We start from the raw sequence: 57671 nt of genomic DNA, 5'->3' as shown, positions 1-57671 counted from the left end.
AAATTAATCTTCCCCAATTAACCATCAAAAAACCTCCCTTATCATTGACTATATTACATAATATGTGAATCTGTTAAACATGTTCTCAAGTCAATCTTTAACCCTTTAAATGACAGGTGAATATCATATAACTAACCAATATTTATAGACAGTAAAATTATATAGGAGGGGATTTTTTGAGAACCTATAATGTAGCTATCGTTGGTCCATTAGGGGTTGTGGGAGAAAAAGTAAGAAGTATTCTTATTGAACGCAATTTCCCCATCAATAAAATCAAGTTTTTAGGTACATTTAAAAATAGAGATAAACCAATCTACTTTAATGATGAAGTAATCCTTACAGAAGTAGCTGAAGAAGGTGCTTTTACCCAAATAGATATAGCATTTTTTTGTGTCAATAGCCAAGTAAGCAAATATCTAGCACCTATTGCAGTTAAAGAAGGAGCTATTGTAATAGACAATAGTAGCGCCTGGAGAATGGAAGAAGATGTCCCTTTGATTATTCCTGAAGTAAATCCACAAGATTTACAATATCATAAAGGAATTATATCGAATCCAAATTGCTCTACTACCCAGATGCTAGTACCTCTAAAGCCATTACATGATATCTATAAAATCAAAAGAATTGTGGTATCCACTTATCAATCAGTATCGGGTACTGGAAAAAATGCTATTGAAGAGTTATATAATCAAGCGTTGGATTATTGTTTAGACAAACCTATTTCTAATTCAGTCTATCCATATCAAATCTTATTCAATACACTACCTCATATAGATGACTTTCTAGACAATGGCTATACCAAAGAAGAAATGAAAATGGTTAATGAAACTAGAAAAATATTAGATAAAAATATACAAGTGACGGCTACAACAGTTAGAATACCAGTTTTTAATGGTCATTCTGAATCCGTAAATATTCAGACTGAAAAGCCTATTTATTTAGATGAAGTTAAAAAAATATTGAAAAAAGCAAAGGGAGTTAAACTTATTGATGAAACAAAATCCAATCTATACCCTATGCCTATTTTTTCTGAAGGAAAGGATGATGTATTTGTAGGTCGTATTAGAAAAGATTTTTCAATAGAAAATGGATTAAATTTATGGATAGTATCAGATAATCTACGCAAAGGGGCCGCTCTTAATTCAGTTCAAATAGCTGAAATCTTAATGGATAGGAATCTATTATAGGTGGTTACTATGAAAATTGTAATACAAAAATATGGAGGAACTTCCCTCAAAAATCTAAATGCTAAAAGCAAAATTTTAACCCATATAAAGAAATGTATTAATGAAGGAAATAGCCTTGTAATCGTAGTTTCTGCAATAGGCCGAAAAGGAGATCCTTACGCTACAGATACGCTTATCGAACAACTAGAACAAATCAATAGTAATATAAATCCTAAGAAAAAAGATTTAATAATGTCTTGCGGTGAAACTATATCCACTGCTATATTCGCCCATTTACTAGACAAGGAAAATATTCCTTCTGAACCATTGATAGGTTTCCAAGCTGGTATACTAACAAATAATAGCTTTAATTGTGCTGAAATAATAAATATAGATACCTCAGCCATAATGAAAAATATAAAAAAAGGAAAAGTTGTGGTTGTAGCTGGATTCCAGGGAATAACTAAGGATAATGAAATTACAACATTAGGACGAGGTGGAAGTGATACTACTGCTGTAGCCCTAGGCGGATATTTAGGTGCAGAAAGAGTAGATATTTTTACTGATGTGGCTGGAGTAGGGATCATAGATCCCACTATGGTGCCATATACAAAATACATTAAAAATATTACCTATAATCATATGTATAATTTAGCTTCTAATGGGGCTAAGGTGATCCATCCCAAAGCAGTATTAATAGGCCAGAAATTTAATATTCCCGTTAGAATTACCTCAGTTGAGTCTGACACAACTGGTACTCTTGTATCCAATACAACTCAGATTGAAAAAGTAATTGGAATAGCTGTAAAACAAGAAAGTGAAAATAAAATCTTTTCTATATTCACCAATGAAAAGCATACTAAAAATGTGTTAAAGGATTTAGATGGGTTTCTATCTGATAATAAGAAAAATATTTTAGACATACAATTATCTAATGGAAAAATATCCATAGTTGTTGGGACTGATAAAACCTCACATTTGGCTCAATGCTTATACAATCATTTATTTGACTAATAATTAGAGACCCTTTCAGGGTCTCTGATTATTCTAACACTGGTTGTATTTGTTTATTTGATAAAGCTTCTATAAGGGTAGGTTCTATTTTTTCAAATTTTGCAACAAGTGAATTTGGTTTTTCCTTTGGATTATCCTGCCTAAAGGGTACAAAATAGATATTCTTCATATTTAAAAGAAGCCCTATGTTTTTCCCGTTTGCTCCTAGGCCATCATTAGTTGCAATAGCTAATACCAAAGGTTTTTGATTTCTTAAGTGAGCCTTACATGCCATAGTTACTGGTGTATCAGTTATACCATTAGCTAATTTAGATAATGTATTTCCCGTACATGGTGCTACTATTAATATATCTAATCCTAGTTTAGGTCCTACAGGCTCTGCATCTACTATAGTTGCAATTAATTCCTTACCAGTTATATTCCTCAGTTTATTTTTCCATTCTTCTGCAGTGCCAAACCTTGTATCAAAAGAATTTACAGAGTAAGATATTATTGGATATAGATCTGCTCCTTTGTTTGCAAGCTTCTCTATCTCCGGAAAAACATATCCAAAATTGCAGGAAGAACCTGTTAATGCCCAACCTATCTTCATTCCCTTTAATATCATTTTTATATACCCCTTTCTTCAATGATATTATAAATAGTCTCTTTGATAATCTTAGCAGCAGATATTGGAGCATATTTACCAGGTAGCCCTAAGGCGTGTATAGTATCAATTCCTAAACCCTTTGCAGCATTAAAATCAATCCCGCCTATCTTTGAAGCTAGATCAATTATTAAAGACTGTTTATTTAAATACACCAACATCTCTTCACCAAGAACGATGGAAGGGATGGTGTTAAATATTACATCCACCTTAGGAAGGTATTTACTCAATTCTTTAAATAATACTGGACTATATTTGTAATTTTCGATCCATGCTATATCACCATAATTCCTTGCTAATACGTAAACATTAGCACCTATTCCATTAAGCATATTAGCTAAAACTTTTCCTATTCTTCCAAAACCTAAAACTAAAGCATTGGAACCGTGGATAGTAATGGGTAAATATTCCATGGCCAATTGAATAGCCCCTTCAGCTGTAGGTATAGCATTTAAAACTTGCATCTCTTCCCTATTAAAGTAATCTATTATATTGATTTTATAATCTTTTGCTTTTAAAATATGTTCTTCCTCTATTTTCCCTGCAATGAAAAGCTGTCCATCTTTCATGCCTTTAAAGATTTCTTCTATAAATAGTTCTTGAGAGTGGAAAGGTGCATTTATTGTTTCATTATCATGGGAAAAAGGTAATGGACCAATTATTATTTCATAATCTTCTAAATCTATGGTTTGTATGTCAGTTTCTACTAAATTCCTTACATTATGTCCATCACCCCAAAGTAAATTTACCAACTCTAAATTTCTTTTGTCTCCTCCTAACACTATAAAATTCCTTTTTTTCATATGACCCCCCCAATATTTGAATGGATTACAATTAATATATATTATGTTTAGAAAATTATAGTGTTAATAATATATCATCTACCTAGCTATTGTTATATTATATGTACAAATTTTAATAATTTTTACCTTGTTAATAAAAAACATTTAAAATTTACAACATACCTGAGATATCTTATTTATACCTATATATAATAAACTTCTCTCTAATATCATCTGCTCCTGGTACTCTTATTTTATTTAACATCCTAAAGGACCCTATGCTTTTAAGATATTGTTTATACTTAGGCATTGGATAATAAAGTATAATATCCCCAATCCTATTTTCTTTCTCTAAGGATTCTATTATATTGTTGACTACCCCTTTAAATATTTCAACGGAAAAAGGATTGAAAAAGTAAAACCGATTATCCTTTGAATTTATTTCATAATGTTCAGCCAGGCCATATTCAAACCGAATTGGAGCCTTTATATGTTTTGCTCTTTGTCTATATCTCATCTTATTATTAACTGCTTCATTATATGTTCTATCATCCATTTCAATTCCAGTAACTGGTATATGAAAACGATTATGTATATAAAAGGCTACTCGTCCTCTGCCACATCCGAAATCTACAACCCTATCCTTTTTATTGAATTTATACATCTGAAAAAGCCTATCTAAAGCTTTATATGGGGTAGCTTCGCAACGGTTATAACTAAGATTCCTGCCTTGCCATTCTCTAATACCAACAGTCTTAATACCTAACAATTTATCATAATTTCTATCAGCCATCTACTTTCCTCCATTTCTTACTATTTCAACATAGACTCTATCCTTTATGATCATTTTGACTTTTCCCATTTCTAAATGTTTTTGTTAAAATCCTTTTAAAATACTCTTCATTTGTATTATAAATATTTAAAGCATTTTTAAGTAAATCTTCAGTAACTGCCTTCAAGGTAAATTTGTTTTCAGAATATTTAAACTTCCTTGCCTCAAAAAGTAATTTTTTTCATTAGAAAATACAACATGGCCAATAATTATTTCTGCTTTTTACCCAAACTCGTTTTGATGTTTTAAAATCTTAATTTCATGTATTTGATGATTTTTAATGTGGGCTTGGACTATAACTTTAACTGATGATAGGGCATACTCTCTTGTATAAATTCCTTAAAATAATTTTTACTTAATTTACTTCTTAATCTTACTTCTATGGGTAGTTCACCAAATTTACTACTGATACTACTTCCTCTGAAAAAAATCTCTTCCTCATTTTCTTCTATTGCACTTATGCTATTCATATTAATCGGATAATAATACACTATAATTCCATTTTGATATTTCCCCATCCAGGTATTTAAAAAATCAAAACCTTTCAATCTACCCCCAACTGTATCTACAGTAATTTGAATTTTATATTTGTTTTCATTGATAGTTGGTGTTGCGCCAAACATTAAATATACTATCCAAAGAAATATGAATATCAAAACAATGCTATAAGGCATATCTTTCTCAAAAATATACACCATTAAAAAAGATATAATAAGTACTAAAATTAACATAGAATAAAAAACTGTTCCAAAATTAAATGCTTTAAAAGGATAATTTACTTCAGGTAATGTTTTTATCAGAGCAAGTTTCTTTTTTCTCCACCTTAAGAAAATTAATAACAATATTACAACTAGTCCGAATAATATTAAATCAATATAAGCTTGCATAACCTAATGCCATCCTCCCATAATATTATTTATTAGTACAATCTTTAATGTAATTCGTCTACCCTTGATAGAAAAATTTAATATTGCTTAGATACATCATTTTAACTTATTTTCATTATATCATTTAGTTATAGTTTACAGTAACCCCTTAAACATTACTCCATAACCTTATAGCTTGTCCTATTTATGATACGATTCACCGTATCAGTTCTACTAGCAAAACTCATTTAATAGTAAACATATTTAATGCAAAATAAAATCTAAACATGCTTAATATATATTTATGGCACTTCTTAAAATTTATAAAACCACTTGGATTAATAAAGTGGTTTATCATTATTACTATATCTACATTTCCCAAATGAAATTGGCCCAGAATATCCCGATCATTCAAGTTTGCATAACGGATTAATCTACTCAAGGCAATTCCCTCTCAATCTAATTCGCCTTAACCTACTTATTCATATTATGCCATTTACTTCTACTTTACGGTATGGTGCACCGTATCAATTTGACCCGCAAAATTTATTTCCTAGTCAGAATATAATCAGAATTAAAATATTAAATATATAAATAAAATGGTAGATTATGGGGTAACCTGCCATTTCAAAGGTTATATTTAAGTCAACTTAAATCTCTAAGCTCTTTAAAAATCCTTTTACAATTTTATTAAATTCTTCATAGTTGTCAACATTTGAATTGTGGGCAGCATTACTAATAATTTTTAAAGGATGACCATCATGTTCTGCCCATTTTTAATTATACTTTTTTACATATCCTGTTTTATCATCCTCACCAACTATTAAAAGAACTGGAAAGTTAAACTTAACTGTTTCTATCCTTTTAAGGAATTCTTTATATGTCATATTCATAATATGAATTATCTCCTTCTTACTCAATTTAGAAACTGACTCATATAAGTTTTCATATGCATACTTAGTTTTTGTCGCATTTCTAGCAATGCTCTTAATCAGTAAATTATATGGGAACTTGTTATAGTTTTTAATAATTCCTAAGATATTAAAAATTTTAGTACTTGTTGATTGAAATCTTTAGCCTCTTCATATGCTCCATGTCCAAAACCTCTATATAAAATCAACTTACTATTATCTATTCTTTCAGCCATTTCCTTACTTGCGTTTTTCCCTACAACTTTATCGCTATCCCCACCTATTACTAAAGTAGCACATTGTATTTTATCTAGTTCATTATAAGCATTATGATTAAGACATGCATTGGCTTGAACTATGAATCTTTTAAAGTCTTTTGGTTTCCCAACTCTCGCCATAATAGGGTAAAAAATACTATATTTTTTAAGTTTATCTTCTGTAAAGGTTTTTTCCATGGTATCAATAATTAGATTTCTGTAATCATTACTTTCGGCCAAGTTTATCCAATTTTTTATAACTTTCTGTATAGTACCATTCTGTTTGGAAACAGATACCCCTATAACAAGTTTATCTACCATTTCAGGGTAATCAATAGCAAGATATTGTGATACCATTCCTCCTTGTGAAACACCCATTACGTGAGCATTTTTTATACCCAGATTCTCCATGGCAATCTTTTGATCTTCCGCCATATCCCTAGTCGAATATCCTTCTTCAATATTATTCTTTCTACTAAAAACATATACTTTATATTCTTTAGCAAATAGTCTATACATTCTTGCAAGTAATATTTTTGTTCCCTTAACAGTTTTCAATCCATCTCCTAATCCTGGTATAATGATAAAAGATTTTTGACCCCTGCCAAAAGTAACATAGTCCATATCTGCCCCACCAATCTTTATCTTCTCTTCCTTTGCCTCATAAAACATTATAATACCCCCTCACTCATATAACCCTCTCTAGAATCCATAAAACCAGTAGGTTTTCATCATAATATCCACTAGTTTCCCCAAATTTCCTAAACAATTCCCTAAAACATACTGCATCAGACCCTCTATATTCTTTAATCTTCTTATATTCAATATATTGTTCTAATATTTCTTGATTCTCATTATAATAAGTATCGAAATCATTTACAGCATTTATCAATCCGCTGGATATCTTATATACATCTGCATCATCAATAGTAGATGTCACAGCATCAATGATATTTTATCTTTTTTATAGCAATTACATTCATTTCTCGGTAGGACATTCGCCCATTCTTGCCGCAATTATTACTGATAAATAATCCTCAATAATTTTTCTAGTTACATTCATTTCCCTAAGATATAAATCTGCTAATGTTTTTCTAAATTTTAAAAGCTTCTCTTTTTCTTTAATTTCTACTGGTAAAGGAGTATATTCAACCAAGAATATAGTTCTTGCTATATCATAAAGGAAGTGTCCATGGCATATATTCATAAAATCTATGACAGTTGTTTGTCCATTGTGAATGAATATATTACCAGGATGAAAATCGCCATGACAAAGGGTGCTTCCATTTGGTAATTTATCAAGCATACATAACATTTCTTCTCTTTCTTTTAAACTTTGGGCATTTTGTATATTATCCCTTAAAAAATCCTTGTAATTTGGTACATCATTAATCTTATTTTCGATAATTTGTTTATGTAGCTTTGACATATATACTGCACATTCCTCTGCATTGCCTGTCCTCATAAGCCAGTCTAGTAAAGATTCACCCTTTAATCTGTCATATATTATACCTATTTGTTTATCATATGAAATAATTTCATACGCCTTAGGCTTAGGAAACCTCATATTCCATATTAATCTCGCATTTTTGAATTCTCTTTCTACCGATTCTATTGGATAACCCTGATGAAAAAGCTTAAGTACTTTATTTTTTTCCCACTCATATACAGTTGCTGTATTACCTACACCAACTATTCCCCCATATTTCATGTGCTAACCTCCAAAATATAGTATAACTTGCATAGTATTACTTTCTGATTTTAATTGCTTTTTCCATAACCATAATCTCCCAGTTCCTTTCAGGATGAATTGTACTAATCATTTCTTTTACTACTTTAAATCCCATTCTTGCCCAAAACTCAAATCCATTTTTGTTTTGTTTTAGCACACCTAATCTTATTCTACGATACCCCTTTTCTCTCATATTTGCTATAAACCCTTCAATAAATGCTCTTCCATATCCTTGTCTATGAAAATCTCCATTAATCATAAATAATCCTATGTATACTGCATCTTCATCTGGATAATTCATTATATAATCTATAATTCCAATATCTTGACCATTCATAGATATTAATTTATAGTTCTTATTCAGCAAATTTGAGCCTGGTGGCATATCATTTTTATCTTCAATAACAGATTCTATTGAAGGCTTTCCATTCATTGAAATTTTAAAATACTCTCCATTTGTATCATAAATATTTAAAACGTTTTTAAGCAAATCTTCAGTAATTGTTTTCAAAATAAACTTGTTTTCAATATATTTCAACTTTCCCACCCCATAATCATTTACTATTTCTAAAACTGAAATATATCTCTCCAACTCTTCTTCTACATACTCTTTAATCATTTCAGTTAACATCTAAGAGTTAGAATTATTTAATTGAAAATCTACAAAGGGATGCATAGCTTCAAATTGTAAATGAAATAATACAACTTTTTCAATAATATGTTTATCTTTCATCTCTTCATTATATTCATTAATTAATTGCTCCATTAATACTAGCACCAAATATGGCCCTGGTGATTCATATACTGTCCCTAAAACAGTAACTGGTATACGCCTATATTTTTCCCTATCTTGAGGCTTATCCATTAAAGCTATGCTATTAATATCCTTTATAGGATTCTCTAATAGGGGTATTTTTTCTTTTACTAATTCTTCTATATAAAAAACGCTTCCTTATATCCAATTACTTTCAAATGCTCTTTCAATGGTTTTTTATCTATAGTAATTCCTTCCTGTAAAACAAGCCGTAAGAGGCCGATATTCATCAAGTCCTTTTAATAAATTATCGAGTTTTTCAAACATTTTATCTCCTCATTTTTTATAATTATTAAATATATATATTATACCATAATTTTCTATATATAATTCTATATTAATACCTATATTATTATATTTATTATTTATCTAATCTCACAATATATTGACAAGTTTTCTTTTGCCCATTTTTTATAAAGTTCATGCCACTCATGACTACTTATTTTACATTTATATTAATTGTCCTTTCTGCAGATAATTTAGCTTATACAACATTACTAGGAATAACATAGAGGTCTTAGCTAAATTTTATCATAATCAAAAACAGCTTGTCCTACTTATCATACGGTTCACCGTATCAACTCCACTCGCAAAATGAATAGGATATGTTTAGTAGTTAATATAGGCTGATAAAAATAAGCATTAGGTTTTATCACATAAACCTAATGCTCCTGTTCTAATATTATTAAAAACTTTAAAAATTAACTTATTATCCTTTTATGCCCCTATCCCCAATATGATAATTTTAAAAACATATTTACAATCTTTTGTAATTCAGAAAATTCTTCTTCACCTAGTACACCATAATCCCTACCATAAATACCCCTTGATTCTAAACTCCATAAAAGCGATTTAAAATTAGGATATTCATAAATATTCTTCTTCAATAAATATATAAAATGCTCCAATTTCTGATAATTAATAGTATTATTGTTTTTTTCCTCTTCATATAAAGATAAGTCTAATATTAATTCTAGGGGTTCAGTAATTTTATATCTATAATCATCAGTATTATTGGGTAAAAAATCACTTTTATAGTTTTCATAACTTTCACATACTATTCTATACATAGTACCTCTCCTTAAACTGTGGTAATCTTTTTATAAATTGATTCTTTTTAGATTCATATAAATCATCTCTCAACAATACTTCATCTATAATTTGATTTATTAATTCTTTATCAGCTATCTCTATAAGTTCATCTATATCCTCTATGTCTTTTTGTTCCAGTCTGATTATTTTGCTTACAATTATATCTTCAGGGGACAATAAATATACATTTAAATATCTAAATTTGTTTAGCTTTATAGCTCTTTCCTTATATTTAGGTGATATTATAGTGCTTTCATATTCTAACATATCGAAATCCCTTAATTGTACAAAAACTCTCCCTAATTTAGAAGGATAATTTAACCTTACTATTCTTCTCTAACACCTGATTTATTGCCCAATAAATCTCCATTTCTTTATAGGCAAATTTATTTGCATCCATTTCCATAGGATTTCTCAAGTATAATTCAATACAAAAGTCTTCATCTTGTTTTATTTTATATTGAAATTCCTCATCATTGTTAAAAAGATATATCGTATTATCTGTTACATATGAAATAAAGAATATGTCTCTTTTCTTACTTAAATAATTAGAAATATAAATTCATCTATTCTAAAAACTCCTTGCTATAAACCACAGTTCCTCTAATACCCTCTAGTCCTCTAACTTCAAGTTCCAATGCCATAAATGCTTCATTTGGAACCTCAAATGGTGCTTTAATTCCCCATATACTTGCAGGTTTAAATCCAAATCGTGGATAGTATTTATCGTGTCCCAGAACAATTACTGATTTAAAACCAATTTCTTTTGCAACCTTTAAACTTTCGCTTATTAATTTACTACCTACACCTTTATTCTGATGTTCTGGTAAAACTGAAACAGGTGCTAATGCTAATGTATTATATCTATTTTCTTCATTTTCTATGATTAATTTTGTAAGCATTATATGCCCTACAGTTTCTCCATCCAGTTCTGCAACAAGTGAGAGTTCTGGTACAAAAACATCACTTTTTCTTAATTTTGCAACTAAAAGATGTTCTTTCTGGTCACTGTACTCTGCATTTTTAAATGCTTTTTCTACCAAGTTTTCTGAAACCTTATAATCCGTTCCTTTTTCCTGTCTTATTTTTATATTCATCTTTAATTTACTCCTTTAAAAAATTAGGTTTTATGTCATATAAATCTACTTACACGTATTATACCACTTATTTCTAGTTTATGATAACCCCTTAAACATTATCCTACAACGCATAGCTTGTCCACTATTTATGATATGGTTCACCGTATCGGCTTGACTCGCAAAACCTATTTGGTGGTAGATATACCTAACAAAAAATAACAGGAGAGTCTCCTGTTATTTTATTAGTTCATTAATTTTATTCTTTACCCTATTCATAACGTCATCATTAACTTCGCCAAATTTCTTAATAACAATATTTTGAGCTAAAGTATAAATCTTATCTACTCTTATACATGAATCAATTTTTAAATTCCCTTCCAACAAGTCACTATTCGTAATAAACACACTATAGTCCTTTGATGTAAAATTTGAGGTAATAGCAACCACTATTATATCATCTGTTTTAGAATTATAATCATCATTCGATAGTACAAGAACAGGTCTCTTTTTACTAGATGTCAAATCTGTAAAAGGTATTGGTATTAATAATATATCTCTTTGCTTATACATTGTTCCATACCTCATCATCTATGTCATTATCCCAAAAACCCATACTACTTTTACTTGCATCTTCTAACTCCTTAAACATATATCTCTCATTTTTCATTTTTAAATATCCTATAAAATCTATTACTTCATGTATTTGATTTTCTGGAATTTCGTCTATAAGTCTTAATAATATTTGTTTAGCAGTGTCCATTTAATCACTACCCTTCAAATAATGTAGTATATACTTATTATACCATATTATCTATTATATATAATATAAATGATGTTCAACAACGATTATATTCTTTGTAAATTATTAATACCCTTGATCATCTATCATCCATTCACTATCTTTATTATCTCTTATTAATAACCACTGATAATTCTCATAAGAACCAGGACTAAAAACAGGATTATCTTCAGAGTCATCAACATTAAAATTAGATAATAATACAATAATATCTTCAGGTTTAACCCCAGTTCCTTCACCTTTACCATTTTCTAAATAGAATTTAATATTTCTATCTGACTCTTCTTCATCGTACCATATTTTTGTTAGAGTAGAAGCTGGAAAGGCAAAATTATCTTTTACAATTTTTATCGCATTATTAATCTCTTCCCTATTAAACTTATCAGAATCCCCAATATCTATTGTTAACTCTTCATTAGTTGATTTTTGATTACAAGCTACCAGTGAAAATACTAGCAAGATTGCAAACAATGAGACAATAATTTTTTTCATAAAATCCCCCTTTCTAATTAGACTTTCATTATATTTATTTATTAATTTAATGAACATAATCCTACTTATACGTATTATACCATTAAATAACAACTTACAATAGTCATACGCAGGAGACCAAAGGTCTCCCCTACAACGCATAGCTTGTCCACTATTCGTGATAGAGTTCACCTTATCAGTTCTACTAGCAAAACTTATTTATCAATCAAAATATAATGAGAATTAAGATTAAAGTAATAAATATATAAATAAAGCAGTAGATTTAACTACAATAAACCTACTGCTTTCATAATGCATATATATTAATCCTTAAATAAAATTATCATTAACAAAAATAACAAATTTCTTTATATCAATTAAGTTATTTTTTAAAATGCTATATATTATTTTTTTATCTATGTTTATATATTCGTGAGACAATATATTTCTAAGGCCTACCATATTCCTATAAACTTTCGTTTCCTCATCGTTTAAATGTTTCTCCTTATTTAAGATGTTAAATGCTTCACCTAATGTTTCTGGACTGCCCATATTATTATCTACCACAATATGAGTTGCTATATCAATCATCATGTTTATTGCTATAAACAAATTATATTCTACCACATCTTGTATAATATCATCCTTTAAAAATTCTTCCAGAGATATTTCCTTAAACCTTTCTATTTTATTTATAGAAGTTGATAATTGGTTTAACCTTTGTTTAATCACTTCAATATTAACCATTGGACTCCACCTCTTTTTTCAATCTTTCTATAGTTTTATCATAAGATAAGTTTAGGTACCTTTTTATATCACTATATTCAAACAAGGTTTTTACTTTATATTGACTTTCCAAAGTTTTATCACGACTAAAAAGCAATATATTATTTTTATAGATTTCATATTTTAATAGAGGAGGTGCATTGTTTAATATTACTAAATCAACTTCCCTTTTAAGAACTTCTGATAAATTCATTTTAATTTCAAGATATGTATCTATATCTATATTTTTCTTCAAATATATAGCAATATCTATGTCACTATTTTCTGTTATACTATTTTGAGCATACGAACCAAAGATATAGGAGAAGACAATATCTTCATATTTCATTAAAATATCTTTACACTTTTTAATAATATCCATCTTATCACTATCCCTTAAATGGTATGTTATATATTTATTATACCCCATTAATAAAAGTTTGCTATATGTTGAACATAATATAAATAATGTACAACATTAAAAACTTGTGTCAATTAATAATGAATTTTCCTTTAGTATAATTTATATATTTGCTCTTTTCTTTTTGACAGTAATTTGCATGATAGCTCCAATTACAATAAACAATAGAATTATACCAATCCAGATTTCAAATCCAGGATGATGTCTAAGTCTATATATTTCTTCTGCCTTCATACCATCAAGAATCTTGCTTTCATTATAAGTCTTTATCAGTGCTCCAAGATAGTTTCCAACAAAAATGCCAGTGGTGATTCCTATAGTCATAAATGCAGAAACAAGTCTTTTATTCAAGAAAAGAAACAGTAGAGCGGTTGAACTTAAAACTAAATAAAACTTCCAGTTATGCGCGGCCCATCCAAATAGATATTCTGAATTTAAAACAGTACATGCTACTAAAAGAACCACTACTAATATAAGAACCTCAATAATTGCGTAAATGTAATTATTTTGTTTCATAGTTTTACCCCTCCCTATTATAAGAGTATACTTATCCTTGTGTCGTATAATATCACTTATATACATTATACCACTTAATTCCAGTTTATGATAACCCCTTAAACATTATCCTACAACGCATAGCTTGTCCACTATTTATGATATGGTTCACCGTATCACATCCTAAACCATAAACATAGAAAAACATAATCTTTCTACTACACCATAGATGAATAAAACCTAGTGAAACTCACTAGGTTTATTCTATGGACTTCAAAGATTCCACCATGTCTATTCTCTTCAATTTAAAATACATCACAAAATCCACCATAGCTGCAAAAACTAAGGTTAAAATGGCTGAATATACAAAGGACATGTTTCCAATTTCTCTACCAAACATTATAAATTCTATTTCTGTAGTGAGTATTATAAATTTGTGGAGAAATATTCCCGCTACTATCCCCAATACTGTTCCCATTATAGTTAGTATTCTATTTTCCCTATATACATATTTGGAAACTTCCCCATCATAAAAGCCCAATACTTTAATTGTAGCAATTTCCCTAATTCTTTCAGAGATATTTATATTAGTTAGATTATATAATACTACAAAAGCCAAGGCTCCAGCTGAAACTATTAGAACCATAATTACTTTATCTAAACTATCTAAAGTATTATTAAAAGCCTTACTAATTCCAGTTATAAATTCTATAGAACTTACATCGTCATTTTTCAATAGCTCTTTAGATAATTTGTCCTCAAAGACCTTTTCTGTATTAGTAGTTTTAGCTAGTATTCTCTTATATTCCAAATCTTCTTCGAATACCTTTTCATATAAACTAGGTGATATATAAACATAGTGATTTATATAATTTTCTGTAATACCAATGATCTTCACCATTCTTTTTATATCATTTTCATCTTTAATATATATTTCATCTCCTATATTTACATTTAACAATTGAGATGCCTTTTCTGATAAAATTGCCCCATCTTCTGTTATAGATAAATTTTCACCTGTTTCCCTATTTCGAAGTATTATAAAATCTTTGAGCCCATTTATATCTTCTGGAACTATAATATTGGCGGATTCTTCTAACCCACCTTTACCTATATCCATAGTTTGTTCTTTTATTAATATATAATCTTCTATTCTAGAATCTTCCTCTAGAGTATCTATAGATTTGGTGCTTTTGCCTATACCTATGCCATCCTTTAGGTCCATTACCATTTCATATTTATTTATTTCATCAAATTGTTTGCTAGTAATGGCCATAATAGAGTCCTTTAGACCAAAACCTGCCACTAATAGGGCAGTGCAACCCGCTATGCCTATTATGGTCATAAATAGTCTTCGCTTATATCTAAATAAATTCCTAGCTGTTACTTTTTGAGAAAATCTAAGTTTAGACCATATAAAATCTATTCTTTCTAATAATATTCTCTTACCTGGCTTTGGGGCTCTAGGTCTTAAAAGATTAGCAGGTACTTCCCTTAATTCACCGTAAACAGCTATTAGTGCTGCTGAATTTGTGGCTATAACTGCTATGAATGTAGATAATAGAGCATAATAGGAATTATACTCTATTATAATATCTGGCATAATATACATAATCCTATAGGCATTAAATATAACAGTGGGTAATGCCCAAAAGCCAATAAACAGTCCTACTATACTGCCACTAATACTAGCTGTAGCCGCATATACTATATATTTAGAAGCTATAGCTATATTTTTATAACCCATGGCCTTAAGACTTCCAATATAAACCCTCTCCTCATCTACCATCCGAGTCATAGTGGTCAAAGACACCAATATGGCTATAAGAAAGAAAAACACTGGAAAGACTTTAGCTACTGCATCTATTCTATCAGCGGCCATTTCATATTCCATAAAATCTTTAGTTTGACTTCGTTTTACAATATACCATTTAGGTTTCTTTAATTTTTTTAATTCTTCTTCTACATCTGCTATTTTCTTTTTAGCACCTGCTATTTCTTCATCAGATTCCTTTTTACCCTTTAAATATTCTTCATAGCCTTCATCATATTCACGTTTTCCATCCTCTATTTCCTTACGAGCCTTTTCAAATTCTTTTAAGGCTGTTTTTTTAGAATCTTCTAGTTTAATTTTTTCCTTTTGTAATCGCATCTTGCCTTCAGCTATTTCAATTTTAGCATTCCTTAATTTTTCTTCGCCTATTTCCAAATCACTTTTATTCTTTTCTAATTCTGCCTCGGCAAAAGAAATTTCCTGTTTCCCCTTTGCCAATTCCTTTTCTCCTGCTTCAATTATAGCTAAGGTTTTAGCCTTTTCATTTTCATCTATAATGTAGTTAAATCCAAGTTTTGCCTGTTCCAATTCCTTTTCTTTGGCATCTAATTTTCTTTCCCCATTAGCTATTTGGATTTCTGCTTGTTTAAATTTTTCTTGAGCCGATTTCTTTTCTTCATTAAAATTTTTGAGATTCTTGTTGTACTCATCTTCTCCAGTTTTAAGTTTATTTTCTTCTTCACTTAATTTATTTTCTGCTGATTTAATAGTTTTATTGAATTCCTTTTCTTTATCTTTTAATTCACTTTCACCCTTGGCTATTTTTTCTTTGGCTTCATTTAATTCCTTTTCTGCCTTAGCCAATTCCTCAACTTGTTTCTCTTCTCCCTCTTGAAGTTCTTTTTTTGCATCTTCTAGTTTTTCATTGGCTTCTTCCATTATTTCATCATATCTGGCTTCTTTTCTTAAATTCGCTATTCTTTCTAAATCCTTTTTAATGGGATTTAGCAAATCACCATATTCTTTACTAAAAGTTAGAACTTCCCTAGCACCTTTTATAGTTAAATAAAGATCAGTATAAACTGATAATTTAAATTCTTCCTCTGGTAATATAACAAAACTACTTACCTTACCATTTCCAATGGTGCTGGTACCTCTTTCATAGGCTATATAGAGAGGACTCTCTACTAGACCTACTACTGTATATTCATCATTTTCTAGATTTTCTAATATATCTTCATCTGTGCCAGAATTTAATTTAATTTTTTCTCCTAGTTGAATAGGGCTTATGCCCAATTTACTTTTCTCTGCCAAACATTCCCCAGGTTTTTCTGGAAATCTTCCCTCTACTAAATTTACTCTATTTATATAGTCTTCGCTTTCAGCCTTTATTTTGTCCATAGGTAGCGAAATCAATCTAATTACCTTTTCGTTTTCTCCATCTTCAAATATAGCATCCATGGCATAACTAGGAGCTATGCCTTCAATATTTTCTAGTTTTGAAATTTCCTCTATATCCCTTTCATTAAATCCTAATGTGGAGATTAGCCAAAAATCCATTAATCTATAATCATCAAAATACTTATCTCCAGTAATTTTCATATCTGGTGCTGTAGCCTTTATCCCTGCAAAAAATCCAGTACCTAACGCAACTATGGCAAATATAGCTAAGAAACGACCTAGGGAGTTTTTTATTTCCCTAAAGGTATCTTTTATTAAGGATTGTTTCAATTACCATTCAATCCTTTCCACTGGTAGTGGATTAGAATTTATTAATTCTTTCTCAACTTTTCCATTTTTAATTTTTATTACTTTATCTGCCATAGGTGCAATAGCTTGATTATGAGTAACTACCACTACAGTCATATTATTGTTTCTACTGGTATTCTGTAACAATTTTAATACAGATTTACCTGTATTATAATCCAACGCCCCTGTAGGCTCATCGCATAATAATAGTTTAGGGTTTTTGGCTAAGGCTCTGGCTATGGCCACTCTTTGCTGTTCTCCACCAGATAACTGGCTAGGAAAATTATCCCTTCTATCTTTAAGGCCTACCTGTTCTAAAATCATTTCTGGTTCGAAGGGATCTTTACAAATTTCTGTAGCCAATTCTATATTTTCAACTGCAGTTAAATTTTGAACTAAATTATAAAATTGAAATACAAAACCTATATCATTTCTTCTATAAGTGGTTAATTCCCTAGGGGAATACCCGCTTATATTATTTTCATCTACTATTAGTTCACCATAAGTTGGAGTGTCCATTCCCCCTAAAATATTTAGAATGGTGCTTTTACCTGCACCACTAGGCCCCACCACTACAACAAATTCACCTTTATCTATGGAAAAAGATATATTGTCTAAGGCTTTTATTTCAATTTCCCCCATTTCATATATTTTTTCCACATTGTTTACTTCTATAAATTCTGACATAATTTCCCACCCTTGCTATTTAAACTTGTGTTTAAAACTATATAATACATTATACCCTATTTTTTTACACATAGGTGGAAGATTTGATGGAAATGTGGTTTTGGTTTCATTATAATAAAAGATCTATATTTTAAACCTTAAAAATACGTTTTGATACAATTCTTGATTTTTCATAAAAATAACGCAATTTATTAAGTTTCAATGCCCTATTATATAATGCAAGGATTCCATTTTTATGAGGGCTTACATCTGTTTCGAATTTTTCTATTTTGTAACGAATAGATTTATATTGCATTTGAATCCGCAAATAATTTAATTAGCACGTTTTTACTTTTCTATAATTTTGTTAGGCCTCATTCATCTCTTAATGGCTTAACTCCAGCTCAAGTTGCTGGATTAAATCTAACTGAAAGATAGAAGAAAAAATATCTTCTTGTAGCATAAATTTTGCTCGAATTTCGCCTAAACATTTTTCAAATGTACGTCCTTGAGACTGTCAAGGGCACGCGTTATCACATTCATTTTACCCTTGATAACCTCAAGGCAAAAGAGATTTGATAGATAAAATCCAGATAAAGAAATAGAAGAAGAAATTCTATCAATCAGAGAAGAGCATAAAGACTATGGGTACAGAAGAATACATGGGGAACTCTTAAACAAAGGCTGTAAAATCAATAAAAAGACAATTATCTTATAGTGTAAGTCGCCAGTCAAGAGACGCTTCGCTTCTGCTCTTGACAGTCAATTTACACTATAGGGTGAAGCACTTAGCTACAGCTCAAAATAAAAACAAAGTAGAAATCATTCCAATCTCTACTCTGGGAAAAAAGTCTAACTTTTTGAGGTCACCTTAAATTTCTCCTGTTATTTTATTTGTTCATTTATTCTATTCTTTACCTCATTCATAACATCATCATTAACTTCGCCAAATTTCTTAATCACAATATTTTGGGCTAAAGAATAAATTTTATCTACTCTTATACATGAATTTATTTTTAAATTTCCTTCCGGCAAACCACTATTAGTAATAAATATGCTACAGTCCTTTGATGTAAGATTTGAAATAATAGCAGCCACTATTATATCAAAGGTATTGGAATTAATAATATATCTCTTTGTTTATATATTGCTCCATACCTCACTATCTATGTCATTATCCCAAAAATCCATGCTGCTTTTACTTGCTTCTTCTAACTCCTTAAACATATTTCTTCCATTTTTAAACAGCCTATAAAATCTATTACTTCATGTATTTTATTTTTTGGAATTCCACCTATAAGTTTTAATAATATTTGTTTAGCAGTGTCCATTTTATCACTATCTTTTAAATAATCTATTATATGTTTATTGTACCATATTATCTATTACATATAATAGAAATAATGCGGCTTAATGTAATCGTAAAATAATGCTCATAATCTTCGCTAAAGATTGCGAATATTATCCAATGATTTTTGAATATCCTTGAATACAAGTAATTGCATACTATCTTTATACCTTAATGGGTTGGCGCGATGCAGTGCATTTTCAATATGATTTTTTAAATCTGGTTTATATTTTACAATGGAAGGCAAAGCCTTGATACATTGTCTCGCAGTTATTGGCTTATCATCTATAATATGCTTTAAGTACTCATCAATTATTTCGTCAATCTTATAATCAACATCCCACCTTGCGTTAGCCGCAATAAGAACAATACCCCTTGTTCTTATATAAGAGTTTGTGTTGTTCAACATTTCTACAAAAGTGTCAAAAAACGGATAGACCTCAGCAGAACGACTGCTTTTATCTTCCAGCTGTTTTAAACAGTGATACGCCTGCTTATCATCGCAATTCATCAAACCGTCGACTAAGTCTTGAATATTTGACACTGCCCTCACCTCCACAAAATATAAATAATCCTTAATACATATTTTCCCATTTACATGTAAGTGTAGCATTTAATTCCAGTTTATGATAATCCCTTAAACATTATCCTATAACTCATACTTACCCTACTTGTGATACGGCTCACCGTATCGGTTCTACTAGCAAAATTTATTTGATGATAAATATAATACCATAGAATTAAAGCAGTAGATTTATTATAAAAATAATCTACTGCTTTAAAATTATATTTAAATTAACTTAAATTCTTTCAATGCCACATAAATCAAAATAAACATTCCTTGCCTTAAAGGGAGCAGGATTAATATATTGTAATTTTACTTTCTCAAAATCAGTTATTTTTTTAGAATGAAAATAGGGTTTTTCAAACCTTAACCTTTCATCTCTTAACCAACCTGGAACCTCTATGTCATGTAATTGCAAATAGTAATCTATTAAGGCTGATACTTTGATTAAATACTTTGTTTCTTTTTCACTACATTTATCTATGTCTATTGGATTATATAGACTATTTATAAAATCCATATCTTTGGATTTTAATAATTCTAATAATTGATTTATACTTGTATCTTCGTCTGGATATTCAAATAAATCCTTTAAGTATTTATTCCCAATCATAACCTAAATCCTCCCCTAAATATTTAATGAAATTTATTTGTCTTTCTCCCAAAAGTGTTAGGGGTATATAGTCCGAAACTGTATCTAACAATTCTGTCCTAGTAGTAATATTCAAATCTTTGCATAATATATAAGCATCTATAAAATCCTTAGCTGGCTCTGGCCTAGCAGCTAGTACTTTCATAGCAAGTAATTGTTCAGCTTTAGGTTTTAATATTTTTAAATTAGAATATACTTTATATGTTTCTTTATCTTCTTTTAAGAGGGATTTTAATGGCTCCTTAATTTCTTCATTTATCCAATCATCAGAAAGATTAAAGGTAAATTTAGTAAGGTCTAATATGTTGTCCAATAACTTTATATTGGTTTCGCTAAATACACAATCTATATCTCTAGTGGCAGGCCTATTATCGTAAACCATAGTCATAATAGAGCCACCATAAACTGTTATCTCCAATTGTAATTGGTTTTCTTTCAACCGTTCATTAAGATATTCAAAAATCTTAAGCAATTTATCCCTATCCATCAATCCTATATTATTGGATTTAGCCATATTATTCCTCCTAAACGTACTAGACGTAGAATTTGTTTATATTATAATTATATCATACTAACAAATGGTTTTCTCTTATTACATATAATATAGACCTTGCGTCATTATAAAAGAAATTATTCTTTACTTGGTAATGATAGTCCTATATAATTTTCATTTACATATAATGCAAATATTATATCACTAAATAGTAATCAATAATAGTCTTATATGCCCCCAAGTATTACCATATAAAAAATAGCTTGTCTACTACTTATGGTATGGTTCACCGTATCGGTTCTACTAGTAAAATTTATTTGGTGATGAGTATAATACCATAGAATTAAAGCAGTAGATTTATTATAGAAATAATCTACTGCTTGTATTGCAATATAATTAAAAGTTTATGAAATTAATCTATTATCTGTTATAGACTTCTCCTCGAGATGCAATTTCAATAATATTTATAACTAAGCCCTTCTCATCTTTACTAAATATAATTCTATATTTACCAACTCTTAACCTATAATCTTCAGTATTCCCTTGTAGCTTTTTAACATCCCCAGACGGGAGTCGGTTTATAGCCTTAATTATTCTCAATTGAGTATTTTTATCTAGCCTTTTTAGATACTTAAGACAACCTTTTTCATATTTAATATTATATTTCATTTTTATTAATCCCCAGTTCTTTCAAAAGGTCATCTTGGTCAATAAATTCACCTTTTAATTTAATTTCTTCCAACTGAAGACGTTCTTCTTCTGTTATATATCCATGTTCTAGTTCGTTTATTTCATTCCATTTATCTTGGGTCTCTTTAAATTTTAAAAACTCAGCCAAATCAATAACTGTTTTAATATTCTCTGGCCTTAGCTCATCTCTTAATATTTTTTCAATTTTTTTTGCAAGGGTCATGATTCTCCCCTCCCTATTTGTAATACTTTTTTAAAAAATACTAATAAAAAAATTATTCATATATATTATATCATAATTTTCTGTATATAATGATTTGTAAATATCTATTTCAATATTTATTTCTTATATATATTTCCTATAATTAAATAAATCAAAGCTCTGAAATGGTAAATTTAAAGCAGAATCTAACAATCCTTCATCTTTAACATCATCACTTCCACCTGTTTTTTCTGTTTTTTGAATAAGAAGGCTATGCATTTTTAATATTCGGGTTTTAATTAATCTTTTCATTTAGCTAATTGCTCAAATGCCTTCATATGTTTAAATAGTATTCTTTTAGCTACTTCATCTACTTCTTCATCACCTAGTATTTCTTCTTTTTGTAATTGGGTATAATCTATTAATTCATAACGAGGTACATTACTTTTCAAAATTACTGTAGCTCCATTTTCATCTACCAACCTAGCTACTTTTGAAAATTTTTGATTAACTTCTGAAATAGAAACCAAATTATTAATATTAATTTTCATAAAATCTTCACCTTCCTCTTATGCGTATTATATCCATTTTAGGACATATTCAACCTAAATAATAATAAATAGGTAATAACTTTTCATATTATGGTATTTCCAAGAATAAATACAATAAAGATATATTTCTAATTACAATATGCCTTCAATATTAATACTTATTCCATATAATTTATAAATTATATACATTAATTTTATAGCTTTAATTCATGTTATTTTCCCCATCAATAATAATCTTTTTACATTCTTCACAATAAAAGGCTTCTATACTATACCCTAATTTGATACCTTCCGCAAACCATTGTAAGAATATTCCCTTATCTTTCTCTTCAGGAATCCATTTAAGACAGTATCTATCTCCATGTATAAAACCTAATTTCATTTTTGCTCCACAGTATGGGCATATATTTATATTTTCCATTTATAGACCTCCCATTATATGAACAATATGTGTTGCACATTAATATACTGATGTTCATCTACTTAATACATTTAATCACCTAATAATCCATAGTACTCTACAAAACCATGTACTAAATCTACTACTACAACATATCTACAATCTTTATCCCCATACGTCTCATGCTTACCCTCTTCATATAGACTTGGATATAAATCTGGTGTCCTATTTAATTCAATATATTTGTCAACATACCTATTAACAAATTCATTTGCTAATTTTAGGGCATTATCTTGTGTTAGTTCACTCTCTTCTAATTCATGATGGTAACTCTTTAAATGATATCTTATTAGATTAGCCTCCTCACCAAACTCTGACTCGATTTTTATTGATACTTCATCTTCGTTTTCCATATTCCTCATATATAAAAGGCTACTATTTGGTATTGGTTTCCAGTAAGTAAAGATTTCGTCTCTTTTAAAGATATTCTCTGGTACATAATTTTCTAAGATATCATATAGTACTTCTATTTCTCTTTCGTAGTTGTCCTTATCATCCTCTACAAATTCATAATCAGCATTAATCTTTCTAAAAGAACCCAAAACCTTTAGCCCTTCATCATATATCTTCTTATATGAATCTACCGTTTCAGGATAGAATTGAAAATCGCTTCCAAATAATGCTTCAATATATTTTCCATCACTATAGTCAAGCACATAATCATCTGAGCAAGTTAGCCCAGCAGTTAATGAATAGTCACTAAGTCTTACTTCAAATACTGGTCCATAGCTTTCGTATCCATCTTCGATAAATCTCCCTGTTGACTTCTTATCGTAGACATATAGAGTCCCATCTTTTGTCTCGATAATAGCTTCATCCTTCCATGAATTTGGAAAGCTTAGAGTATATCCATATTCTTCATTGAAATAAATAAATGTATCTTCAATATTCGCTTCTTGATTGAATTCTCCAATCAATACATTATAATTACTTCCATCCCAAGTAACATCCTTTCCCATACTTTCTGCTACAAATCTAAGTGGAACAAAGATATTATTATCTATTAGCAATGGCTTAACATCCAATTCTAACTCTTCATCATTCACCATAGCCATATTAGAGTTTATAGTTAATAATATATTAGCATTATTTTTTATTATATAAATCTGATTGTCAACATACTCTACTTTAAAATCTAACTTCTCGCCCAGAGCCTCAACGGGTACGAAGATTCTATCACTTTCTAAGATAGTTTCCATATCTACACCAGCTCCATCTAATATAACATTGACCTTGTGACCTTGTGCATTTACTGGAATGCTTAACAAAACAACTAATATCAATACAAGACTCAAGTACTTTCCTATACTTTTCGCGCTCATCATCTCCTTAACATTATTTTATCATCATTATAAAAAATTATAAGTCATTTCCTATAATTGTAATAATATTGTAAATAATAAAAATAAAAACCAGTAGGTTTTCTAACATAATAAACCTGCTGGTTAATCCTCTATATCTTCTATAATTATTGCTTCTATATTCTCTTTACTACATACATTTTTTAATTTAATATCATTTGTAATAAAATAATCAACATTCATGGATATACCTGTAGCTAAAATTATCGCATCTGGAGTTTTAAAATTATAATTAGCCCTAAGCCTTGATGCTATATCTGCAATTTTATAATCCACATCAATAATTGATAGATTATTGTTTATTCCCATGATTCTCTCTCCTCTTTTATATATTCATTAGTGTTAATATTGTTCCATAATTCCTTTCCCAATCCTCTCGTAACTTTTGCAAAACTATCTGGCTTTTCCATTAATAAGATTTGCCTAGCTTCTTCGTCATATAACCATATAATTTCAGCACCTGGTCTCAATCCTGCCTTTTTAATATTTCTTCTGGTATCTTTAGACTTCGGTCCTCATTCAGCTTAGAAATAAGACTCATTATTAACACTTCCTTCCTTTTATAGATATCTCAGGGATATTAACTTATATATATTATATTATTATTTTTTACACATTGTCTGAATTTGTACTAGTTTTTCTTGCCTTTACTATAATTATAGATGCAATTTGTATTATGAAAGAAACAATTGTTATTAGTACTAAAAGACCAACAGGAGTAAAGGGCTTGAAATACCAGCTCCATTCTTCTGATGGCAGCTTTCTTAAAATAAGAAAATATGAAGAAACAAAACTTAATATGTTCCCAATAATAAGTATAATAATATTATGTGTTATAATGGCAGTTCTACAAAGGATTCCAAAACCTATTATCATAAACCCATAGAATATCATCGTTCAAGAAGTAGCATCACCATTTATAGCTAGATATCCATATGGAATACAATAAGCCATGAGCATTAAAAATTTTATTAGTTTTTTATTCATACACCTTGTTCCCCCAAATTATATTTTGTTGTACCTAAATCTATCACTGTACGTTAAATAGAAATAATACATCATATAGGCCTATGAACTCATGACTAAATGCTTCGCATTTTCTTTTTTATTAAGAACTTGATAATAATAGCAATAAATACAATCAATGCAACAGCTAATCCATATATTTGGATGCTTGTATACCAAGGTGCTGACTGAATTTCATATAAATCAGGATGATTTATATAGTCAAAATATCTATATATAGAATGAGCTATAAATACGCCAATAAATGAGCCAATTACAGAATTTAAAATAATATTTAACCTTTGGAGCATATTGTCCACCTCTTTCTACCCTTATCTTATTACTACATATAATCCTACTTATACTTACTATACCATTAAATAACAATTTACAATAGTCATATACAGGAGGCCAAAGGTCTCCCCTATAACTCATAGCTTGTCCTACTTATGATACGGTTCACCCCTGATTATCCTAAACCCCCTGTATATTTGTTCTAACAATATAATCCTCATCAATTGATGAGGAAAGGTCATTTTTGAAAATGATAGTTTATAATTAGCCTTATTTCGAACCTCCTGAGATAATCCTAGGGATCCTCCTATAATAAATGTAATATCATTTATACCACCTACCATTAGATCTTCTATTTTTTTCGACAATTCTTCTGAGGAAATTTCCTTGCCTTCTATTTCCAGGGAAATAATAAAAGAATTTTGGGGGATTTTAGATAATAGTTTCCTGCCTTCTTTATTTTTTATAATCTCTATGTCTTTTTTCGAAAGATTCTCTGGAGCTTTTTCATCTCCTATTTCTATTATCTCCAGATTACAATACCTTGAAAGTCGTTTTGAATATTCCTTAATACCCTCTCGCATATATTTTTCTTTGATTTTTCCAACTGCAATAATTTTTATATTCATTGCTGCCTCCTAACTCTATATTTTTTCATAGATTATTTTCTATAACCAGTCTTTAACTTCATCTAATAAATTAAAATTAGTAAGGTCATAATGTAGAGGAGTTATAGTTACATACCCTTGGGAAAGGTAAAATCTATCTGTATCTTCTTCAAATTCAGCATCTTTTCTTCCCTGAAGTTTTAGTAGTTTTTCTCCATTTTCTCCATTCCCTTCATCAATGTAATAATCGTATATTACACCACCAATTTTACACACTTTAACTCCTTTAACCTTTTTGTTTTCAAGATAAGGAGTATTTATACTTAATATAATATTATTTTTAATAAAATCATCCTTTGATTTTTCTAAAATATATTTGCTATATTTTGCTGCTAAATGATAATCTATTTTCCCATCTATCCATTCAGCCGATAAAGCCATAGCGGGAAGTTTATACATATTTGCTTCAATAGCTGCTGATACAGTACCTGAATAGAGTATATCCATTCCAGCATTTAACCCCATATTTATTCCTGATATAACCAAATCTATAGGTTTCTCTATTAATTTATCCAAACCTATCCTCACACAATCTGCTGGAGTACCCGAGACACTATAGGCTTTTGATTTAATACCTTCTAACTCAACTTCTTTTACGATTAAAGATTTAGATATTGTTATAGCCTGGCTTTGAGCACTTCTCTGATCTTCCGGTGCCACTATAATTATTTCATAATTTTTTTCTAATCTCTCTGCTAATATACGTATTCCCTCTGCATGTATCCCATCGTCATTAACTAATAATATTCTCATTTTTTGCCTCCCCTAAATAAATGATTATAGATAGTATTATACCAAAACCTAAAAAAAATAGCATATAAAAAATACCTCCAAGTAAATAATCTAATTTAAATTGATTAGATCGTCTACTTTGGAAGTATCATATAAATCGGTGAAAAGGATTTTTTTATATAATATTTAATATTTAATATTTATTATATTATCTTCATTAATTATAATTTGGCCTTGTAATACCCGTTCTATAAAACTTATAGGTACGTAGGTTCTTCCCTTTATTAATTTAGCCTCCTCTTCTAAATATATTAAAGCTTTTGAGAAATAATATTTATCTTTACCTATATATGCCCCTGCTGATATTGGTCCTTTATTTATATTCGCAACTCTATTTTTCCCATCCCATGTTACTTCGAAACCTAAAGCTTTAGCCACTTCTGCTAAAGGCATCATTATTGTTCCTTTTTCAGATTTAAACATAGGATTTTGTAATTTTATCTTTTTACCATTTATAATTACAGGTTTCAGATTCTTTAAAATATGAACTATCCTCTCTCCTGAAATTTTGAATTCTGGATATCCAGAGCTTCTCGGAGCGATTTCATACAATTGGAATGCAACTACTAAATTACCATTTTCGTTAATATAAAATGATTGATCGTCCTTTATAGATTTAAATCCATCATCACCTTCAAAATACGTTTTTTTACCAGTATCCATTTCCTCCTTAATTTGTCTATTTATTTCATCATTTATTATGGCTTTAAAATCACTATTTTCTTTAAATAAATCCTCTAATCTAATAGTCTTATTTTCTTTTACATCGATATTGTAATAATCTCTTCTTGACATTCCATTGGCTCCACCAGTATATGAATAGGTGGTAATTGCAAAGGATAGAATATCCTCTTCTGACTTAATTTGGTGGCCAATTTTCATTTCGGGCTTCCATTCAATGCCCAATTTTTTTAATTCTTCTACCTCTTTTTCGAATTGATTTAAATCCTTTTCTGCAGTTCTTTTAATTATATAGTTCAATTGTTCTTGATATACTCCATCTTTTAATCCTTTAATTACTGGTATTTCAATGTCAACATTATCAATATCTGATTTAATAGTTTCCGTGGATATTTTTGCTTTATTTGCACCTATTTCTGCATTTATGGACAAAGGGTTGTTTAACTCCTTTCTAATATAAGCATCTATATCCTCACCACTTTTTGCAAGTGAAACATTCCCTAACATTAAACCTCCAGCTAATCCAAGTAATATCACTTCTTTTTTCATTTTATATACCCCCTCAAATCTTTGTTGTCATATATGGAGTATACCACCCTTATGAAAACACTTGGTTACATAAAAGTTACAACAAAGTTACAAGCTAGTTACTATCTAGCCTTTAACTACTCCTAAAGGGGTAAATTTAACTACTGGTTTTACTAAATCTTTTTGATTTGCTATTACTTCCTCTATATCTTTATATGCCATAGGTGCTTCAGACAGGTCACCTCTCCATCCTTTGTGAACAATACCCTCCATTGCCTTGTCAGCCATTTCCCTAGTTATAAGTTTATTAGCCATTTTTCTAGACATTACTCTGCCAGCTCCATGGGAACAGGTCCTAAAACTCTCCTCATTTCCCAATCCTTCTACTATATATGAAGGTGTACCCATTGAACCAGGTATAATCCCTAATTCTCCTGATTCAGCCCTAATAGCACCTTTTCTATGAACAATAACTTCTTCTCTAAAGTGAGTTTCTATTGCTGCGTAATTATGGTGTATACCTATTTTTTGTAAAATCTTATGAGAATCGGTTTCTTCCCTAAATATAGTATAAAATTGTTCTAATAATTGTTCCCTATTTTCCTTAGCAAATTCGAGAGCATAATTCATGGCAACAAAATATTCTTGTCCTTCTTTTGAGTCAATATATAATCCAGCTAAATCCTGTTTTGATGGAGACAATTTGGTCGCCTTATTTATTTCGTTAGCTATTTTATTGTAATAATTGGCTATCTTATATCCAAAATTTCTGCTTCCCGAATGGACCATCAACCAAATATGTCCATCACTACCCTGTTCCATAGTCATAAAGTGATTGCCACCACCTAAGGTGCCAAGTTGATATCTAGCTGCTTCTAGTTCTTCCAATACCACCTTTGAATTAGGTGGATTGTCAAAACCTTTCCATTCTCTTGGTTTTTTATGATGTTTATACCCTAAAGGTATGGTCTTATGAGCCTTGTCCACTATATTTTCAATCTGTTCAATATTGATATTCTTAATATCAGTTTTGGCTGCAATAATTCCACATCCAATATCTACTCCTACTGCATTAGGAATTATTACTCCCTTTGATGCCAAAACACCACCTATTGGCATCCCAAATCCTACATGGACATCTGCCATTAACGCAATATGTGAATATGCAAAAGGTAAATTAGCAAGATTGACAGCTTGCTGAAGGGCCTCATCTTCTACCTCATCAGCCCAAGATTTTATAGGTATTCTTCCTAAATCAAATTTTTTCACATAGACCCCTCCTTAATAAATATTAAACTACTAAGTACTTAGGTAAATTTTCACAATAATTACAGCTATGGGGACTAGCCCAATCGGTAAAAGAAACCTTTTCTAATTCATATATATCTGGTGGCTGTTCGTAAGTCTCCACAAAATCTTCTATGGCATTTTCCAAATGTTTATTACAAACTACATACATAAAATCAACTCCACTTATTTAAAAGGTATAGAATCATATAAATAATCCTATATAGTATATGCAAAAAACTTTTGTTTATAAAAGCTTGACAAATTTGTCAAGCTTTTATAAATGCTTTATTTCAATTGGGTAAATGTAACCTCTACAGAAATTTCTTTTCCATTTCTGATGACAGTCAAATTGGCTTTATCACCTTTTTTATATTTATACAAAATCTTTCCAAGCTGACTCATACTTTCAATCTCCTGATTGTCCATTTTTGCTATTATATCCCCTGGTCTAAGTCCCGTTTTATCCGCAGGAGTATTGGGAGCTACTTCAAGCACTATAACTCCTTTATCAACACTTAACTCTACCCCCATCTGCCTTTCATATCTCTCTATTTCGATTCCAGTAATGCCTAAATAAACTATCTTAAAATCCCCTTGTTTAACAATCTGATCAATAATAGGTTTAACTACATTGATAGGAATAGCAAAACCCAAGCCTTCAGCTGCTGTAGACTTTATCTTTACGGTATTAATACCAATTACTTCTCCTTTGCTATTTAACAATGGCCCCCCACTATTTCCAGGATTTATAGAAGCATCTGTCTGTATTAGATTCTCTATTACATTATATTGATCTATTCTTATGGATCTGTTTAAGCCTGATATTATACCTGATGTAACAGTCCTTTGAAAATCCAACCCTAAGGGATTCCCTATTGCTACAGCCAACTGACCTACTTGTAGATAATCTGAATCCCCTAGCTCAGCAGCAGGAAGTCCACTAGCTTCTACTTTTACTACTGCCAAATCTAAAGATGCATCATACCACAATACATCTCCAGGAAGGGTGTCCCCATTTTCAAACAAAACATTTATCTTTTTAGCTCTACCATCTCCCACTACATGAGAGTTTGTAAGTATATATCCATTAGAATTTACTATTACTCCTGAACCTAACCCTTCTACTTCTCTCTCCCAAATGAATTCCCTTTGGATCTGGACTGTAGTTATTCCTACTACAGAACTTATAGCTTTTTTAGCTACCGCTTCAACATATGATATATTGTCAGATGGTGTAATATTTATTTGTTGTCCTACATTGGTAGGCCTTTCTTTATAATAGATATCCGGCATAGGAATTATTTTTCCATAAAGATAAGTGGGTGCAATATAAGCACTAACTATTCCTCCAATAATAGCTCCAATTAACGCAACGACAAAATATGAAAAGATTCCCCTTTTTCTAGGTGGCCTTTCATAATACATGTTAATTCCTCCAATCTATTTATAGGGTATATACTCTGGTTGGTCTATCTCTATATGTTAAGTCCAAAGCTATATCTCTATGTACATTTATCCCATAATCTTCCATGCATTCTCTTACCGTTTCATGGGCTATAGATGGCCTATTATTTTCTTTACTTAGATGAGCCAATAACACTATTTCACCATTACCTGTTAATACTTCAGACAAGGTTTTTCCTGCATCGAAATTGGATAGATGGCCTTTGGTGCTTAGTATTCTCTTTTTTAAATACCAAGGATAATTTCCTTCTTTAAGCATTTTTACATCATGATTGGATTCCATGAGATAAAGGGATGAACCCTTGATTATGCTCTTCATATTATCATTTACCCAACCTGTATCGGTTATAATACTTATTTTAATATTTTTATGATAAATACAATATCCTACAGGTTCTGCTGCATCGTGGAATACTTTGAAGGAATGAATATCTAAATCCCCCAGTTGGAAATCTTCATTCGATTCTATGATTTTAATATTTTTAGCCTTTATTTCACCTACAGCCCTTTCCATCCTGGTCCATGTACTTTGGTTAGCATAAATAGGAATATCATATCTTCTGGAAAGCACCCCTACTCCCCTTATATGATCTATATGTTCATGGGTTACTAATATACTATCTATGGTAGTAGGGCAAACATCTATGGATGATAACAGCCTCTCTATTTTTTTGCCACTAAGACCTCCATCTATCAATATTTTTACTCTATCTGTTTCAATATATTGGCAATTTCCACTACTACCACTAGAAAGGGAACAAAACTTTATCCCCATTTTGAACCACTCCAATACAAAATATTTTTTAATACATATTATAGTATATATTATTTATAAATAAAAAAGAAGAACCAATCTATTGTTCTTCCTAGTACTCATCAATAAATATTTTATATCCGTCATCAAATTGAATTCTCCATGCTGGAACAGCTTTTCCTTGTTTTGCATCCTTAGGTTCTCCTAAATAATCATGTTTTTCAGGATCAAAATAATAGCAGAGAGAAATATCAGCAAGGGTTTTACCATATGCTTCCTGCATTCCAAGTAAAGTTAATATGGATTTAGGTGCAGTACTAATATATATTTCTACTTCACCAAAATCCTTCTCATTAAGCCACAATCGTTCAAATTTTTTAATTCCCCTCTTATCTATTTGAAAATTTGTAAAGGTTCTTTCAACAAGTATATCTCCATATATCTTCGAATATTCTAGATAAAATATCCCCTTATCTTCTTTAATAAAGGTCAGTTTCATATCAGAAGCTTGAAATTGTCCCTTACTAATAAATTCTTCTGACAATTGTATAGCTTTATCTTTATCTAAATCTTTATATATTTCCCTTTCTCTCTTGTTTTCGTAAATGATGAATCTATCATTTATTACCAATATGGATTCATCATCTTTAACGATTTTAGCAAGGTCTTCTCCATCCTGCTCAATAATTCCATTATTATTAAAATAATTCCTATTTAATTCTTGTATATTGACATTTTCATACTCTACTGTCATAGCATTCAAACGGGGTATATCCTTCGGTATCTGGGTGGAAACAGTTATATTTTTATCTTTTAACAGTTTAATTACGTCTTCAATAAACTCATCCTTAATGGTTGGCTCATTACTAATATGGTTTTCTCCCATTATAACATAGACTAATAGTATGTTTGTAATAATAAAAGCAACTATTAATATGGTCTTAGCTTTTGACCAATCCATTCCTTTTCACCATCCAAAACTAATATTATTTTCTACTAAATACCAAGTTCCCATCGTATACATCAAAAGCATAGGTTCTGTTTCCAACTTTTAATAGCCATACTCCAACTAATTCTTCCTTATCTTTATTAAGACAAGGATCTAAATATGCTAAAGAGATATCATCAATAGAGGATAAAACTTTCTCCTTTAGTACTTCTCCATCTATATCTTCTACAAGTAATTTGTTATCCTGTATATATCCCATTTGTAGTAGACCATAATTCATATTTATAATATCAAAGGCAGACAACATTTGGCTAGCCTCTGTCTCATCATACGTATTTATATTCATGTCTTTCCTAATAAACCTTTTGTAATTTCTCACATATTTATTAAAAACATCTATTTGTATAAAATCTTCTACTATGTCTTTCCCCAAAAATACTGGGAATCCTCTTATTCTATACTTGAAGGTCAACCTATAACCTAGGTTTTGTTCAGATTCTATTTTTTCAATCTTTGACAAATATAAATCCTTCGGAACTCCAATATGGTTAGATAAAAATTCAGAAGCTGTATTTAAACTGATGTAAAGGTTTCTCTCCTTTACAGGTTCCTCCAACGGACTAAAATACTCTAATAAACCATTTTGGTGCACCTTTAAGACCTTTTGATTGTATACATATAATATGGATCCATTATTTTCAACTATCTCTCGCAAATAATCTATATTTCTCTTAAAAAAAATTTCTGCAATGTTTCTAATTTCTTTAATATTATCTGTATTTAACTCATTTTCCACGTAGACCAAAGGCATACTTTTCGACATCCTATAGGGAATATATACATTGTTATCAACATTTAAAGTTTCCCTAATTGGATAATAATAAGTATAATCTTTTTCCTCTATGGCCTTTAATTTGTTTTTAACATTTTCCAAATCCAAATTTGGATCATAGACCTTTAAATGTCTATCTTTTTCGCTAAATACTACATAAGGCTCTTCTGGCCCTAAATAAAGATAGATATTGTCCACATTTGGTATCTTTTCCGTAATACTATTTGGTTTTGTCACATCCAACGACCTAGCCAATATATAAGTACTAAATTTTTCAGGAAAATAAAAAACTATGGACTTCTTTTTATAATACGTAGAGAATTCCTCAGTAGACAGGGTCTCCGTCTTGACACTATTAGAAGACAGGATATCTGCCAAAGAAGAGCGAGTGCTTGTCCATAGATTATTATTGTCATCATTATTAAAAATTGTATGATTTTTTTCATCAAAATTTAGTAAATATTTGTCAGGTTTTATCATATCTGTAAACAAATAGTTTGCAGACAAAGCTTCTTCTTTTTGAAAAAGTGGCAATATTTCATAGGGCATTTGAATCCATAATCGTCTTGTTAAAAACACACTAATGAATACCAAGGATAGGAGTAGGAAAGTCTTTAACCTTTCTTTAAACACAACCAATCATCTCCTTAAACCCAATGGTATTTTATTTAGTAGAAGAACCTATAAATGAGTTTCTAGGGCTTTTTTCTAATTGTTCTTTTTCATAATAATAGAGGATCTTCTCTACAGAGGGTACTCCATTTACATCAAAGGTAACTGTTATTTTATTAACCCCAAGAATTAATTCGACTTCTTCCCCAAAGCCAAGGGCTCCAGATTTCGTAGTTTTACTAGAAATAAGAATATAATCATCTTTACCAGGTAATTTTTCCAATGAATAATTATTGCCAGTCAGATCTATTGCACCGTATACATCTATAATTATTTTTGTCCCTTCAGGGGCCTTACCAGATATTAATACTACCTTCTTATCTGAGGCAGAGGAGCTCTTTTCTGGTGTAATCACCTGATATTTAGTTGTATCCACTTTAGGTTTTATATTACTTGCAGATGCTGCAAACCCAACCGTTGATATAGAAATAACTGCTATCATAACAATTATACTAGCCATTACTTTTTTCCACATAACCTTACCTCCTTTACAATACAATAGGACACACTAATTATTATACATTAACTATATTACAAACGTATTACAGGCCAATTAAGATTAAATTACAGACTAGTAACCTTAGGAAGAACCACATCAACTTCAGTTCCTACGTTATATTCAGAATTTAATACTATCTCTCCACCATGGGCTTCCACAATCTGCTTGGCAATAGATAAGCCTAACCCTGTTCCTCCTAAATCCCTGCTCCTACCCTTATCCACCCTATAAAATCGTTCAAAAATCCTACTTTTATCTTCACCTGGTATTCCAATACCATTATCTTTTACAGTAATTACAATACTGTCATCAAGTTGCTTTGCTGATACATTGATTTCACCATTATCAGAAGTATATTTTATTGCATTTGATATTATATTTAGTATAACCTGTTCTATACCATCTTTATCTATTTCAATATTCGGCATGTTTTCTTCAATATTTAAATTTAATTTCTGATTTTTCTCCTTAAAGGAAAATTCAAGTTTTAAACAAGCATCTCTAATCAATTTTTCTAAAGAATACTCTACCTTCTTCCATTTAGTTTTATTATAGTCCAGATTAGAAAGTTGGAGTAAATCTCTAACTATACGCGCCATTCTATCACATTCATTATCTATGATGGATAAAAACTTTTTAGAAAGTTCTCCGTCTATATCCTCATAATCCATTAAGGTTTCAGTATAGGATTTAATAGTAGTTATAGGCGTCTTTAATTCATGGGAAACATTAGCTACAAACTCCTTCCTCATATTATCTAGTTTATGCTGCTCAGTTATATCTTGAAACACTATTATTATCCCACCGATATTGTTCCTTTCATTACGAAATGGCGCATATTTAATTCGATAAACTATATTTTTTATCTCGACTATTTCATCCCCTTCAAGGCTATATAAGTCTTCATAATCAATATTTTTTAAATTTATCTTATCCATTGCAAAAACTTTTTTATGGGCAAATTCTTCATTAATCGTTTCTTCTAAATCCAATATATCTATTGCAATAGGATTAGCATGGATAATATGTCCATTTACATCAATGGCTATGACTCCATCTGCCATATAGTTAAATATAGTATCTAATTTACTTTTTTCTAAACTCATTTCCTGAATTGTGTCTTTTAACTTTAGTGTTAAGTAATTGAACATACTAGCCAACTGTCCCATTTCATCATCGGATTTTACCTCAACAAACTGGTCAAAATCACCTTTTGCCATCCTTTCAGCTTTCTTAGTCACATCCCTAATTGGTTCAGTTATACTACTTGCAATTAAAAAGCCCAACAACACGGTTATGCCTAAGGCTAGCATAGTTGCACTAGTCAATATCTTTTTTGAATCATCAACAGTTTTATATACATCCTGTAAATCACCAATCATATATAGTACGCCCTTAACTTGGCCCACTCCATCTAGCACTGGATATGCTAAATGCTGAAAGATGGTATCTTCATTTGAATCCTTTCTGATTATTTGACTTCTGTCGCCATTGTAAGCATCTAAGATTAGAGTAGGGTCTAAATATGCCAGAGCATTTTGACCCTTAATCTTCTCATAATTACTATAGGATGAGGCTATTATTGTAGGTATATCTTCATTATATATAACATAAAGGGTTTCAGTTCCTTCAAACCTCCACTCATTCAAAGTTTTTTGAATTTCCTTATCTACTAGACTCCAATTATCCTCTAATAAATAGCTAGAAGCGCTTATTATGGATTCAATCTGTTTAACCATGGTATTTACTCTATTGTTCAATTGTTGAGCTTCAAATCTTTGTACTATAAATACTCCTACTATTACCATAGCCATAAATACAAGCAAAAAATACACTATGATAAACTTCCACCTAATACTTGTAAACATGGACTAGCCCCTCCTGAAATAATATCCTACTCCTCTTTTTGTCATTATATATTTATATTCTCCATCCTTGTCCTCTATCTTCTCCCTAAGCCTTCTAATAGTTACATCTACAGTCCTTATATCTCCATAGTATTCATATCCCCATACTTCTTCCAATAATTGCTCTCTAGTAAATACTTGTTCTACACTTGAAGCTAAAAATTTTAGCAACTCAAATTCTCTTAAGGTAAGTTCTATAACTTGTCCCCTTTTTTGGACCTCGTATTTATTTAAATCAATAAGTAAATCCCCAATCTGTAGTATGTCTCCACTATTCAACTCATTATTCGAGAATTCAATTCTCCTTAAATTTGCCTTCACTCTAGCCATTAATTCTCTCATACTAAAAGGTTTTGTTATATAATCATCCGCTCCCAATTCTAATCCCAACACCTTATCTACCTCCTCTTCCTTTGCAGTAAGCATAAGAACTGGAGTTTTAAAATCCTTTCGAATCTCTTTAAGAACCTGAAATCCATCTTTTTTAGGAAGCATAATATCTAATACGATTAAATCTGGTAAAGTCTCGTGAACTTTCTCAATGGCTTCTTCTCCATCAAAGGCTAAATTAACTGTATAGCCTTCCTTTTCTAAGTTAAACTTTACAATATCTGCGATAGATTTCTCATCGTCTACCACTAAAATCTTCTTATCCATAATTATCACTCCATTTAAATAATGAATATCCAATAATCAACCTTCCTTAAGTCTAAATCCTTTCCTAATGAAGTGTCTACATAATCCCCCATGCCTAAATTATCTAATAATAAAATGAACTTGTCAAATTCATATTTAAATAGAAAATCATTTCAATTATATGTATAATCACTATTGAAATTATACTATATATATTATATAATTGATTTCAACGAAGGGGAGTAGCTTTTAAATAGTTAGTCGTCAATCCGGAGTAATCCCGGCTAACTATCCTGTAAACTTAGGTAGCAAGACCTTTGTTTAGTCATTTATTGCTAAACAAAGGTCTTTTTATTTGCCATATTATATTTTAGCAACTCTACTCCAAATCTTCAACCGTTACCACAAACTAACAGTTTCGTATTTAATTTTTAATGTAGGTGGTATACTAGTGTTAAATAGAGAAAGGAATGACTTTTTATGGAATGGTATGAAAAAAACATTGAAAACTTATTGTCTGAATTAAATACCAATGAGCAAACTGGTATCTCCAAAGAAGAAGCTGAAAACCGTCTAAAAAAATACGGTCCCAATGAATTAAAGGAAGAAGCAAAGAAGAGCCTATTATCAAAAATAATAGCACAATTTAACGACTTTCTCGTAATTATATTAATAATAGCCAGCGTCATCTCCTTCATTGTTGGAGAAAAGACCGACTCTGTCGTAATACTAGCTATAGTGGCTATTAACGCATTTTTAAGTTTATATCAAGAAGGTAGAGCTGAAAAATCCTTAGAAGCTTTAAAAAAGATGGCTGCTCCAAATGCTAAAGTAATAAGAAGTGGGTCTGCTACCGTAGTTCCAGCAAATACCTTAGTCCCTGGCGATATAGTCTTATTGGAATCTGGTGATATTATTCCTGCTGATCTAAGGTTAACAGAAACCTCCAACCTTAAAGTAGAAGAAGCTTCCTTAACTGGAGAATCGGTTCCTGTAGAAAAAGATGCTAATGAAATATTTGATCATGAAGTGTCTTTAGGGGATAGAAAAAACATGGCTTATATGAGCACTATTGTTACCTATGGCAGGGCCAAAGGAGCAGTTATAGGAACGGGACATGATACCGAAATAGGTAAGATAGCAACAATGATTCAAACCTTTGAGGATGAAACCACTCCTTTGCAAAAAAAATTGAATGAATTAGGAAAGTACTTGGGCATTGCTTGTATTATAGTATGTGCATTAGTATTTGGCATCGGTATATTTCAAGGAAGAGATATATTAGATATGTTTATGGTTGCTATTAGTTTGGCAGTTGCAGCTATTCCGGAGGGATTACCAGCTATAGTAACCATCGTCCTAGCATTGGGCATGAATAAAATGGTTAGAAGAAATGCAATTGTAAAAAAATTACTTGCTGTAGAAACTTTAGGTTGTACTACAGTAATATGCTCTGACAAGACTGGAACATTGACTCAAAATGAAATGACCGTGGTTAAAGTTTATACTAATGGTAAAATATTAGATGTTACAGGAACTGGCTATGGACCAGAAGGTGAATTTAAAGTTGGAGATTCTCCATTGCCTTTAGAAAAATCCATTAATCTTAATACATTATTATCTATAGGCTTACTATGTAACGATGCCATATTAGATGAAACAGATGAGGGGTATAGGATATTAGGAGACCCTACTGAAGGTGCTCTAGTTACATTGGCGGGCAAAGGAAAAATGTTTAAAGAAGAGATGAATGGAAAATTCCCAAGGGTAGAGGAAATTCCTTTTGATTCCGGCAGAAAGATGATGACGACAATCCATGAAAACTTTTTTCCTAATAAATTAGTTTCCTTTACTAAAGGGGCACCAGATATAGTGATTAATAGAAGTAGTAGTATATATATTGATGGTAAGATAGTACCCTTGACCAGTAAATTAAAAGAAGAGATATTAAATATTAATAGTAAGTTTTCAAAAAAAGCTTTAAGGGTTTTAGCCTTTGCGTTTAGAAAATATGATCATATGCCCAATGATCTTACATCTGAATCCATTGAAAATGATATGGTTTTAGTTGGATTAGTTGGAATGATCGATCCGCCAAGAGAAGAAGCAAAAGATGCCATAAAAAGATGTGAGGAAGCAGGAATCAAAGCAGTTATGATTACTGGAGACTATAAGGAAACTGCCTTTGCTATTGCTAAAGAGTTAGGAATGGCTGAAGATGAAGATGAGGCTATTATGGGCAAAGAGTTAGATGGGGTTTCCGATGATGATTTAAAAGACTTGGTAAAACAAAAACGAGTTTATGCCAGAGTTTCTCCAGAACATAAGGTACGAATAGTTAATGCATTAAAAGCAAATGGTGAAATTACTGCTATGACTGGGGATGGAGTCAATGATGCCTTAGCTCTTAAAAGAGCTGATATTGGTGTTTCCATGGGTATTACAGGGACAGATGTAGCTAAAAATACAGCAGAAGTTATTTTAACGGATGATAATTTTGCTAGTATAGTATCTGCCGTAGAAGAAGGTAGAATAATATACAGTAATATTAAAAAATTTGTATTCTTTTTATTGTCTTGTAATATCGGAGAAATCCTAATAGTGACTTTAAGTATACTCCTAGGATTAGAAGTTCCACTTATTCCAATCCAATTATTATGGTTAAACCTTGTGACGGACAGTTTCCCAGCTTTAGCATTAGGTATGGAAAAGGGAGAACCTGAAATAATGAAAATTCCCCCTAGAAACCCGGATGAACCTATTCTAGATAAGGGAATGGTCAGAGGCATAATAATTCAGAGTATAGCTATTGCTTTAGGAGCCTTGTTAGCATATAGATGGGGGCTTAAAACCTATGGTGTGGAAAATTTAATTATCCCAAGAACTATAACCTTTTCAACTTTGATTACGGCTGAATTGTTAAGAGCTTATTCAAGTAGGTCCGAAAAACACACTATATTTGAGCTAGGTGTATTTACCAATAAAACATTAACTTATGCAACTTTGTTATCTTTTGTTCTATTATTAATAGTAATCTATTTGCCATTTTTTCAACCAATTTTCGATACCTATCCTTTAAGTTTAATGGATTGGCAAGTAGTTCTATTACATGCATTTTTACCCCTTGTAGTAGGTGAGACATATAAATTGTTTTCAAGAAAAAAAGCCCTATAGGGCTTTTTTTACGCACATTTTACAAGTATTATGCATAAGATAGAACAAGGAAGGTGGTTTTATATGAGAGAGATGAATACTTCTAAAATATGTCCCATATTAAGCGCTAAAATAATGTCCCAATCAAAAGAAGAACTACCTGTAATTGTTCAATTAAAAGAAAAGAATAATAGGCTACAAAGTGGAATTATGGACTTATCAGCAAAGGTTAAAGGCCCCTTGCCTATAATCAATGGAGTTGCCTGCAATTTAAGTACAGATATCATCTATAGATTGGCTGCTAATCCCGATATCGAATATATTAGTTTCGACTCTAAGGTGTTCACCCAATTAGACATTGCTGTACCAACTATAGGCGGATATATTCCTCATGAAAGGGGATTTAAGGGAAAAGGGATAACTGTTGCAGTAATAGACACAGGAGTTGCTCCTCATCAAGACTTAATAACTCCAACTAGTAGAATTGTTGGTTTCAAAGATCTTGTCAATAACAAATCTGTTCCCTATGATGATAACGGTCATGGTACCCATGTGGCTGGTATAATAGCAGGTAATGGATATTCTTCTAGAGGGAAATACATTGGCGTAGCCCCAGAATCTAATATTTTAGCCATAAAGGCCTTGGATAGTGAAGGTGCTGGTAATTCTTCTAATATTATCGCTGCCATATCCTATGCAATTGAAACTAAAGAACAATATAATACCAAAGTATTAAATCTTTCCTTTGGAAGTCCAGCCAATAGCAATTGCACTAAGGATCCTTTATGTAAAGCCGTAGCTGAAGCAAATAAGGCAGGATTGATAGTCGTAGCAGCAGCTGGAAATAGTGGTCCTAACGAAAAGACTATTCTTTCTCCAGGTATCAGCCCTAATGTAATTACTGTAGGTGCTGTTGATGATAAAAGGACTATAGATCCAAGGGATGATGTTATTGCTTCCTTTTCAAGTAGAGGTCCTACAAATGAAGGTTTGTCAAAACCAGATATCGTTGCACCTGGAGTAAATATTAGTTCTTTATCAAATACTACATTAGATGGATATAAAACTTTAAGCGGTACCTCTATGGCTACTCCATTGGTATCTGGCGCTGTTGCACTTCTATTGAATAAATATAACGATTTAAAACCTCGCGAAATAAAGGAAAAGTTAGTAAAATCATGTATTGATCTTAAGGATTCTAAGGAAAAGCAAGGTGCTGGTATGTTAAACTTAAATTTATTGTTTTATGAAGATGGCAATACTTCAACAGATAATATTACCCCAAAACCTACTGGCTTTCATGGGGAATTCCTTGAGAATATTATTATGATTTTGATTATATTATTTTTATTTGATTCCAGGATATGAAAGAGGCGGAAAAATAAGAACTTGTCTATTAAATAAAAAAAGCAGCAAAGCTGCTTTTTTTATCTCACATAATTAGCTGGGTTTTGATTCCGACCGTTTTTAAGGACTTCAAAATGAAGATGGGAACCTGTAGATCTACCTGTATTACCAACAGTTGCTACAACTTGGCCTTTATAAACCCTATCACCCTTTTTAACCTTTATCGTATTGCAATGAGCATATCTTGTTATATATCCATTTCCATGGTCTATTTCTACTAAATTCCCATAAGCACCCTTTCTACCCGTATATACTACTTTGCCACCATCCGCTGCTTTAATTGGTGTACCAGTTCTCGCTGCAATATCTAGACCTCTATGCATTCTTCCATTTCTCATTCCATATCTTGAAGATATGGAACCTCTTGTCGGCATTAAAAACGCCCCTGTAGCTGCAGTTTTCGGGAGTTCTTTAGTACCTTGAACCACCAACTCGTCTACAGGCTTTTTAATAATCGCTTCTTTTAATATTTCCTTTTCAACGACTTTTCCATTATGTTTAGTTATTTTAGCAATATACTGGCTCTCACCTTCAGAACCCTTGACTTTTACTTTTTTTTCAGTTTTATACATATTATTGTCATATTCAATCTTCACTTCATAATCGGTTTTTTCCGTATATTGAATCTCTTCAATGGTCTCTACTGTTAATAAAGATTTAGGTACTAAAAGTTTAATCTCATCACCAATTTGTAGTTTTTCTGGATTTTTATCTAAATTAGCCTCAATTAATTCTTCTACAGACATATCATAAATCTTTGCTATAGTCCATAAGCTTTCTCCTACCTCTACTACATGGGTTTTTACCTCTTCCGTTCCCGTTTGGATATATTGTAATAATTCTTCTTTATTGTTTAATTTATTTAAAGGTATATCCTTCTTTTCAATTTTAACATCCTCAATAAAACTTATCTTTTCTATATCGCTATTTTCATCAATACCATCTAGATAGGGTTTTTTTATTGTCTCTATTATATTTTCTAGATCTTCCTTAGTCCTAGCAAATCCTATTTCTTTATTATCCACCATTAATGCATAACCACTTACCAAAAAAGTCATCCTAGATTTAATATTAGATTTTAGCTCTGCTGGTGAAACTATCAAATCATCCTTTGCATGGGTGTCTTCAAAACGGACGTCCTTTTTAAAAACAATATCTATATCATATGTATTAGATAACTCTTTTTTTATATCCGACAATATACTTAAAGCTTGTTCCTGGTCTCTAACTATACCTATTTCTTCGTCTCCAAAGTAAACCGTAAAAGCTCTAGTTTTTATCTCATTAATCTTATAAGTAGTTAACAATAAGCCTACAATTACAATTAACATAACTCCTATAAGAATTTTTTTAAAACTATACTTCCCTGAAATTTTATCTATTATACTACTAAATCCTCCAAAAACTTTACTGCCTACAATGGATATGGAATGGGTTTTTAACCCCGGGTGATTCGGTTTATCCATGGTTTTAAATACCTCCTGTTTTTAGATTAGCTTTACTTAAATAGGCTAATTGTCAAAACCTTTGTAACCATTTTGTAATCTTTTTATATTAATATGAACTTATTATAACATAGGATAATTTTTTTTCAATACTAGAAGCCTGTCTAAATATATTCTATTCAATTTTTTATTAAATATACCTTTTCTTTCTTTGCCTTAATATCAACGAATCCATCTATCTATAGTATTATTCCTCAAAAAAGTATTTTACATTTATTAAGAAATCTTAATAAATGTAGGGGCCTATTTATTATCTATTATAAGGATATTCTAAGTATTTATGCTCTTATTTATGGAAATACTTCTATTATGCTTTCATTATTCATAGTATTTGAAAGAAAGGTGTAAGAATTAATTTCTCAAAAGACCTATACAGGAGGTAAATATGCTAGACTGTACTAACAATAACTATGTTAATTCCAAATCTGCCTTTGCTGTATTTGATATTTCTCGCCTTATCACAGAATATCTACCAATGGATATAGACATTATTCAGAACCTAATAATTCTTTGTATTGGCACAGACAGGTCTACTGGTGACTCTTTAGGACCCTTAGTTGGTCATAAATTAACTTCTCATATGCCCTATTTCAATAAAGTTCATCTATTTGGTACATTAGATGAGCCAGTTCATGCTAAAAATTTAGCAGATACAATTACAAATATTGAAATAAACTATCCCAAATCTTTCATACTAGCTATAGATGCTTCCTTAGGAAATTCTGATAAAATAGGCTATATAAACGTTAAAAAGGGTCCTTTAAAACCTGGATTAGGAGTAAATAAAAAGCTCCCCTCAATAGGAGATATAAGTATTACTGGCGTAGTTAATATTGGAGGTATGATGGAATATATGGTATTACAAAACACTAGACTCAGTTTAGTTATGAACATGGCAGATGTTATTTCTAAAGGTATTTATAGGACCCTATTCAGAATATATTATAATAAGCTAAAAGATACTAAATATCCTTAAGTTAATTGGTTTTTTTCATCTTTTTTCACTCTACCATTTTGACCTTTTTTTTCGAATTTAGTATTTGGCATAAATTCTTCATACATATATATAAGATTATTTATGTCAACTCCTAATTCCATATCTATATTAATAGAACCATTTTTATTTCTATTTCCCATAAAAAATCCCTCCTAGTATTTTAATATTATATTTACTAGGCGGGCTTTTATTCATTATTTATTCAGTTAGTTATTAACAAAAATAGATAATTTCTCATCTTTTATAGTAAATAGGATTTCCTTTTCTATATCCTTAACTTCCCCATCTATATTTAAATAAGTTCTATCTTTAGTGAATATCCTGACCTTTTTTGCTTTAAATATCTCCACATGTTTTTTGAATTTTATATGTTTTCCTTTTATTATAGTTGGCAATAAAAGAAGTAATTTCAGTTTTGACATTTTATTTACTATACATATATGAAAATATCCATCTTCTATAAGGGCCATAGGTAAAACCTTCAATCCACCCCCATAATATTTACCATTACCAACTGCCACTAGAAAGATATCTTTATCTATCAGAATATTATCTATTTCCAATTTTGTATTTATATCCTTAAAGCCAACCAAAGTAATTATGACTCCAATAAAATATGCAATTCCAGATTTCAACCTTTTTTTAATCTTTTCAGTATTTTTAACGACCACCGAATCGAATCCAATACTTGCAATATTTAAAAACAAATCTCCATTTACCATGCCTACATCTACTTTTTTATTAATTCCTTTTATTATAATTCCTATGGATTCTTCTATATTAAAAGGTATATTTAAAGTTCTAGCTAAATCATTACCCGTTCCACTTGGGATTATCCCCAACGTACCTTCGCCATGCTCCAATATGCCTAAAGCAACTTCATTTACTGTACCATCTCCACCTACTGCTACAATTTTTTTATACCCTTTTTTCAAACCCTTTTTTGCTATATTTATTCCATCCCTTGGTTGTTCAGTCAAAACAATATCATAGTCTAATTCCACGTTTTTCATAAAATTATCTATTATTGGAACTAACCGTCTAGCTCTTCCTCCACCTGCTATTGGATTAATTATAAAAAGTATCTTGTCCATAAATCCTCCCGATCTATATAGATTTTACATTTAGCTCTCCCTTTATTGCTCTATCTACAGCTTGCATTTCTTCAACTGATAAGGGATATATAGATTTCCCATTTTTTATTGGTTTTGCATAGCAAGTAGACTGCTCCCTACCATAAATACTTGTTAGCACAAAACCATTTAAAAAGTTATCTAAAAATGCAATAGAAAAGCTAAGTTCAGAACCCATATCTGCAAAGGCATTATATCTAATAAATCCTACCTTTTGAATAGCAAAGGTTAATTTGGTATCTAAATTATCCATCTTCTTATCTAAATCTGAAAAATCATCCCTCAATTGTTCTATTCTATATCCATTTTTAATTAATAATTCTTCAATATTAATACCATCTGCCCCACGAACTAACTCATTATATCTATGCTTAATTTTAGATATTCTGATTTCCGCTATTAAATATAGGGCTAATAGAATAAAAAAAGCTACCAATATGCCAATTATTATTTCTATATTATATATTTCAACAAATTCTCTAATCTGCTCCATTTGATTTACTCCTTTCCTACAGTTCTTTAGATATTTCTTTGATAGCTTTTATTCCTAGTTCAATCTCATCATGTGTATTAAAAGGACCAAAACTAAACCTAACTACCCCTTGGCTGAAAGTTTCTATGGTTTTATGGGCCATAGGAGCACAATGAAGACCTGGCCTTACTTCTATATCATAATTTTCATCTAATATATAGCTAATTTCAGAAGAATCCTCGTCTCCAATATTTATTGAAACTACAGCTCCTTGTTCTTTTATATCTAATGGTCCGTATACTTTTACATTTTCAATTTTAACAATTTCTTCAATAAAATGTTTTGTCAATTCTTCTTCATATTTTCTAATGGTATCTAATCCTTCCTGAAGGATATATTTTACTCCAGCACCTAGACCAACAATCCCAGGTCCATTAGGAGTTCCACTTTCATATCTATCTGGCAATATATCTGGTTGTTCTAACAAATGAGATATACTGCCTGTCCCACCTTGATTGAGTTCCTTTACTTCTATACCTTCTCTAATATATAGTCCCCCTGTCCCTTGAGGCCCTAAAAGTCCCTTATGCCCTGGAAAAGCCAACATATCTATATTTAGCTTTTCTACATCGATATGGTATACTCCTGCTGATTGAGCAGCATCTACAAGATAATAAATACCATTATCCCTAGCAATCCTGCCAATCTGTTCAATAGGCATAATGGTACCTGTTAGATTGGAAATGTGAGTTGTTACAATAAGCTTAGTATTCTTCTTAATACTTTTTTCTATATCTTTAGGATTTATCCTCCCTGCGTAATCTCCTTTAACAATGGTAAGTTCTATCCCTTCTTTTTCCAATACTTTAAGAGGTCTAAGAACAGAATTATGTTCCATAGACGTGGTTATAACATGGTCCCCTGTATTTAATATACCTTTAATTCCAATATTTAAACTCTCAGTACAGTTAAATGTAAATATTAAATTCATAGGGTTTTTAATATTAAATAGTTTTGCTAATAGTTCCCTAGTTTCAAATATTTCTCTTCCAAGCCTTAATGCTAATTTATGACCTGATCTTCCTGGATTAGCTCCATATTCTTTCATAGCTTTCATAATGGAATCATAAACCCCATCTGGTTTTGGAAAAGAAGTCGCTGCATTATCAAAATATACCAACGAATCCACCTCCATATTTTTATATCCTAATTATATCATATTCATAATGGGGATAAAAAGTATAACAAATAAAAAAAGGAGCTCCTAAGAGCATCCTTTATCCTAATCTTTGGTATACGGTTTTTAGTAATTCCTCTTTTAACTTAGTTCCCTCTTTTAATAGATTATCAATTTTTTCTTCCATTTTATTTTTAAATTCTTCATCTTTTATGCTAAGTAAGTTTATCTTTACATTTAGAAGGGCTCCTTCAAGGCCTGTAGCTGCTAAAAGAGCGCCTACCCCTACATCGGTAATTGCATTTACATTGCCATGATCAGCAAACACCTTTTGTAACTCTAATACTTTGAAACATTCTTCAGCACATCTTAGCGGTACTTCCAAGGCTACTTTATATCCTTCTTGGATAGCTTGGGACCTGTTTTTCTTTTCTTCTTCTGTCTCCTTAGGCAATTTAAAAGCCTCCATTACTTTATCAAATGCCTTTGTATCTTCGTCAACAATTTGGTTAAGCTTTTCTATGCTTTTCTTTAATTCTTCAAAGTTATGGTCCATTTCTCCTTTTGTTTTTTCATCAAGCTCTTCATACATCTTTCTACCAATTGTTAAATAACCAACCATAGCTGTCAATGCGGAACCTAAACTCCCTGCTAGAGCAGCCACACTTCCTCCCCCTGGAGTTGGGTCTTTAGATGCAACTTTATCAACATAATTTTTTATGCTTCCATCTATTAACATCAAATCACCGCCCTTTTATAATATTATTATAAATTCTCTTTCCATTCTACCCAATTATATTATAGATTAACTTTATAATCAAGCTAATATCTACTTTACACTATCTAAAAAATTTCTTTCATAATCTCTTAATATGGAAATTGCTTGAGGTGATAATATCAATAAACCTATAACGTTCGGTAACACCATCAAACCATTAAACAAATCTGCAATTTGCCATACTGCATCGACACTAAGTATAGAGCCAAGAACAATAAATAATAACACGATTATTCTATAAGGCCATATTGCCTTTGCTCCAAATAAATATTTAATGTTAGACTCACCGAAATAATACCAACCAATTATAGTTGAAAATGCGAAAAAGAATAGGCTAATCGCAACAAATATGGTTCCAAAGTTTCCAAGACCTATACCAAAGGCTTTTTGTGTCATCTCAATTCCGGTTAAGCCTAGAGTATATGCGCCAGTAGTTATATTTATTAAAGCGGTTATAGTACATATTACCAAAGTGTCAAAGATAACACCAAATATAGCTACCAAACCTTGCTCTGCCGGATGATCTACTTTTGCCACTGCATGGGCATGAGGTGTAGAACCCATACCAGCTTCGTTGGAAAATAATCCTCTTGCAATACCATATCTTACGGCTTCTTTGACAGTAACTCCAATTGCACCTCCAACAGCTGCTTTTGCTGAAAATGCAGAGCTAATTATTATTTTAAAAGCGGGGATAATTTGAGTGTAATTAAGAACTATAATTAAAAAGCTACCAACAATGTATAAAATAGCCATAAAAGGTACTATTAGCTCTGTAAAAGATGCGATTCTACTCATTCCACCGGCAAAAATTAGGCCAGCAAAAATGGCGGCTATTATTCCTCCTACCCAGTTCGGTATACTAAAGGCTGAAGTTAAAGCTACCGCTATAGAATTAGATTGAACCATATTTCCAACAAAGCCTAAAGCTATTATAATTGTAATTGCAAAAAACCCAGCTAATAGTTTGCTATTCAATCCTTTTCTTAAGTAATAAGCAGGTCCCCCCGTAACCTCTCCATCAATTTTTTCTACATACTTCTGTGCTAAAACCGCTTCTCCAAATATAGTACCCATCCCAAAAAATGCACTAACCCACATCCAAAATATAGCTCCTGGCCCGCCAGATGCTATAGCAGTAGCTACTCCTGCTAAATTCCCAGTTCCCACCTGAGCCGCTATAGATGTTGCCAACGCTTGAAAAGACGACATACCATCCTTGTCAGCTTTTTCTTCTCTTTTAAACACATTACCAAATACATGAGCATTAATATCCTTAAATCTACGAACCTGAATAAATCTTAGTCTTATAGTATAATAAATACCTGTTCCTAGTAATAGAAAAATTAAAACTTTATTCCATAGGTTCTCATTTAAGACATTTACTATTTCCATTATGTTCATATATTTTACCTCTCTTCCTTTGTTATTTTTCTAGCAAACATTTTATATAATAACATAAATTTGGAATTTGTAAAAGATTAAATTTTGTATATTTTTCCCTTATTTCTTCCAATTTAATTATTTTTTATCAGTTCCCATATTATTATTCGCTTTTTCTTCTTTTTAATTCCCAAAAAAAAATGGCATTAATATGCCATTAAATAATTCGATATTTTTTTGCCCCTTAAAAGAGAATTAACAGATAGGCTATATAAGTAGACAATAATATTAAACCTGTAATTCTACCTATTTTTTCTTTATATATTCCTGACACTATGAAAATTAAAGCAACAAACATAGCCATAGGAATATCTAAGAATAATGTCTGTCTTGAAATTATCAACCCTTGTTGACTAACTAAAGCTGAAGCCCCTATTATTACGGATACATTTAATATATTTGCTCCTAAAATATTACCCAAAGAAATATTTTCTTGTTCCTTTAGTATAGCCATTAAAGATGTTACCAATTCTGGCAATGATGTTCCAATTGCAAGTAAGGTTAAACTTATCACCTGTTTCGGAATTCTTAAAAAATTTGCAATCTTTACTCCACTATCTACTAATATATGGGCTCCATACACAATAAAAAATCCTCCAAGCAAGAATTTGAATAGGTTTGTAAGCATATCCTTTTTTCTAATTGGACCTTTCTTTATTCTTTTATTCCCCCCATTTGTTTTTTTATGTTCAAAAATATTAATTATTATGAAAAATACTGCTAACCCAATCAACATATATCCTTCCCTATACGTTATTATCCCTTCTTTAGATAAAATAAAAAAAATGGATAGATAAGATATCATCATAATACCTTTAATACCAAAAAAATTGGATCTAATCTTTATTGGTTTTATTAAAGAACATAACCCCATTATAAAGGCTATATTACATATATAGGATCCAATAGCATTACCAACAGCCATTTCTGAAAAACCTTCGTTGCTTGCTACAGTAGATACAAAAAATTCAGGCAAAGTTGTTGCTACACTAATAATAGTAGCCCCTATTATACCAGAGGAAATTCCTGTCCTTTCAGCTATCCATATAGCTGCCTCCACAAATATATCTCCGCCCTTCACTATCAATATCAAGCCTATAATAAAAATTATTAACACCCATATTATTTCCATAATATCCTCCTAAAGTAGGTCCTTAATTTTGATTAGCTACTATATTTATATATAGGAAATTCTATTAATATTCATACTATAATATATAATCCACTAAACAATCACAATAAATATAAAAATAGAATAGGATATAGTATTATAATTAAAAGGAGTGCTTATTATGGAAACATTATTGCTAGTATTAGCCTTATCATTAGATGCTTTTGTGGCTAGCGTTGCATACGGTACAAATAAGATTAAAATACCCTGTATTTCTATAATCATCATAGATATAGTTTGTGCATCTTTTTTAACTTTGGCTATTTTTTCAGGGGAATTGGTAAAAAACTTCTTACCTACCAATTCAACATCAATTATTAGCTTTTTAATCCTGATTCTTCTCGGAATTTACTATCTTTTTGAAAGTATAGTAAAATCCTTTTTTAAAAATAGATTTTATTCAAAAGAAAGAGTTAAGGTAAAACTATTTGATATACGGTTAGTAATAGATATTTATGTAGACGAGATTAAAGCTGACTTTGATAACTCAAAAAAACTTAGCTCTAAGGAAGCCTTATATCTCGCTACAGCTCTTTCTTTAGATTCATTAGCTATTGGTTTCAGTTCTGGACTTGGAAATGTTAATCCATTATTGTTAATATCAATGTCTTTAATATTCGATGTTTTAGCTATTTGGAGCGGGTTGGTTATTGGTAAGAGGCTGGTTGAAAAATCTAAGATTAATCTATCTTGGGTGGCAGGCATAATATTAATAACTTTAGCGTTTTTAAAATTAAAACAACCAACCTTTTAGGTTGGTTAAAAATACATAATCCCTTCTAAAACTATTCTTGCTTCCCCTCCGACTTTAATATTATAAATCTCATTATCTTTTTCTATAGTACAATGAATTTGGCTAGGCCTTTTTAGAGACTCTCCTTGGAAAGCTACTATTTCCTTATTATTAATATGTCCTTCCTTTTTCAAGAAATATGCTAAACCTCCATTAGCAGTGCCAGTAGCCGCTTCTTCCCTTATCCCAACTAACGGAGCAAAGTTTCTAGTATATACTATATTCGAATCCTTATCCGGTAAATAAAAAGCATGAACTCCTATTACATTTATTTTTGTTGATAAATGGGTTAATTTTTCAAAATCTACTATCAAATTATCTAGTATTTTTTTATTCTTTAAAGGTAACTGTATATCTGGAAGACCTGTGGAAATAATTTTTGGGTCAACAAATTTTTCTCCTATGCCTATATCCTTTTTCTTTATATTAAAACAATCTAATAATAAATCTAGATCCTCTATTATACCTAGATCCTTAGGCTTGGATTGTTCCATCATTACCTTTGTAACTTTTCCTTCATTATAATAAATTTCTACTCCTAATCTACCTGCTTTAGTTTCTTGATACACTTTTCTTATTCCTTCATACATAGGTGGCAAAAAATTTTTATATGCTAATGTATAAAAAGAACCAATGGTAGCATGACCACAAAGATCAACTTCACTAATAGGGGTAAAAAACCTGACTCTAAATTTGGTTTCATCTAAAGGAATTATAAAAGCTGTCTCTGAAAGATTCATTTCTTTGGCGATATTTTGCATTTCTTTTTCTGATAATCCTTTAGCATCTAATACTACACCTGCAGGATTGCCTCCGAAGGGTTTAGAGGTAAAAGCATCAACTTGAAATATCTTTAATTCCATATTCATACTCCTTTCCTAAAATGTTTCACGTGAAACACTAGTAACCTATTTTATCATCAGCTCTAAAATACGTTCTAAATCCTCATGACCATAGAATTCTATCTGTATTGTACCTCCTTCTTTTTTAGGATTCAAAGACACTTTAGTACCCAAGGCCCTCATAAGCTGCTCTTCAATTTCTTTAACAAAGGGATCCTTTTTTGTTTCTTTTCTCTTTTGATTCTTTTCTTTGTTGTTTTTTGCCATCTTTTCTGTTTCACGAACATTTATTTTATTATTTATTATTGATTGAGCAGTTTTTATCCGTTCTTCTTTGTCTTTTATAGTTAATAGAGCTCTACCATGACCGCTAGTTATTTTCCCATTGGCAATATAATCTATAATTTCTTCATCAAGATTTAATAATCTAATAGAGTTAGCTATATAAGACCTACTTTTACCTATAGCAGAAGCTACCTCTTCCTGAGTTAGATTATGTTCTTCAATTAATCCTTTAAAAGCATAAGCTTCCTCAATGGGATTCAAATCATCTCTTTGAAGATTTTCAATTAATGCTAATTTCATTGCCTGTCTATCATCTACATTCTTAACAATACAAGGAATCTCTTTAAAATTAGCAGCTTTAGCAGCCCTCCACCTTCTTTCTCCAGCAACTATTTCATAAGAATTTCCTTTTTTCCTAACTACAATAGGTTGGATAACCCCATATTGTTTTATTGAATCAGTTAACTCTTCTAATAATCCTTTGTCAAAATCTTTTCTAGGTTGTTCCTCATTAGGTATTATTGAAGATAATTTTATATTTTGAATATTATTCAAATCCATTTCATCATCTAATAAATCAGCTATAGGCTCGTTAGGTATTAAAGCCGCTAACCCTTTCCCTAAGCCTCTTTTTTTTGATACCATCCAAATTCCCGTTATTGAAAACTATCAATAAAATGACATTAAAGGATGATAATACTTTTTATACTAATAGCTTTCTAATAACGGTATTCACCTCCTTCATTTTATCCTTATTAATCCAATAAATATAAGAACTCTTCTGCCAACTCCATATAGGCTTCAGCCCCCTTAGATTTAGGGTCATAATCAATCACAGATAATCCATAACTTGGCGCCTCAGCTAATCTTACATTCCTAGGAATAATCGAAGTATACACCTTTCCTTTGAAATATTTTTTTACTTCATCTACTACTTGGATTGACAAATTTGTCCTACCATCAAACATACTTAGAACCACACCCTCAATTTCAAGATCGGGATTCAAACTTCTCTTTACCAACATTATGGTATCTACCAATTGACTAACACCTTCTAAAGCATAATATTCACACTGTATTGGCACTAATACACTATGGGAAGCTGACAATCCATTGATACTTAATAATCCTAAAGATGGAGGGCAGTCTATTAATATGAAATCATAACTTTCTTCTATTTCCTCTAGGGATCTTTTCAAGGCCAATTCTCTTCCTTCCATACCTATTAGTTCAATCTCTGCACCAGCCAAATCTACATTTGAAGGAATAATATCAACATTTTCCGCAGTAGTTTTTCTTACAATCTGTTTTGAATTGACACCATTAATTAATCCATCATATACAGATAATTCTAAGCTGTTTTTATCAATACCCAATCCACTAGTAGCATTACCTTGAGGGTCTACGTCAACAATTAATATTTTTTTATTCAATTTCCCTAATGCAGCAGCTAAATTTATCACCGTTGTAGTTTTGCCAACTCCACCTTTTTGATTAAAAATAGTAATTACCCTTCCCATATAATCACCACCGAATATCTACAATTATTTAAATACTTTATTATATAATATCAGATTGGAAGAAGAAAATGAAATGATTTTCTAAAAAACAAAAATGTTTCACGTGAAACATTTTTATTTAATATGTCTTTATTATTTTAAAACAAAAACAAGTATTAGCGTTACTATTTTCTTACTTATTTTACCAGCAAATTTTTTTGTTCATTAAAAGGGTGATAAATCTCGCTTTTTAGACCCTTTATATATTCATAGGTTGCCATGGTTTTAAAACATTGAATATTTCACCAAATAACTTTTGTCTATCTTGAATGCATATAGTTATAAACTAATACCTTCCTCGTGAATAATTATAATTCCCTAACCTAATATTCTTTCTTCATGTAGTTTATCCATATAACCACATCCATTTTTATATTGTCCCTATGTCATGTATTTCTATTAATGCACAATATAAAAATTGTATGTCTTAACTGATATTCAATTAAAATAATGAATACAAAGCTACAATAATTCGTCTTGCTTTATCCACATAATCATCTCCTAATAGTATTTTTAAAAAAACTTATAATTTATTTTAAATATTTACAATCTAATACGAAACATTTTATAAATTATGCGACATTGTCATTCTGAACGCAGTGAAGAATCTTGTCTCTAGAACTTCTTAGATAAATCTTTTCATTCAAGATATATACCTTGTATCACTTCATTCTTCTTTTGTCTAGTCCACCCTTTGATTTGTTTTTCTCTATCTATAGCTAAATTTACATCTGAAGTATATTCAAAGTATACTAATTTATTTACGTTATATTTTGCTGTAAAACCTTTTATTAATTTATTTTTATGTTCATATACACTATGCTCTAAGTTGTTGGTAACCTCTGTATATAAAACCTTGTTATTCAAGTTAGCCATCATATATACATAGTACAAACTACCACCCCTTTAAAATTCCTCGCTACGCTAGGAATGACAGCCATTTACAACACATTCATCCGCTTATATACATTATATCGCTAAATTATAATTTATGGTAACTCCTTAAACATTAATATTTAGTAAATAGAGCTTGCCTATTATTTATAATATGGTTCATTGTATTAGTTCAACTAGCAGAATAAATAGAATGTATCTAGTGATAGAGATATAAACTCTACTATAAACAAATAAGGTGTTTAACATTATCTACGCTAAACACCTTATTAACTATCTTATAATGATTTCACTTTTACAATTCACAAAAGTTTTTATTTGAAATATTTTTTAGATATTTCTTCTATATCATTTGCAAACACCATCTTTTTATTAAATTGCTCCTAGGCTACCATTTCATTATAGTTAATGATAAGAACTTCTACTTTATTTTTTCTTAATTCTTCTACAATCTTTTTTAGTTTTATGGCTACTTCAGTGTCTACATAATATTCTCCATATTGGTTACAAGTATTGGCAAGAACATTTTTTATAATAATATCATTATCAGGATCCTCTCTATATCCGGGTGGTCAGTAATACAATCTTGAAATTAATGCATCTTCAATTATTGCAACATTTAGCTCAAAATAATATTCTTTTACAACTTCTGAGTTTACCACCTCTTTTAAATTCATAGAATCTTCTTCATTTGATTCACTAAGTTCTATTTTATTCTCTAGCATTTCTTCAAAAACTTTTAATTTATCAAAAACACCCTTTACCCATTCTTTATTTTCCCACAATTTTGGGTTATTTACATCTCTTTCTGCCGGATGCCCTGTAGCATATGTATCTACCCCGTCCTTATTTCCAAAGTAGAAATCAACAATTTTTAGAGATTTGTTTTCAGCAGTTATTAACATCTTGCAACTCATTCCTGATCCTTCAAACTCAAAAGGTAACTCAAGATAATAAAGATTGTCTTCTATATATTGCAAGTTAGCTTGTTTAAATTCATTTATTAACCCGTAATTTATACCATGCCCGCCTTGTAATTCCTGCCTCTGTGTTAGTTCCAATACTTTATCAATAAATTTTAGTAGATTTTTATTTGCAATATATTTTTTAAAAGATACTTTCTCTTGCTCTGCAACTGCACCATTATATAGATTTACAAATGCTTTACCAAAATCAATAATTGTTTGGTCATTGTTATAATCAAGGTTTTCGCCTTGAATTATAAATTCTTGATTTGCAAGTTCATTTAGTAAATCCTTTGCGGAATTCCTATAAGGTATATTGTTATTTTCAACTGTTTCTAATTGTTTTTGATTACATCCTGAAAAAATAATAATTGAAAACATTACAATAAATAATACTGATCTTTTCACTTCGATGCCTCCTATATTAAAAATAAATAATCCTTCTAGATAAACATTGTTACACCGTTATGTAGTAAAATATAAATATTAACCTTAAAAAAAGAGTAATAATTATTAATTTGAATATAATGAAATTTTATATCGATCAATTAATTTTGAAATAATCAACTTTTAAATCATCACCATCTTTAACCAAACTTATTATGCCACTCTTTTCAGATTTAGTATTTTCCCCATCTATATGTTCATAAATAATAATTGCACTAAATGATAGTGTGCCTTCATTCTGATTATTAGATTCATCGAATTCAATACTTGATACAGTTGCTTTGACTATATCTGAGTTTATAACATCAGCATTTGGGATAACTCTATTCCTAACGAGCCTCAACTTTTCATCTTCTGTTATGATATCACCGAAGTTTTGTTCAAAATATTCTTCAATTTTCTTTTCAAAAATACTATCATGAATTCCATAGATTAAAGTGTCTACTTCACCTGAAATAATATTTTCATTTAAAGTAAGGGTTTCTTCTATTTCACTCTTTTTTTCGTATTGTGCGTAGTATAAATTAATGAATTCATCAGCCTTTTCCTCATATTCATTCCTATAGTTACAACTGGTAAAAAACAACACTATAGTTATAAAAACAAGTAATATCCCAACTTTTTTCATGCTGCCGCCTCCTCTATCCCCTTTTTTTATAACACCTATTATAACTTATGCTCTATTTTTTTCTCCTTTCAACTATTTAATTAAATAAAAAAGGTTTAACTTCTTACGTCTACCTTTCTTTATGATTGCAAAAATTCCATTTCCCTTCATATCTAGCCATTATTATAGCAAACTTCAAATCTTCATAATTCACCTCATATTAATATTGTCTTTATACATTATTTGACTTATATGTAATAGCTATTACCAATATTATACCATTTAACCACAATCTATTAAATATTGTTAAACTATTCTATAATAAAAGCCAAAATGTTTCACGTGAAACATTTTGGCTTTTATTATCTTTTAGGTATCTGAATAGATACCTCTACATATTCGCCTTTGTCCTTTTCAAA

67 protein-coding genes and 1 pseudogene (1 of these 68 running past the window's edge) are annotated in these 57671 nt (G+C 30.4%); 9 read left to right on the top strand and 59 right to left on the bottom strand.

Going from position 1 to position 57671, the window contains the following annotated elements; translation table 11 throughout:
- Window positions 1-25, bottom strand: the beginning of a protein-coding gene (gene dapA, locus CUL_RS0113485; RefSeq protein ID WP_005583392.1) for a 4-hydroxy-tetrahydrodipicolinate synthase. It extends 857 nt beyond the left edge of the window; the window shows 25 of its 882 coding nt (coding positions 1-25); it begins with the start codon at window positions 23-25; its stop codon lies off the left edge, out of view.
- Between the two features lie 151 nt (window positions 26-176).
- On the opposite strand from dapA, the gene CUL_RS0113480 reads away from it, so the two are divergent.
- Together CUL_RS0113480 and CUL_RS0113475 are read left to right on the top strand one after the other, a co-directional pair.
- On the top strand, window positions 177-1187 hold the full coding sequence (locus CUL_RS0113480) for an aspartate-semialdehyde dehydrogenase (protein ID WP_025642204.1): 1011 nt from the start codon (window positions 177-179) through the stop codon (window positions 1185-1187).
- Window positions 1188-1196: 9 nt separating this feature from the next.
- Window positions 1197-2180: an aspartate kinase gene (locus tag CUL_RS0113475; RefSeq protein WP_025642202.1), complete on the top strand. Its 984-nt coding sequence runs from the start codon at window positions 1197-1199 to the stop codon at window positions 2178-2180.
- A gap of 28 nt (window positions 2181-2208) precedes the next feature.
- Here the strand turns inward: CUL_RS0113475 and CUL_RS0113470 are convergent, their stop codons facing one another.
- From CUL_RS0113470 to CUL_RS0113360, 20 genes are all read right to left on the bottom strand, one after another.
- Window positions 2209-2787 carry a dipicolinate synthase subunit B gene (locus CUL_RS0113470; RefSeq protein WP_025642201.1) on the bottom strand — a complete coding sequence of 193 codons (579 nt, stop codon included), beginning with the start codon at window positions 2785-2787 and terminating at the stop codon, window positions 2209-2211.
- 2 nt (window positions 2788-2789) lie between these two features.
- Window positions 2790-3629, bottom strand: a complete 840-nt coding sequence (gene dpsA, locus CUL_RS0113465) for a dipicolinate synthase subunit DpsA (RefSeq protein ID WP_025642200.1) — start codon at window positions 3627-3629, stop codon at window positions 2790-2792.
- A gap of 172 nt (window positions 3630-3801) precedes the next feature.
- Window positions 3802-4401, bottom strand: coding sequence for a class I SAM-dependent methyltransferase (locus CUL_RS0113460; RefSeq protein ID WP_025642199.1), 600 nt, complete (start codon window positions 4399-4401; stop codon window positions 3802-3804).
- A gap of 332 nt (window positions 4402-4733) precedes the next feature.
- Window positions 4734-5327: a hypothetical protein gene (locus tag CUL_RS0113450; RefSeq protein ID WP_005583383.1), complete on the bottom strand. Its 594-nt coding sequence runs from the start codon at window positions 5325-5327 to the stop codon at window positions 4734-4736.
- A gap of 1012 nt (window positions 5328-6339) precedes the next feature.
- The gene (locus CUL_RS0113440) at window positions 6340-7146 is read right to left on the bottom strand and encodes an alpha/beta fold hydrolase (RefSeq protein ID WP_025642197.1); all 807 of its coding nucleotides are present in this window, start codon (window positions 7144-7146) and stop codon (window positions 6340-6342) included.
- Window positions 7147-7162: 16 nt separating this feature from the next.
- Window positions 7163-7414: a hypothetical protein gene (locus CUL_RS0113435; protein WP_005583379.1), complete on the bottom strand. Its 252-nt coding sequence runs from the start codon at window positions 7412-7414 to the stop codon at window positions 7163-7165.
- Window positions 7415-7453: 39 nt separating this feature from the next.
- Window positions 7454-8185, bottom strand: a complete 732-nt coding sequence (locus tag CUL_RS0113430) for an aminoglycoside phosphotransferase family protein (RefSeq protein WP_025642196.1) — start codon at window positions 8183-8185, stop codon at window positions 7454-7456.
- 37 nt (window positions 8186-8222) lie between these two features.
- The gene (locus CUL_RS19560) at window positions 8223-8825 is read right to left on the bottom strand and encodes a GNAT family N-acetyltransferase (RefSeq protein WP_025642195.1); all 603 of its coding nucleotides are present in this window, start codon (window positions 8823-8825) and stop codon (window positions 8223-8225) included.
- Between the two features lie 12 nt (window positions 8826-8837).
- Complete coding sequence (locus CUL_RS19555; protein WP_269077338.1) at window positions 8838-9098, bottom strand: Fic family protein; 261 nt, start codon at window positions 9096-9098, stop codon at window positions 8838-8840.
- A 647-nt stretch (window positions 9099-9745) separates the two neighbouring features.
- Complete coding sequence (locus tag CUL_RS0113415; RefSeq protein WP_005583376.1) at window positions 9746-10090, bottom strand: hypothetical protein; 345 nt, start codon at window positions 10088-10090, stop codon at window positions 9746-9748.
- On the bottom strand, window positions 10083-10442 hold the full coding sequence (locus CUL_RS0113410) for a DUF6036 family nucleotidyltransferase (RefSeq protein WP_330216564.1): 360 nt from the start codon (window positions 10440-10442) through the stop codon (window positions 10083-10085). Before CUL_RS0113410 ends, CUL_RS0113415 begins: the two co-directional genes overlap by 8 nt.
- A gap of 236 nt (window positions 10443-10678) precedes the next feature.
- Window positions 10679-11209, bottom strand: coding sequence for a GNAT family N-acetyltransferase (locus tag CUL_RS0113400; protein WP_025642193.1), 531 nt, complete (start codon window positions 11207-11209; stop codon window positions 10679-10681).
- Between the two features lie 216 nt (window positions 11210-11425).
- Window positions 11426-11761, bottom strand: coding sequence for a type II toxin-antitoxin system PemK/MazF family toxin (locus CUL_RS0113395; protein WP_005583571.1), 336 nt, complete (start codon window positions 11759-11761; stop codon window positions 11426-11428).
- On the bottom strand, window positions 11754-11951 hold the full coding sequence (locus tag CUL_RS0113390; RefSeq protein ID WP_005583572.1) for a hypothetical protein: 198 nt from the start codon (window positions 11949-11951) through the stop codon (window positions 11754-11756). The genes CUL_RS0113395 and CUL_RS0113390 overlap by 8 nt, the downstream gene beginning before the upstream one ends.
- A gap of 105 nt (window positions 11952-12056) precedes the next feature.
- Entirely contained in the window at window positions 12057-12482 is a 426-nt protein-coding gene (locus CUL_RS19550; protein WP_025642192.1) for a DUF4829 domain-containing protein, read from the bottom strand.
- Between the two features lie 309 nt (window positions 12483-12791).
- Entirely contained in the window at window positions 12792-13208 is a 417-nt protein-coding gene (hepT, locus tag CUL_RS0113380) for a type VII toxin-antitoxin system HepT family RNase toxin (protein ID WP_005583575.1), read from the bottom strand.
- The gene (gene mntA / locus CUL_RS0113375; RefSeq protein ID WP_005583577.1) at window positions 13201-13608 is read right to left on the bottom strand and encodes a type VII toxin-antitoxin system MntA family adenylyltransferase antitoxin; all 408 of its coding nucleotides are present in this window, start codon (window positions 13606-13608) and stop codon (window positions 13201-13203) included. Before mntA ends, hepT begins: the two co-directional genes overlap by 8 nt.
- Before the next feature lie 141 nt (window positions 13609-13749).
- Entirely contained in the window at window positions 13750-14163 is a 414-nt protein-coding gene (locus CUL_RS0113370) for a hypothetical protein (RefSeq protein ID WP_005583579.1), read from the bottom strand.
- Between the two features lie 238 nt (window positions 14164-14401).
- Window positions 14402-17647 (bottom strand): ABC transporter permease, encoded by a 3246-nt coding sequence (locus tag CUL_RS0113365; protein WP_025642191.1) that lies wholly within the window; start codon window positions 17645-17647, stop codon window positions 14402-14404.
- Window positions 17648-18352, bottom strand: coding sequence for an ABC transporter ATP-binding protein (locus tag CUL_RS0113360; protein ID WP_005583581.1), 705 nt, complete (start codon window positions 18350-18352; stop codon window positions 17648-17650).
- A gap of 285 nt (window positions 18353-18637) precedes the next feature.
- Here CUL_RS0113360 and CUL_RS18710 point away from each other — a divergent pair.
- A pseudogene (locus tag CUL_RS18710) lies at window positions 18638-18769 on the top strand (IS6 family transposase); the annotation flags it as partial.
- Window positions 18770-18932: 163 nt separating this feature from the next.
- Window positions 18933-19049, top strand: a complete 117-nt coding sequence (locus tag CUL_RS18705; RefSeq protein WP_097677644.1) for an IS3 family transposase — start codon at window positions 18933-18935, stop codon at window positions 19047-19049.
- A 167-nt stretch (window positions 19050-19216) separates the two neighbouring features.
- On the opposite strand, the gene CUL_RS0113355 is transcribed toward CUL_RS18705, so the two are convergent.
- From CUL_RS0113355 to CUL_RS18990, 11 genes are all read right to left on the bottom strand, one after another.
- Window positions 19217-19456: a type II toxin-antitoxin system PemK/MazF family toxin gene (locus tag CUL_RS0113355; protein ID WP_035143259.1), complete on the bottom strand. Its 240-nt coding sequence runs from the start codon at window positions 19454-19456 to the stop codon at window positions 19217-19219.
- A gap of 320 nt (window positions 19457-19776) precedes the next feature.
- Window positions 19777-20223 (bottom strand): hypothetical protein, encoded by a 447-nt coding sequence (locus tag CUL_RS0113345; protein ID WP_025642189.1) that lies wholly within the window; start codon window positions 20221-20223, stop codon window positions 19777-19779.
- Between the two features lie 256 nt (window positions 20224-20479).
- Window positions 20480-20857 (bottom strand): hypothetical protein, encoded by a 378-nt coding sequence (locus CUL_RS0113340; RefSeq protein ID WP_005583587.1) that lies wholly within the window; start codon window positions 20855-20857, stop codon window positions 20480-20482.
- Window positions 20844-21410: a DUF6036 family nucleotidyltransferase gene (locus CUL_RS0113335; protein WP_025642188.1), complete on the bottom strand. Its 567-nt coding sequence runs from the start codon at window positions 21408-21410 to the stop codon at window positions 20844-20846. Before CUL_RS0113335 ends, CUL_RS0113340 begins: the two co-directional genes overlap by 14 nt.
- 399 nt (window positions 21411-21809) lie before the next feature.
- Entirely contained in the window at window positions 21810-22058 is a 249-nt protein-coding gene (locus CUL_RS0113330; protein ID WP_005583590.1) for a type II toxin-antitoxin system RelE family toxin, read from the bottom strand.
- Entirely contained in the window at window positions 22048-22302 is a 255-nt protein-coding gene (locus CUL_RS0113325) for a hypothetical protein (RefSeq protein WP_005583592.1), read from the bottom strand. The genes CUL_RS0113330 and CUL_RS0113325 overlap by 11 nt, the downstream gene beginning before the upstream one ends.
- A 287-nt stretch (window positions 22303-22589) precedes the next feature.
- Complete coding sequence (locus CUL_RS0113315; protein WP_025642186.1) at window positions 22590-22832, bottom strand: hypothetical protein; 243 nt, start codon at window positions 22830-22832, stop codon at window positions 22590-22592.
- Window positions 22833-23034: 202 nt separating this feature from the next.
- Window positions 23035-23253, bottom strand: coding sequence for a PF20097 family protein (locus CUL_RS0113310; RefSeq protein WP_005584748.1), 219 nt, complete (start codon window positions 23251-23253; stop codon window positions 23035-23037).
- 71 nt (window positions 23254-23324) lie between these two features.
- On the bottom strand, window positions 23325-24614 hold the full coding sequence (locus CUL_RS0113305) for a copper amine oxidase N-terminal domain-containing protein (protein ID WP_005584750.1): 1290 nt from the start codon (window positions 24612-24614) through the stop codon (window positions 23325-23327).
- A gap of 123 nt (window positions 24615-24737) precedes the next feature.
- Entirely contained in the window at window positions 24738-24962 is a 225-nt protein-coding gene (locus CUL_RS0113300; protein ID WP_025642183.1) for a type II toxin-antitoxin system VapC family toxin, read from the bottom strand.
- On the bottom strand, window positions 24953-25123 hold the full coding sequence (locus CUL_RS18990; protein WP_157752669.1) for a hypothetical protein: 171 nt from the start codon (window positions 25121-25123) through the stop codon (window positions 24953-24955). The genes CUL_RS0113300 and CUL_RS18990 overlap by 10 nt, the downstream gene beginning before the upstream one ends.
- A gap of 206 nt (window positions 25124-25329) precedes the next feature.
- Between CUL_RS18990 and CUL_RS18985 the strand changes: the two genes are divergently transcribed.
- A complete protein-coding gene (locus tag CUL_RS18985) occupies window positions 25330-25539 on the top strand; it encodes a hypothetical protein (protein ID WP_157752668.1) in 210 nt (69 codons plus the stop codon).
- A 196-nt stretch (window positions 25540-25735) separates the two neighbouring features.
- Here CUL_RS18985 and CUL_RS0113280 read toward each other — a convergent pair whose 3' ends face one another.
- From CUL_RS0113280 to yycF, 13 genes are all read right to left on the bottom strand, one after another.
- A complete protein-coding gene (locus CUL_RS0113280) occupies window positions 25736-25969 on the bottom strand; it encodes a hypothetical protein (RefSeq protein ID WP_005584755.1) in 234 nt (77 codons plus the stop codon).
- Window positions 25970-26101: 132 nt separating this feature from the next.
- Window positions 26102-26581 (bottom strand): 23S rRNA (pseudouridine(1915)-N(3))-methyltransferase RlmH, encoded by a 480-nt coding sequence (gene rlmH, locus CUL_RS0113275; protein ID WP_005584757.1) that lies wholly within the window; start codon window positions 26579-26581, stop codon window positions 26102-26104.
- Between the two features lie 39 nt (window positions 26582-26620).
- Complete coding sequence (surE, locus tag CUL_RS0113270; protein ID WP_005584758.1) at window positions 26621-27373, bottom strand: 5'/3'-nucleotidase SurE; 753 nt, start codon at window positions 27371-27373, stop codon at window positions 26621-26623.
- Window positions 27374-27538: 165 nt separating this feature from the next.
- A complete protein-coding gene (locus tag CUL_RS18085; RefSeq protein ID WP_025642182.1) occupies window positions 27539-28642 on the bottom strand; it encodes a stalk domain-containing protein in 1104 nt (367 codons plus the stop codon).
- Window positions 28643-28747: 105 nt separating this feature from the next.
- Window positions 28748-29890, bottom strand: a complete 1143-nt coding sequence (locus CUL_RS0113255) for an RtcB family protein (protein ID WP_025642181.1) — start codon at window positions 29888-29890, stop codon at window positions 28748-28750.
- A gap of 22 nt (window positions 29891-29912) precedes the next feature.
- A complete protein-coding gene (locus tag CUL_RS18480; protein ID WP_005583835.1) occupies window positions 29913-30080 on the bottom strand; it encodes a CxxH/CxxC protein in 168 nt (55 codons plus the stop codon).
- 116 nt (window positions 30081-30196) lie between these two features.
- On the bottom strand, window positions 30197-31336 hold the full coding sequence (gene htrA / locus CUL_RS0113245; RefSeq protein ID WP_025642180.1) for a serine protease HtrA: 1140 nt from the start codon (window positions 31334-31336) through the stop codon (window positions 30197-30199).
- A 19-nt stretch (window positions 31337-31355) separates the two neighbouring features.
- Entirely contained in the window at window positions 31356-32150 is a 795-nt protein-coding gene (locus tag CUL_RS0113240; protein WP_005583833.1) for an MBL fold metallo-hydrolase, read from the bottom strand.
- A gap of 91 nt (window positions 32151-32241) precedes the next feature.
- Window positions 32242-33090, bottom strand: coding sequence for a two-component system regulatory protein YycI (locus CUL_RS0113235; RefSeq protein WP_025642178.1), 849 nt, complete (start codon window positions 33088-33090; stop codon window positions 32242-32244).
- A 25-nt stretch (window positions 33091-33115) separates the two neighbouring features.
- Window positions 33116-34543, bottom strand: coding sequence for a hypothetical protein (locus tag CUL_RS0113230; RefSeq protein ID WP_025642177.1), 1428 nt, complete (start codon window positions 34541-34543; stop codon window positions 33116-33118).
- 31 nt (window positions 34544-34574) lie between these two features.
- A complete protein-coding gene (locus CUL_RS0113225; protein WP_005583830.1) occupies window positions 34575-35057 on the bottom strand; it encodes a hypothetical protein in 483 nt (160 codons plus the stop codon).
- A gap of 89 nt (window positions 35058-35146) precedes the next feature.
- Window positions 35147-36949: a sensor histidine kinase gene (locus CUL_RS0113220; protein ID WP_005583829.1), complete on the bottom strand. Its 1803-nt coding sequence runs from the start codon at window positions 36947-36949 to the stop codon at window positions 35147-35149.
- Between the two features lie 3 nt (window positions 36950-36952).
- Complete coding sequence (gene yycF, locus CUL_RS0113215; RefSeq protein WP_005583827.1) at window positions 36953-37645, bottom strand: response regulator YycF; 693 nt, start codon at window positions 37643-37645, stop codon at window positions 36953-36955.
- A gap of 459 nt (window positions 37646-38104) precedes the next feature.
- Here yycF and CUL_RS0113210 point away from each other — a divergent pair, with 459 nt between their 5' ends.
- Together CUL_RS0113210 and CUL_RS0113205 are read left to right on the top strand one after the other, a co-directional pair.
- Window positions 38105-40798 carry a calcium-transporting P-type ATPase, PMR1-type gene (locus CUL_RS0113210; protein ID WP_025642174.1) on the top strand — a complete coding sequence of 898 codons (2694 nt, stop codon included), beginning with the start codon at window positions 38105-38107 and terminating at the stop codon, window positions 40796-40798.
- 63 nt (window positions 40799-40861) lie between these two features.
- Window positions 40862-42145, top strand: coding sequence for a S8 family peptidase (locus CUL_RS0113205; RefSeq protein WP_005587187.1), 1284 nt, complete (start codon window positions 40862-40864; stop codon window positions 42143-42145).
- 59 nt (window positions 42146-42204) lie between these two features.
- On the opposite strand, the gene CUL_RS0113200 is transcribed toward CUL_RS0113205, so the two are convergent.
- Complete coding sequence (locus tag CUL_RS0113200) at window positions 42205-43650, bottom strand: M23 family metallopeptidase (protein WP_005587186.1); 1446 nt, start codon at window positions 43648-43650, stop codon at window positions 42205-42207.
- 424 nt (window positions 43651-44074) lie between these two features.
- On the opposite strand from CUL_RS0113200, the gene yyaC reads away from it, so the two are divergent.
- Window positions 44075-44665: a spore protease YyaC gene (gene yyaC / locus CUL_RS0113195; RefSeq protein WP_005587185.1), complete on the top strand. Its 591-nt coding sequence runs from the start codon at window positions 44075-44077 to the stop codon at window positions 44663-44665.
- Here yyaC and CUL_RS18980 read toward each other — a convergent pair.
- The 7 genes from CUL_RS18980 to CUL_RS0113160 all read right to left on the bottom strand — a co-directional run bounded on the left by CUL_RS18980 (window position 44662) and on the right by CUL_RS0113160 (window position 50821).
- Window positions 44662-44826 (bottom strand): hypothetical protein, encoded by a 165-nt coding sequence (locus CUL_RS18980; RefSeq protein WP_157752667.1) that lies wholly within the window; start codon window positions 44824-44826, stop codon window positions 44662-44664. The genes yyaC and CUL_RS18980 overlap by 4 nt on opposite strands.
- A 66-nt stretch (window positions 44827-44892) precedes the next feature.
- Window positions 44893-45780: a diacylglycerol/lipid kinase family protein gene (locus CUL_RS0113185; protein ID WP_005587184.1), complete on the bottom strand. Its 888-nt coding sequence runs from the start codon at window positions 45778-45780 to the stop codon at window positions 44893-44895.
- 13 nt (window positions 45781-45793) lie between these two features.
- Window positions 45794-46312, bottom strand: a complete 519-nt coding sequence (locus CUL_RS0113180) for a DUF4446 family protein (RefSeq protein ID WP_005587183.1) — start codon at window positions 46310-46312, stop codon at window positions 45794-45796.
- 16 nt (window positions 46313-46328) lie between these two features.
- Window positions 46329-47471, bottom strand: coding sequence for an aminotransferase class V-fold PLP-dependent enzyme (locus tag CUL_RS0113175; RefSeq protein WP_025642168.1), 1143 nt, complete (start codon window positions 47469-47471; stop codon window positions 46329-46331).
- 97 nt (window positions 47472-47568) lie between these two features.
- Window positions 47569-48207 (bottom strand): cyclodeaminase/cyclohydrolase family protein, encoded by a 639-nt coding sequence (locus tag CUL_RS0113170; protein ID WP_201767904.1) that lies wholly within the window; start codon window positions 48205-48207, stop codon window positions 47569-47571.
- 90 nt (window positions 48208-48297) lie between these two features.
- On the bottom strand, window positions 48298-49650 hold the full coding sequence (locus tag CUL_RS0113165) for an alanine/glycine:cation symporter family protein (protein WP_005587180.1): 1353 nt from the start codon (window positions 49648-49650) through the stop codon (window positions 48298-48300).
- Between the two features lie 223 nt (window positions 49651-49873).
- Window positions 49874-50821: a calcium/sodium antiporter gene (locus CUL_RS0113160; RefSeq protein ID WP_025642164.1), complete on the bottom strand. Its 948-nt coding sequence runs from the start codon at window positions 50819-50821 to the stop codon at window positions 49874-49876.
- Between the two features lie 160 nt (window positions 50822-50981).
- Between CUL_RS0113160 and ytaF the strand changes: the two genes are divergently transcribed.
- Window positions 50982-51614: a sporulation membrane protein YtaF gene (ytaF, locus tag CUL_RS0113155; protein WP_005587177.1), complete on the top strand. Its 633-nt coding sequence runs from the start codon at window positions 50982-50984 to the stop codon at window positions 51612-51614.
- Window positions 51615-51619: 5 nt separating this feature from the next.
- Here ytaF and CUL_RS0113150 read toward each other — a convergent pair whose 3' ends face one another.
- The 6 genes from CUL_RS0113150 to CUL_RS0113125 all read right to left on the bottom strand — a co-directional run bounded on the left by CUL_RS0113150 (window position 51620) and on the right by CUL_RS0113125 (window position 57273).
- Window positions 51620-52516 carry a PhzF family phenazine biosynthesis protein gene (locus CUL_RS0113150; protein WP_005587175.1) on the bottom strand — a complete coding sequence of 299 codons (897 nt, stop codon included), beginning with the start codon at window positions 52514-52516 and terminating at the stop codon, window positions 51620-51622.
- Between the two features lie 45 nt (window positions 52517-52561).
- The gene (locus CUL_RS0113145) at window positions 52562-53425 is read right to left on the bottom strand and encodes a ParB/RepB/Spo0J family partition protein (RefSeq protein ID WP_005587173.1); all 864 of its coding nucleotides are present in this window, start codon (window positions 53423-53425) and stop codon (window positions 52562-52564) included.
- 110 nt (window positions 53426-53535) lie between these two features.
- A complete protein-coding gene (locus tag CUL_RS0113140) occupies window positions 53536-54300 on the bottom strand; it encodes a ParA family protein (RefSeq protein ID WP_005587172.1) in 765 nt (254 codons plus the stop codon).
- Window positions 54301-54978: 678 nt separating this feature from the next.
- Complete coding sequence (locus CUL_RS17420; protein WP_035143258.1) at window positions 54979-55233, bottom strand: GIY-YIG nuclease family protein; 255 nt, start codon at window positions 55231-55233, stop codon at window positions 54979-54981.
- A gap of 572 nt (window positions 55234-55805) precedes the next feature.
- Entirely contained in the window at window positions 55806-56606 is an 801-nt protein-coding gene (locus CUL_RS0113130; protein ID WP_025642160.1) for a hypothetical protein, read from the bottom strand.
- A 136-nt stretch (window positions 56607-56742) separates the two neighbouring features.
- Complete coding sequence (locus CUL_RS0113125; RefSeq protein WP_025642158.1) at window positions 56743-57273, bottom strand: hypothetical protein; 531 nt, start codon at window positions 57271-57273, stop codon at window positions 56743-56745.
- Between the last annotated feature and the right edge of the window lie 398 nt (window positions 57274-57671).

The sequence above is a fragment of the [Clostridium] ultunense DSM 10521 genome (assembly GCF_000511955.1).
GTDB classification, from domain to species: domain Bacteria; phylum Bacillota; class Clostridia; order Tissierellales; family Tepidimicrobiaceae; genus Schnuerera; species Schnuerera ultunensis.
The sequence above is the reverse complement of the archived record's forward strand: the minus strand, read 5'-3'. Positions and strand labels throughout refer to the sequence as shown.

Bases quoted from the DNA above. Each gene is read 5' to 3' on its own strand.
- CUL_RS0113335 (WP_025642188.1), bottom strand. From the start codon at position 21,410: ATGGCTAAATCCAATAATATAGGATTGATGGATAGGGATAAATTGCTT.
- CUL_RS0113125 (WP_025642158.1), bottom strand. From the start codon at position 57,273: ATGAAAAAAGTTGGGATATTACTTGTTTTTATAACTATAGTGTTGTTT.
- CUL_RS0113170 (WP_201767904.1), bottom strand. From the start codon at position 48,207: ATGTTAATAGATGGAAGCATAAAAAATTATGTTGATAAAGTTGCATCT.
- CUL_RS0113475 (WP_025642202.1), top strand. From the start codon at position 1,197: ATGAAAATTGTAATACAAAAATATGGAGGAACTTCCCTCAAAAATCTA.
- yyaC (WP_005587185.1), top strand. From the start codon at position 44,075: ATGCTAGACTGTACTAACAATAACTATGTTAATTCCAAATCTGCCTTT.
- CUL_RS0113165 (WP_005587180.1), bottom strand. From the start codon at position 49,650: ATGAACATAATGGAAATAGTAAATGTCTTAAATGAGAACCTATGGAAT.
- CUL_RS0113210 (WP_025642174.1), top strand. From the start codon at position 38,105: ATGGAATGGTATGAAAAAAACATTGAAAACTTATTGTCTGAATTAAAT.
- CUL_RS0113160 (WP_025642164.1), bottom strand. From the start codon at position 50,821: ATGGAAATAATATGGGTGTTAATAATTTTTATTATAGGCTTGATATTG.
- CUL_RS0113470 (WP_025642201.1), bottom strand. From the start codon at position 2,787: ATGATATTAAAGGGAATGAAGATAGGTTGGGCATTAACAGGTTCTTCC.
- dpsA (WP_025642200.1), bottom strand. From the start codon at position 3,629: ATGAAAAAAAGGAATTTTATAGTGTTAGGAGGAGACAAAAGAAATTTA.
- CUL_RS0113400 (WP_025642193.1), bottom strand. From the start codon at position 11,209: ATGAATATAAAAATAAGACAGGAAAAAGGAACGGATTATAAGGTTTCA.
- hepT (WP_005583575.1), bottom strand. From the start codon at position 13,208: ATGGTTAATATTGAAGTGATTAAACAAAGGTTAAACCAATTATCAACT.
- CUL_RS0113225 (WP_005583830.1), bottom strand. From the start codon at position 35,057: ATGTGGAAAAAAGTAATGGCTAGTATAATTGTTATGATAGCAGTTATT.
- CUL_RS0113180 (WP_005587183.1), bottom strand. From the start codon at position 46,312: ATGGAGCAGATTAGAGAATTTGTTGAAATATATAATATAGAAATAATA.
- CUL_RS0113370 (WP_005583579.1), bottom strand. From the start codon at position 14,163: ATGAAACAAAATAATTACATTTACGCAATTATTGAGGTTCTTATATTA.
- CUL_RS0113200 (WP_005587186.1), bottom strand. From the start codon at position 43,650: ATGGATAAACCGAATCACCCGGGGTTAAAAACCCATTCCATATCCATT.
- CUL_RS18985 (WP_157752668.1), top strand. From the start codon at position 25,330: ATGAAAGAAACAATTGTTATTAGTACTAAAAGACCAACAGGAGTAAAG.
- ytaF (WP_005587177.1), top strand. From the start codon at position 50,982: ATGGAAACATTATTGCTAGTATTAGCCTTATCATTAGATGCTTTTGTG.
- CUL_RS18480 (WP_005583835.1), bottom strand. From the start codon at position 30,080: ATGTATGTAGTTTGTAATAAACATTTGGAAAATGCCATAGAAGATTTT.
- mntA (WP_005583577.1), bottom strand. From the start codon at position 13,608: ATGGATATTATTAAAAAGTGTAAAGATATTTTAATGAAATATGAAGAT.
- CUL_RS0113205 (WP_005587187.1), top strand. From the start codon at position 40,862: ATGAGAGAGATGAATACTTCTAAAATATGTCCCATATTAAGCGCTAAA.
- CUL_RS19550 (WP_025642192.1), bottom strand. From the start codon at position 12,482: ATGAAAAAAATTATTGTCTCATTGTTTGCAATCTTGCTAGTATTTTCA.
- CUL_RS0113150 (WP_005587175.1), bottom strand. From the start codon at position 52,516: ATGGAATTAAAGATATTTCAAGTTGATGCTTTTACCTCTAAACCCTTC.
- htrA (WP_025642180.1), bottom strand. From the start codon at position 31,336: ATGTATTATGAAAGGCCACCTAGAAAAAGGGGAATCTTTTCATATTTT.
- CUL_RS0113145 (WP_005587173.1), bottom strand. From the start codon at position 53,425: ATGGTATCAAAAAAAAGAGGCTTAGGGAAAGGGTTAGCGGCTTTAATA.
- CUL_RS0113220 (WP_005583829.1), bottom strand. From the start codon at position 36,949: ATGTTTACAAGTATTAGGTGGAAGTTTATCATAGTGTATTTTTTGCTT.
- CUL_RS0113240 (WP_005583833.1), bottom strand. From the start codon at position 32,150: ATGGGGATAAAGTTTTGTTCCCTTTCTAGTGGTAGTAGTGGAAATTGC.
- CUL_RS0113440 (WP_025642197.1), bottom strand. From the start codon at position 7,146: ATGTTTTATGAGGCAAAGGAAGAGAAGATAAAGATTGGTGGGGCAGAT.
- CUL_RS0113235 (WP_025642178.1), bottom strand. From the start codon at position 33,090: ATGGATTGGTCAAAAGCTAAGACCATATTAATAGTTGCTTTTATTATT.
- CUL_RS0113300 (WP_025642183.1), bottom strand. From the start codon at position 24,962: ATGGGAATAAACAATAATCTATCAATTATTGATGTGGATTATAAAATT.
- CUL_RS0113430 (WP_025642196.1), bottom strand. From the start codon at position 8,185: ATGAAATATGGGGGAATAGTTGGTGTAGGTAATACAGCAACTGTATAT.
- CUL_RS0113450 (WP_005583383.1), bottom strand. From the start codon at position 5,327: ATGCAAGCTTATATTGATTTAATATTATTCGGACTAGTTGTAATATTG.
- CUL_RS0113280 (WP_005584755.1), bottom strand. From the start codon at position 25,969: ATGCTCCAAAGGTTAAATATTATTTTAAATTCTGTAATTGGCTCATTT.
- CUL_RS19560 (WP_025642195.1), bottom strand. From the start codon at position 8,825: ATGATTAAAGAGTATGTAGAAGAAGAGTTGGAGAGATATATTTCAGTT.
- CUL_RS0113185 (WP_005587184.1), bottom strand. From the start codon at position 45,780: ATGGACAAGATACTTTTTATAATTAATCCAATAGCAGGTGGAGGAAGA.
- CUL_RS0113325 (WP_005583592.1), bottom strand. From the start codon at position 22,302: ATGACCCTTGCAAAAAAAATTGAAAAAATATTAAGAGATGAGCTAAGG.
- surE (WP_005584758.1), bottom strand. From the start codon at position 27,373: ATGAGAATATTATTAGTTAATGACGATGGGATACATGCAGAGGGAATA.
- CUL_RS0113340 (WP_005583587.1), bottom strand. From the start codon at position 20,857: ATGATTGGGAATAAATACTTAAAGGATTTATTTGAATATCCAGACGAA.
- CUL_RS0113315 (WP_025642186.1), bottom strand. From the start codon at position 22,832: ATGAAAATTAATATTAATAATTTGGTTTCTATTTCAGAAGTTAATCAA.
- CUL_RS0113390 (WP_005583572.1), bottom strand. From the start codon at position 11,951: ATGGACACTGCTAAACAAATATTATTAAGACTTATAGACGAAATTCCA.
- CUL_RS0113415 (WP_005583376.1), bottom strand. From the start codon at position 10,090: ATGTATAGAATAGTATGTGAAAGTTATGAAAACTATAAAAGTGATTTT.
- CUL_RS0113395 (WP_005583571.1), bottom strand. From the start codon at position 11,761: ATGTATAAGCAAAGAGATATATTATTAATACCAATACCTTTTACAGAT.
- CUL_RS0113310 (WP_005584748.1), bottom strand. From the start codon at position 23,253: ATGGAAAATATAAATATATGCCCATACTGTGGAGCAAAAATGAAATTA.
- CUL_RS0113360 (WP_005583581.1), bottom strand. From the start codon at position 18,352: ATGTCAGAATTTATAGAAGTAAACAATGTGGAAAAAATATATGAAATG.
- CUL_RS18085 (WP_025642182.1), bottom strand. From the start codon at position 28,642: ATGAAAAAAGAAGTGATATTACTTGGATTAGCTGGAGGTTTAATGTTA.
- CUL_RS18980 (WP_157752667.1), bottom strand. From the start codon at position 44,826: ATGGGAAATAGAAATAAAAATGGTTCTATTAATATAGATATGGAATTA.
- yycF (WP_005583827.1), bottom strand. From the start codon at position 37,645: ATGGATAAGAAGATTTTAGTGGTAGACGATGAGAAATCTATCGCAGAT.
- CUL_RS0113305 (WP_005584750.1), bottom strand. From the start codon at position 24,614: ATGAGCGCGAAAAGTATAGGAAAGTACTTGAGTCTTGTATTGATATTA.
- CUL_RS0113460 (WP_025642199.1), bottom strand. From the start codon at position 4,401: ATGGCTGATAGAAATTATGATAAATTGTTAGGTATTAAGACTGTTGGT.
- rlmH (WP_005584757.1), bottom strand. From the start codon at position 26,581: ATGAATATAAAAATTATTGCAGTTGGAAAAATCAAAGAAAAATATATG.
- CUL_RS0113140 (WP_005587172.1), bottom strand. From the start codon at position 54,300: ATGGGAAGGGTAATTACTATTTTTAATCAAAAAGGTGGAGTTGGCAAA.
- CUL_RS0113330 (WP_005583590.1), bottom strand. From the start codon at position 22,058: ATGAAATATAATATTAAATATGAAAAAGGTTGTCTTAAGTATCTAAAA.